The sequence below is a fragment of the Streptococcus sp. 343_SSPC genome, assembly GCF_001072385.1.
GTDB lineage: Bacteria > Bacillota > Bacilli > Lactobacillales > Streptococcaceae > Streptococcus.
In genome coordinates, this window is record NZ_JVKU01000014.1 from 1 (window position 1) to 57,671 (window position 57,671).

Annotated in this window: 43 protein-coding genes and 2 tRNA genes (1 of these 45 running past the window's edge); 42 read left to right on the top strand and 3 right to left on the bottom strand. The window is 43.8% G+C overall.

What is annotated here, in order from left to right; translation table 11 throughout:
• The 30 genes from ADH27_RS03245 to rsmA all read left to right on the top strand — a co-directional run.
• Positions 1–3,838 (top strand): SspB-related isopeptide-forming adhesin (locus tag ADH27_RS03245; protein WP_048715656.1); only part of this gene is annotated, 3,838 nt, incomplete at its 5' end.
• A 168-nt stretch (positions 3,839–4,006) separates the two neighbouring features.
• Entirely contained in the window at positions 4,007–4,873 is an 867-nt protein-coding gene (locus ADH27_RS03250; RefSeq protein WP_048715658.1) for an ABC transporter permease, read from the top strand.
• Positions 4,870–5,628 carry an ABC transporter ATP-binding protein gene (locus tag ADH27_RS03255; protein ID WP_048715660.1) on the top strand — a complete coding sequence of 253 codons (759 nt, stop codon included), beginning with the start codon at positions 4,870–4,872 and terminating at the stop codon, positions 5,626–5,628. The genes ADH27_RS03250 and ADH27_RS03255 overlap by 4 nt, the downstream gene beginning before the upstream one ends.
• A 567-nt stretch (positions 5,629–6,195) precedes the next feature.
• Positions 6,196–6,684, top strand: a complete 489-nt coding sequence (locus ADH27_RS03260) for a hypothetical protein (RefSeq protein ID WP_048715662.1) — start codon at positions 6,196–6,198, stop codon at positions 6,682–6,684.
• A 216-nt stretch (positions 6,685–6,900) separates the two neighbouring features.
• Positions 6,901–8,562: a ribonuclease J gene (locus ADH27_RS03265; RefSeq protein ID WP_048715664.1), complete on the top strand. Its 1,662-nt coding sequence runs from the start codon at positions 6,901–6,903 to the stop codon at positions 8,560–8,562.
• A 73-nt stretch (positions 8,563–8,635) separates the two neighbouring features.
• Entirely contained in the window at positions 8,636–9,418 is a 783-nt protein-coding gene (locus tag ADH27_RS03270; protein ID WP_048715666.1) for an alpha/beta hydrolase, read from the top strand.
• Between the two features lie 98 nt (positions 9,419–9,516).
• Entirely contained in the window at positions 9,517–10,977 is a 1,461-nt protein-coding gene (gltX, locus tag ADH27_RS03275) for a glutamate--tRNA ligase (RefSeq protein ID WP_048715668.1), read from the top strand.
• Positions 10,978–11,163: 186 nt separating this feature from the next.
• The gene (locus tag ADH27_RS03280; RefSeq protein ID WP_239681765.1) at positions 11,164–15,153 is read left to right on the top strand and encodes a KxYKxGKxW signal peptide domain-containing protein; all 3,990 of its coding nucleotides are present in this window, start codon (positions 11,164–11,166) and stop codon (positions 15,151–15,153) included.
• 240 nt (positions 15,154–15,393) lie between these two features.
• On the top strand, positions 15,394–20,835 hold the full coding sequence (locus ADH27_RS09720; protein ID WP_053091435.1) for an accessory Sec-dependent serine-rich glycoprotein adhesin: 5,442 nt from the start codon (positions 15,394–15,396) through the stop codon (positions 20,833–20,835).
• A 290-nt stretch (positions 20,836–21,125) separates the two neighbouring features.
• The gene (gene secY2 / locus ADH27_RS03290; protein WP_048715673.1) at positions 21,126–22,340 is read left to right on the top strand and encodes an accessory Sec system protein translocase subunit SecY2; all 1,215 of its coding nucleotides are present in this window, start codon (positions 21,126–21,128) and stop codon (positions 22,338–22,340) included.
• Between the two features lie 8 nt (positions 22,341–22,348).
• On the top strand, positions 22,349–23,926 hold the full coding sequence (gene asp1 / locus ADH27_RS03295; RefSeq protein WP_048715675.1) for an accessory Sec system protein Asp1: 1,578 nt from the start codon (positions 22,349–22,351) through the stop codon (positions 23,924–23,926).
• 1 nt (position 23,927) lies between these two features.
• Positions 23,928–25,472, top strand: a complete 1,545-nt coding sequence (asp2, locus tag ADH27_RS03300; RefSeq protein ID WP_048715677.1) for an accessory Sec system protein Asp2 — start codon at positions 23,928–23,930, stop codon at positions 25,470–25,472.
• 5 nt (positions 25,473–25,477) lie between these two features.
• Positions 25,478–25,921, top strand: a complete 444-nt coding sequence (asp3, locus tag ADH27_RS03305; protein WP_239681766.1) for an accessory Sec system protein Asp3 — start codon at positions 25,478–25,480, stop codon at positions 25,919–25,921.
• 49 nt (positions 25,922–25,970) lie between these two features.
• Positions 25,971–28,346 (top strand): accessory Sec system translocase SecA2, encoded by a 2,376-nt coding sequence (gene secA2 / locus ADH27_RS03310; protein WP_048715680.1) that lies wholly within the window; start codon positions 25,971–25,973, stop codon positions 28,344–28,346.
• A 10-nt stretch (positions 28,347–28,356) separates the two neighbouring features.
• Positions 28,357–29,871, top strand: coding sequence for an accessory Sec system glycosyltransferase GtfA (gene gtfA / locus ADH27_RS03315; RefSeq protein WP_048715681.1), 1,515 nt, complete (start codon positions 28,357–28,359; stop codon positions 29,869–29,871).
• Positions 29,855–31,210, top strand: a complete 1,356-nt coding sequence (gene gtfB, locus ADH27_RS03320) for an accessory Sec system glycosylation chaperone GtfB (RefSeq protein ID WP_048715683.1) — start codon at positions 29,855–29,857, stop codon at positions 31,208–31,210. The genes gtfA and gtfB overlap by 17 nt, the downstream gene beginning before the upstream one ends.
• Positions 31,203–31,391 carry an accessory Sec system protein Asp4 gene (gene asp4 / locus ADH27_RS03325; protein WP_048715685.1) on the top strand — a complete coding sequence of 63 codons (189 nt, stop codon included), beginning with the start codon at positions 31,203–31,205 and terminating at the stop codon, positions 31,389–31,391. The genes gtfB and asp4 overlap by 8 nt, the downstream gene beginning before the upstream one ends.
• Before the next feature lies 1 nt (position 31,392).
• A complete protein-coding gene (asp5, locus tag ADH27_RS03330) occupies positions 31,393–31,617 on the top strand; it encodes an accessory Sec system protein Asp5 (RefSeq protein ID WP_048715687.1) in 225 nt (74 codons plus the stop codon).
• A gap of 185 nt (positions 31,618–31,802) precedes the next feature.
• Positions 31,803–32,351: a carboxymuconolactone decarboxylase family protein gene (locus ADH27_RS03335; protein WP_023024535.1), complete on the top strand. Its 549-nt coding sequence runs from the start codon at positions 31,803–31,805 to the stop codon at positions 32,349–32,351.
• Between the two features lie 142 nt (positions 32,352–32,493).
• Complete coding sequence (locus ADH27_RS03340; RefSeq protein ID WP_048715689.1) at positions 32,494–33,411, top strand: TDT family transporter; 918 nt, start codon at positions 32,494–32,496, stop codon at positions 33,409–33,411.
• Positions 33,412–33,521: 110 nt separating this feature from the next.
• Positions 33,522–34,217 carry a CPBP family intramembrane glutamic endopeptidase gene (locus tag ADH27_RS03345; RefSeq protein ID WP_048715691.1) on the top strand — a complete coding sequence of 232 codons (696 nt, stop codon included), beginning with the start codon at positions 33,522–33,524 and terminating at the stop codon, positions 34,215–34,217.
• A 106-nt stretch (positions 34,218–34,323) separates the two neighbouring features.
• The gene (gene rnpA, locus ADH27_RS03350) at positions 34,324–34,665 is read left to right on the top strand and encodes a ribonuclease P protein component (protein ID WP_048690882.1); all 342 of its coding nucleotides are present in this window, start codon (positions 34,324–34,326) and stop codon (positions 34,663–34,665) included.
• A gap of 4 nt (positions 34,666–34,669) precedes the next feature.
• The gene (locus ADH27_RS03355) at positions 34,670–35,485 is read left to right on the top strand and encodes a YidC/Oxa1 family membrane protein insertase (RefSeq protein WP_048715693.1); all 816 of its coding nucleotides are present in this window, start codon (positions 34,670–34,672) and stop codon (positions 35,483–35,485) included.
• A gap of 15 nt (positions 35,486–35,500) precedes the next feature.
• A complete protein-coding gene (gene jag, locus ADH27_RS03360) occupies positions 35,501–36,445 on the top strand; it encodes an RNA-binding cell elongation regulator Jag/EloR (RefSeq protein WP_048715695.1) in 945 nt (314 codons plus the stop codon).
• Positions 36,446–36,531: 86 nt separating this feature from the next.
• Complete coding sequence (locus ADH27_RS03365) at positions 36,532–37,176, top strand: hypothetical protein (protein WP_048715697.1); 645 nt, start codon at positions 36,532–36,534, stop codon at positions 37,174–37,176.
• 146 nt (positions 37,177–37,322) lie between these two features.
• Positions 37,323–37,457: a 50S ribosomal protein L34 gene (gene rpmH, locus ADH27_RS03370; protein WP_003003086.1), complete on the top strand. Its 135-nt coding sequence runs from the start codon at positions 37,323–37,325 to the stop codon at positions 37,455–37,457.
• A 122-nt stretch (positions 37,458–37,579) separates the two neighbouring features.
• Positions 37,580–38,350, top strand: coding sequence for a TatD family hydrolase (locus ADH27_RS03375; RefSeq protein ID WP_048715699.1), 771 nt, complete (start codon positions 37,580–37,582; stop codon positions 38,348–38,350).
• On the top strand, positions 38,322–38,906 hold the full coding sequence (gene rnmV / locus ADH27_RS03380; protein ID WP_193389716.1) for a ribonuclease M5: 585 nt from the start codon (positions 38,322–38,324) through the stop codon (positions 38,904–38,906). Before ADH27_RS03375 ends, rnmV begins: the two co-directional genes overlap by 29 nt.
• Positions 38,907–38,926: 20 nt before the next feature.
• The gene (locus ADH27_RS03385; RefSeq protein WP_048715703.1) at positions 38,927–39,553 is read left to right on the top strand and encodes an immunity protein Imm33 domain-containing protein; all 627 of its coding nucleotides are present in this window, start codon (positions 38,927–38,929) and stop codon (positions 39,551–39,553) included.
• Between the two features lie 73 nt (positions 39,554–39,626).
• On the top strand, positions 39,627–40,502 hold the full coding sequence (rsmA, locus tag ADH27_RS03390) for a 16S rRNA (adenine(1518)-N(6)/adenine(1519)-N(6))-dimethyltransferase RsmA (RefSeq protein ID WP_048715706.1): 876 nt from the start codon (positions 39,627–39,629) through the stop codon (positions 40,500–40,502).
• Positions 40,503–40,548: 46 nt separating this feature from the next.
• Here rsmA and ADH27_RS03395 read toward each other — a convergent pair.
• From ADH27_RS03395 to ADH27_RS03405, 3 genes are all read right to left on the bottom strand, one after another.
• Positions 40,549–40,637 (bottom strand) — tRNA-Ser (locus ADH27_RS03395).
• A 4-nt stretch (positions 40,638–40,641) separates the two neighbouring features.
• A tRNA-Leu gene (locus ADH27_RS03400) sits at positions 40,642–40,724 on the bottom strand.
• A 118-nt stretch (positions 40,725–40,842) separates the two neighbouring features.
• On the bottom strand, positions 40,843–41,763 hold the full coding sequence (locus tag ADH27_RS03405; protein ID WP_048715708.1) for a CPBP family intramembrane glutamic endopeptidase: 921 nt from the start codon (positions 41,761–41,763) through the stop codon (positions 40,843–40,845).
• A 330-nt stretch (positions 41,764–42,093) separates the two neighbouring features.
• Here ADH27_RS03405 and rsgA point away from each other — a divergent pair, with 330 nt between their 5' ends.
• The 12 genes from rsgA to ADH27_RS03465 all read left to right on the top strand — a co-directional run.
• Entirely contained in the window at positions 42,094–42,972 is an 879-nt protein-coding gene (gene rsgA / locus ADH27_RS03410; RefSeq protein WP_048715710.1) for a ribosome small subunit-dependent GTPase A, read from the top strand.
• A gap of 15 nt (positions 42,973–42,987) precedes the next feature.
• Complete coding sequence (rpe, locus tag ADH27_RS03415; RefSeq protein WP_023024510.1) at positions 42,988–43,647, top strand: ribulose-phosphate 3-epimerase; 660 nt, start codon at positions 42,988–42,990, stop codon at positions 43,645–43,647.
• Entirely contained in the window at positions 43,607–44,272 is a 666-nt protein-coding gene (locus ADH27_RS03420) for a thiamine diphosphokinase (protein ID WP_048715712.1), read from the top strand. The genes rpe and ADH27_RS03420 overlap by 41 nt, the downstream gene beginning before the upstream one ends.
• Before the next feature lies 1 nt (position 44,273).
• A complete protein-coding gene (locus ADH27_RS03425; protein ID WP_048715715.1) occupies positions 44,274–45,530 on the top strand; it encodes a DNA recombination protein RmuC in 1,257 nt (418 codons plus the stop codon).
• The gene (locus ADH27_RS03430; protein ID WP_048715717.1) at positions 45,517–46,467 is read left to right on the top strand and encodes a 3'-5' exoribonuclease YhaM family protein; all 951 of its coding nucleotides are present in this window, start codon (positions 45,517–45,519) and stop codon (positions 46,465–46,467) included. Before ADH27_RS03425 ends, ADH27_RS03430 begins: the two co-directional genes overlap by 14 nt.
• A gap of 129 nt (positions 46,468–46,596) precedes the next feature.
• A complete protein-coding gene (gene purR / locus ADH27_RS03435; protein WP_048715719.1) occupies positions 46,597–47,421 on the top strand; it encodes a pur operon repressor in 825 nt (274 codons plus the stop codon).
• Between the two features lie 22 nt (positions 47,422–47,443).
• Positions 47,444–47,980 carry a hypothetical protein gene (locus ADH27_RS03440; protein ID WP_048715721.1) on the top strand — a complete coding sequence of 179 codons (537 nt, stop codon included), beginning with the start codon at positions 47,444–47,446 and terminating at the stop codon, positions 47,978–47,980.
• 216 nt (positions 47,981–48,196) lie between these two features.
• Positions 48,197–48,610 (top strand): 30S ribosomal protein S12, encoded by a 414-nt coding sequence (gene rpsL, locus ADH27_RS03445; protein WP_001142332.1) that lies wholly within the window; start codon positions 48,197–48,199, stop codon positions 48,608–48,610.
• Between the two features lie 19 nt (positions 48,611–48,629).
• Positions 48,630–49,100: a 30S ribosomal protein S7 gene (gene rpsG / locus ADH27_RS03450; RefSeq protein ID WP_048715723.1), complete on the top strand. Its 471-nt coding sequence runs from the start codon at positions 48,630–48,632 to the stop codon at positions 49,098–49,100.
• A gap of 265 nt (positions 49,101–49,365) precedes the next feature.
• Entirely contained in the window at positions 49,366–51,447 is a 2,082-nt protein-coding gene (fusA, locus tag ADH27_RS03455) for an elongation factor G (RefSeq protein WP_048715725.1), read from the top strand.
• Between the two features lie 255 nt (positions 51,448–51,702).
• Positions 51,703–52,713, top strand: coding sequence for a type I glyceraldehyde-3-phosphate dehydrogenase (gap, locus tag ADH27_RS03460; protein ID WP_006595530.1), 1,011 nt, complete (start codon positions 51,703–51,705; stop codon positions 52,711–52,713).
• A 228-nt stretch (positions 52,714–52,941) separates the two neighbouring features.
• Positions 52,942–57,671: the 5' portion of an endo-beta-N-acetylglucosaminidase gene (locus ADH27_RS03465; RefSeq protein WP_048715768.1), read on the top strand. The gene runs 67 nt beyond the window's last position; 4,730 of the gene's 4,797 nt are visible here — the first part of the coding sequence; its start codon is at positions 52,942–52,944; its stop codon lies off the right edge, out of view.

The window sequence follows — 57,671 nt, forward strand, 5'->3', positions numbered from 1 at the left end:
CGCTGTGGACAACGGTGTGATTACTGCAACTCTTAAAGCTGGCTTCACTAAGTCACTTGGCGATGCAGAAAACACTCAAATCATTGACACAACTAAATTTGCATTTGGACGTTACTACAAGTTCGACATCCCAACAACAGTGAAAGCTGATGTACCTGGTGGTGTAGATATTGAAAACACTGCAGCGCAAGTAGTCAACTACTACAACCCAACTACTAAGAAAGTTGAAAAACCAAGCAAACCAACTGAAAAACGTGTCAACAACGTTCCAGTTGAAGTGGAATTCAACTTCACTAAACGCTTGGAAGGCCGTGAGCTTAAAGCCAAAGAATTCAGCTTCGTTCTTAAAGATTCAACAGGTAAAGTTGTTGAAACAGTAAGCAACGATGCGGCTGGTAACGTTAAGTTCAAAGCTCTTGAATTCAAGAAGGGTGACGAAGGCGTTCACAACTACACAGTAGAAGAAGTGAAGGGTACTGACGCAACCGTTACATACGACACAATGAAGGCTGCAGTAACAGTCACAGTTAAACAAGATGGAACAACTAAAGTTCTTGTGGCTACTGTTGGCGAAATCGCTGATAAAGAGTTCAACAACCGTGTAACTCCTCCAGAAGAACCTAAGTTCCAACCAGAGAAATACGTTGTTTCTGAAGAGAAATTCGATATCACAGGCGACAAGCTCGTTGATGATGACAAAGAATTGGCAGACAAGGTCGCAGACACCAATGCGAACCCATATGCGGACGATGCATCTAACAACGAAAAACAAAACTTGAACACCAAGACTGTTAAACGTGGCGATAAGTTGGTTTACCAAGTATGGTTGGATACAACTAAATTCTCTGAAACTAACAAAGAAAACATCCAATCAGTAGGAATCTCAGATGACTACGATGAAGCGAAGTTGGATCTTGATTCTACTAAGATCAAAGCCTACGATTCAGTAACAGGTGCAGAAGTAACAGATAAATTCGATATTACAGTTAATAACGGAGTGATCACTGCAACTCTTAAAGCTGGCTTCACTAAGTCACTTGGTGATGCAGAAAACACTCAAGTTATCGACACAACTAAATTCGAATTTGGACGTTACTACAAGTTCGACATTCCAACAACAGTGAAAGCTGATGTGGCGGCTGGTGTAGATATCGAAAATACTGCGGCTCAAGTTGTAAACTACTACAACCCAACTACTAAGAAGGTTGAAACTCCAAACAAACCTACTCAAAAACGTGTCAACAGCGTACCAGTACCAGTAGAGTTCAACTTCACTAAACGCTTGGAAGGTCGTGAGTTGAAAGCTAACGAATTCAGCTTCGTGCTTAAAGATTCAACAGGTAAAGTTGTTGAAACTGTAAGCAATGATGCGGCAGGAAACGTTAAGTTCTCAGCTATCGAATTCAAGAAAGAACAAGCAGGCGTTCACAACTACACTGTAGAAGAAGTAGCTGGAACAGACGCAACCGTTACATACGACACCATGAAAGCGAATGTAACAGTAACTGTTTCTCACGATGGAACAGCTAAAGTTCTTGTAGCTACTGTTGGCGAAATCGCTGATAAAGAGTTCAACAACCGTGTAACTCCTCCAGAAGAACCTAAGTTCCAACCAGAGAAATACGTTGTTTCTGAAGAGAAATTCGATATCACAGGTGACAAACTCGTTGATGATGATAAAGAATTGGCAGACAAGGTCGCAGATACCAATGCGAACCCATATGCGGACGATGCATCTAACAACGAAAAAGAAAACTTGAACACTAAGACTGTGAAACGTGGCGACAAGTTGGTTTACCAAGTATGGTTGGATACAACTAAATTTGACGCAAACAACAAGGACAACATCCAATCAGTAGGAATCTCTGATAACTACGATGAAACTAAGTTGGATCTTGATTCTACTAAGATCAAAGCCTACGATTCAGTAACAGGTGCAGAAGTAACCGATAAATTCGATATCGCTGTGGACAACGGTGTGATTACTGCAACTCTTAAAGCTGGCTTCACTAAGTCACTTGGCGACGCAGAAAACACTCAAATCATCGATACAACTAAATTCGCCTTCGGACGTTACTACAAGTTCGACATCCCAACAACAGTTAAAACTGATAAAGATGATGTACCTGGCGGAGTAGATATCGAAAATACTGCGGCTCAAGTAGTTAACTACTACAACCCAATGACTAAGAAAGTTGAAAAACCAAGCAAACCAACTGAAAAACGTGTAAACAACGTACCAGTTGAAGTGGAATTCAACTTCACTAAACGTTTGGAAGGTCGTGAGTTGAAAGCTAACGAATTCAGCTTCGTTCTTAAAGATTCAGAAGGTAAGACTCTTGAAACTGTAAGCAATGATGCGGCTGGTAACGTTAAGTTCAAAGCTCTTGAATTCAAGAAGGGTCAAGAAGGCGTACACAACTACACAGTAGAAGAAGTTAAAGGAAGCGACGCAACCGTTACATACGATACAATGAAAGCGAATGTAACAGTCACAGTTAAACACGATGGAACAGCTAAAATTCTTATCGCGAAAGTTGGCGACATTGCGGATAAAGAATTTAACAACCGTGTCACTCCTCCAGAAACTCCAGAATTCAACCCAGAGAAATATATCCTGAATGAATCTAAATTCGATATTACAGGTAATAAACTTGTTGACGATGATAAAGAGTTGGCAGACAAGGTAGCGGATACTAATAAAGATCCATATGCCGATAAGGATGATAACAACGAAGCTCAAAATATCAATACGAAGACACTTAAGAAGGGTGATAAAGTATACTACCAAGTATGGTTGGATACAACTAAGTTCACTGAAGCTCACAATATTCAATCTGTAGGTGTAACAGATAAATATGACAGCGAAAACTTAGACGTCAACGTAGCAGAAATTAAAGCATACGACTCTGTAACAGGAGAAGATGTGACAGCTAAATTTGATATCAAGGTTGAAAATGGTGTGATCACTGCAACTTCTAAGACAGACTTGACTAAGTCACTTGGAGACGCAGAAAACACTCCAGTAATCGACACTGCTAAATTTGCATTCGGACGTTACTACAAGTTTGAAATCCCTGCAACTATCAAAGCAACAGCTAAAGATGGTGTAGATATCGAAAACACTGCTTCACAAACTGTTCACCAATACGATCCAACTAAGAAATCTGTTGAAAAACCAGAAAAACCAACAGAAAAACGTGTCGTTAACATCCCAACTAAAGTTGAATTTAACTTCACTAAGAAACTTGAAGGACGTGAGCTAAAAGAAGGTGAATTTAGCTTCGTACTTAAAGATAAAGATGGAAAAGTTATTGAAACAGTTAAGAACGATGCAACAGGAAACATCAAGTTCTCTGCATTAGAGTTCAAACGTGGAGAAGAAGGAACTTACACTTACACTGTGGAAGAGGTTAAAGGTACTGAAACAGGAGTTGAATACGATAAGATGGTAGCTACAGTAACAGTAACAGTTACTAAAGAAGGCAAAGTCTTAACAGCAACTTCTCAATTACCGGTAGATACTGAGTTCAACAACAAGGTAATTCCACCGAAACCACCAGTAACACCACCAACACCACCGGTGACACCACCAACACCACCGGTGACACCACCAACACCACCGGTAACACCACCAACACCACCGGTGACACCACCAACACCACCGGTAACACCGCCAACACCACCGGTGACACCACCAACACCACCGGTAACACCGCCAGCACCAGAACTTCCTTCTACTGGTGAAGAACAATCAGCTTCTGCTGCATTGTTAGGCGCTGCTCTTGGTTTGGTCGGACTGGCTGGCCTTGCAAGACGCAAGAAAAACGAAGACTAAACAAGTGGTAGACACTAACGATTCACACTAGGATCGGAAATGGTTTAGTTTTACACAAGAAGGCCTCGCTCTAAGGAGTGGGGCCTTTTTGTTATTTCTTGAAAGCATTGAAATCACGTCTCGCAATATGATACAATAGAGGATATTTACAATAGTTAGGACAAAGGTATGCTTATTTCGATTATTTCACAAGGTTTGATCTGGGCTATTTTGGGGCTAGGGATCTTTATGACCTTCCGTATCTTGGATTTCCCAGATATGACCACAGAGGGCTCCTTTCCATTAGGAGGAGCCGTTGCGGTAACGCTGATTACCAAAGGGGTTCATCCTTTACTGGCTACCATAGCGGCTGTAGGCGCGGGGTGTTTGGCTGGATTAGCAACAGGTCTTCTTTATACCAAAGGGAAGATTCCGACGTTGTTATCGGGGATTTTGGTGATGACTTCCTGTAACTCAGTCATTCTCTTTGTGATGCAACGTGCCAACCTAGGCTTGCTTGGCTACTCAAAAATCCAAGATATGATTCCCATCGCGAGTGGCGTAAACGAGATTATCATCGGAATCATCTTTGTGACCCTGGTGATTGCTGCTATGCTCTTCTTTTTAGATACTAAATTGGGGCAGGCCTATATTGCGACAGGGGACAATCCTGAGATGGCTAAAAGCTTTGGGATCCATACCAGCCGGATGGAGTTGATGGGGCTAGTAGTTTCTAATGGGATTATTGCCTTGTCAGGTGCCTTGATGGCCCAGCAAGAAGGCTATGCAGATGCTTCTCGAGGGATCGGGGTCATCGTCGTTGGTTTGGCTAGCTTGATTATTGGAGAGGTTCTTTTTTCAAAACTAACCTTAGCAGAACGTTTGCTCAGTATCGTTATTGGATCGATCATTTATCAATTCTTGATTTGGGCTGTGATTGCCATCGGTGTCAATACTAGCTACATCCGTATCTTTAGTGCTATCATCTTGGCGATCTGTCTCATGATTCCAACCTTTAAAGAGAAACTGCTGAAAGGAGTCAAACTCAGCAAATGACCGCAATTGTAGAATTAAAAAATGCCACCATCGTGGTGAACAATGGCTTGAATGAAGAAAAAGTCATATTGGACAATGTCTCTTTGGAGATTCATGAGCATGACTTTATCACCATTCTTGGGGGCAATGGTGCTGGGAAGTCAACCCTTTTCAATACCTTGGCTGGGACCCTTCCGCTAACCAGTGGTCAAGTCTTGATCAAGGGGGAGGACGTGACGCACTATGGTCCGGAAAAACGGGCCAAATACCTATCCCGGGTCTTCCAGGATCCAAAGATGGGGACAGCCCCTCGTATGACAGTGGCTGAGAATCTCCTGATTGCAAAATTCCGAGGAGAAAAGCGGGGCTTGGTTCCTCGTCGTCTTGCCCAGTACAAAGACGAGTTTAAAGAGGTTTTAAGCCAGATTGGCAATGGTTTAGAGAAGCATGTCGATACAGCGGTAGAATTCTTATCTGGTGGACAACGTCAAGCTCTGAGCTTGTTGATGGCAACCTTGAAACGGCCTGAACTCTTGCTCTTGGATGAGCATACAGCTGCTCTCGATCCCAAGACGAGTCAGGCCTTGATGGAGCTGACGGATCGATTTGTCAAATCGGATCGACTGACTGCCTTGATGATTACCCACCATATGGAAGATGCGCTCAAGTACGGGAATCGCTTGATTGTCATGAAGGATGGAAAAATTATCCAGGACTTGAACCAAGAGGAAAAGGCCAAGATGGATCTGTCTGATTACTACCGTTTCTTTGAGTAAATTTAGAAACTAGTTTCAGCGTGTAATCGCTTGCAATACTGATATTAAAGGAGTATACTATAGATGAAGATAAGGGAGAAGGGGTTGATACCAATGCCTTATAGATTCATACATTAGGTTACTTCGTTTTAGGTTTGCCTTCGCTGACACTTGATTGTGCTTTTTATAAAAAAGCCAGAACGTCGGAAATGTTAAATCGGTTGAGCCGTCAAGTAAGTCTGCTTAACTTACTAAATGACATTGAAATACGTGGAAATAGTAGTGGAAGCTTTAGATGGTTTTCGAACTTCGGTATGCTCAACTGAGTGCTTTGTAACAAAACTGAAAGAGAACTTGCAAAGAAAACCACTGGTATGTGAATCGTACCATGAAAAGAAATGAAAATCATAACTGTTGTTTTCGTTAGCCTAAATGGTTAATCGCCTCTTGTCAGTGAAGCAGACCAGACCTCTAGTCCCGTAAGACTGGAGGTCTTTTTGTCTGTCGTGGTGGAAAGTCGAGGTGAGGTCAGTGGGATTGCCATACGCACATGAATATAGCTGTCGTGATCACTTTAAAGAAAGAGCAATGGAACGATTTGGGGTCGATGAAGAGCAGTTGAGACGTTGGGTCAATCAACACGTGCCCTCGCTTCATCATTTTGACAGCAGTTTTGATCAACGACCTGATACGGAAGCTTACGTGGCAGAGGACGGTATCGTCTTTGTGTGTGATCTGAAGAATCGGGAATTTATTACTTGCTTCCAAGCGGTCAATTTGACGGTGGATGAAGAACAGAAGGAAGTCTGTCAAGACATTCATCGTGAGAATGTGCTCGCTTATAAGCATAGTCAAAGCAAGCTCTTGAATCGCTACCGGTTGAAAGAAGCCAAAGAATTGCTGGCCAATATTGATGAGCATGTTGATCGGTTTTATAGCTTGTCTCAAACCCTTAAGAAGGGGGCTCTCAGCGATCGGAATTACCACCACCTAGAAGAACTGTTAAATGAATTTCATGTCATCAAGGCGGCGATACGGGTGATTGAGAATAAGAAAAATGACTATCATACGGACTAGGGTCTCTTTTTGACAAAGTTGACAATCTAGGCTATCGTCTTTGGTCTTAATAAAGGGTCCTCCATCAGATGGTGGAGGGCTTTTGTTTGGTCTGACTTTTGAAAAAATCGTGAAAAAATAGTATAATGTTCTAGATATGCAAGAAAATTGCAAAACTGTAATTCGACTTGGTGAGCCAAGGACCGTAAGTATGAACCATCACATAAAGGAGAAAACATGAGTAACATTAAGTTGATTACTTTAGGTGGAGTCCGTGAAAACGGGAAAAACCTCTACATAGCTGAAGTAAATGACTCTATTTTTGTTTTGGATGCTGGTCTCAAGTATCCAGAAAATGAGCAACTAGGGGTCGATGTTGTTATTCCCAACATGGACTACCTCTTTGAGAATAGCGATCGTATCGCAGGGGTCTTTTTAACGCACGGGCATGCGGATGCCATCGGAGCACTTCCTTATCTTTTAGCGGAGGCTAAAGTTCCAGTATTTGGGTCGGAGTTGACCGTCGAGTTGGCCAAGCTCTTTGTCAAGAGTAACGACAGTGTCAAGAAGTTTAATGACTTTCATGTGATCGATGCCAATTCAGAAATCGATTTTGGAGGAACCGTTGTTTCCTTCTTCCAGACAACCCACTCTATTCCAGAAAGTTTAGGAATTGTCATCAAGACTCCTGAGGGGAACATCGTCTATACAGGAGACTTCAAGTTTGACCAGACAGCGAGTGAGTTTTATGCGACAGACTTTGCTCGTTTGGCAGAGATTGGACGCGAAGGCGTGCTAGCTCTCTTGAGTGACTCTGCTAATGCTGACAGCACTGTTCAAGTGGCTAGCGAGCAAGAAGTTGGAGATGAAATCCTGGATACCATTGGGGACTGGGATGGCCGGGTCATTGTTGCTGCTGTTGCTAGTAACCTATCACGGATCCAGCAGGTCTTTGATGCAGCTGCAGAGACAGGGCGTCGGGTTGTTTTGACTGGATTTGACGTAGAAAATATCGTCCGGACAGGGATTCGTTTAAATAAGCTTTCTTTGGCCAACGAAAAATTATTGATCAAGCCAAAAGAAATGTCTCGTTTTGAGGACCATGAATTGATTATTCTTGAAACTGGACGTATGGGTGAGCCGATCAACGGACTTCGTAAGATGTCCATTGGCCGTCACCGCTATGTCGAAATCAAGGATGGTGACTTGGTCTATATCGTAACAACTCCATCTATCGCCAAAGAAGCGGTTATGGCGCGTGTAGAAAACATGGTCTACCAAGCAGGAGGAGTCGTCAAACAGATTACTCAAAGCTTGCGTGTATCAGGACATGGAAATGCGCGTGATCTGCAGTTGATGATCAACTTACTGCGTCCGAACTATCTGTTCCCAATCCAAGGGGAATACCGTGAATTGGATGCCCATGCAAGGCTTGCTATGGAAGTGGGGATTTTGCCTGAAAATATCTTCATTCCGAAAAAAGGCTCCATCATGGAATATGACAATGGGGACTTCGTCCCATCTGGTAGCGTCTCTGCAGGAGATGTTCTCATCGATGGGAATGCCATTGGAGATGTTGGGAATGTCGTTCTCCGTGACCGGAAAGTCCTTTCAGAAGATGGTATCTTTATTGTGGCTATTACGGTTAACCGTCGTGAGAAACGCATCATCTCAAAGGCAAAAGTTCACACCCGTGGCTTTGTCTACGTGAAGAAGAGTCGCGATATCTTGCGCGAAAGTGCAGAAATTGTCAACCAAAGTGTGGAAGAATACTTGGCTCAGGACAGCTTCGATTGGGGTGAGCTCAAGAGTGCTGTTCGCGATAGTTTGGCTAAGTACCTCTTTGACCAGACCAAACGTCGACCAGCTATCTTGCCAGTTGTCATGGAAGTACGCTAAGATTAACATAAGAGGAAAAGTCGATCGTCGGCTTTTTCTTGTCAAAGAAGAAAGAAATGGTGAGGAAAGATAGATGGCAGTAATGCAGATTGAATATTATTCAGAAGCGCTCGCAATGGAGTGGGGGATCAACGTCCTCTATCCAGATGCGTCTCGGGTGAAAAATCCGGATGATCAAGATATCCCGGTCCTCTATCTCCTTCATGGGATGAATGGCAATCAGTACTCCTGGTTGAAACGGACCAATGTAGAACGGATCCTACGTTCGACCAATTTGATTGTCGTTTTGCCTAATACCAATAATGGTTGGTATACAGATACACAGTATGGTTATCCCTATTACACAGCCATCGCAGAGGAATTGCCTAAGACCTTGGCACGCTTCTTCCCCAATATGACTAAGAAGCGGGAGAAGACCTTTATTGCTGGTCTATCGATGGGGGGCTATGGCTCTTTCAAACTGGCTCTTCAAACCAATCGCTTCTCGCATGCCGCTAGCTTTTCTGGTGCTCTTAGCTTTGAGGGGCGTCAACTGGCAGACACTGACCTTGGAAGTGCAGCTTATTGGCAAGGGGTCTTTGGAAAGCTAGAAGATTGGACGACAAGTCCTTACTCCTTGGAAAGCATTGCGGAGAAGTACTCAGATAAGAAGACGGTCTTATGGGCTTGGTGTGGAGAGCAAGATGCTCTGTATGAGGCCAACAATATAGCTGTGGATCATCTGAAGGACCTCGGCTTTGATATCACTTACAGCCATGGACCAGGAAAACATGAATGGTTTTATTGGGAGCGGGAGTTGGAACATTTCTTAGCAACCCTGCCGATCGATTTTGAACTAGAAGAACGACTCGATTAGGAAGCTACTCCTTGGGAGATATGCTATAATAGAGTGAAAAGTACCTGGGCCAGTTAGATGAGAAGCCCAGAATCAATGAACAATTAGGAGAAACATACGTGACTAAAGATATTCGTGTGCGTTATGCACCAAGTCCAACCGGACTACTACACATCGGAAATGCTCGTACAGCATTGTTTAACTACTTGTATGCGCGCCACCATGGTGGGACCTTTATCATCCGTATCGAAGATACGGACCGTAAGCGCCACGTCGAAGACGGCGAACGTTCTCAGCTGGAAAACCTTCGTTGGTTGGGCATGGACTGGGATGAAAGTCCAGAGACGCATGAAAACTACCGCCAATCAGAGCGTTTGGAACTCTATCAAAAATATATCGACCAACTCTTGGCCGAAGGGAAAGCCTACAAGTCTTACGTTACAGAAGAAGAGTTGGCAGCAGAGCGTGAACGCCAAGAAGCAGCGGGTGAAACACCTCGCTACATCAACGAATACCTCGGCATGAGCGAAGAAGAAAAAGCGGCTTACATCGCAGAACGCGAAGCGGCAGGTGTGATTCCAACGGTTCGTTTGGCAGTCAATGAGTCAGGTATCTACAAATGGCATGATATGGTCAAAGGCGATATCGAGTTTGAAGGTGGCAATATCGGTGGGGACTGGGTTATCCAAAAGAAAGATGGCTACCCAACTTACAACTTTGCCGTTGTGATCGATGACCATGATATGCAAATTTCTCACGTTATCCGTGGAGACGACCACATTGCCAACACTCCAAAACAACTTATGGTTTATGAGGCTCTTGGATGGGAAGCTCCAGAGTTCGGTCACATGACCTTGATCATCAACTCTGAAACTGGTAAGAAGTTGTCTAAACGCGATACCAACACCCTTCAATTTATCGAAGATTACCGTAAGAAAGGTTACCTTCCAGAAGCAGTCTTTAACTTTATCGCCCTTCTTGGTTGGAATCCTGGTGGGGAAGACGAAATCTTCTCTCGTGGAGAACTCATCAAGCTTTTTGATGAAAACCGCCTTAGCAAGTCTCCAGCAGCCTTCGACCAAAAGAAAATGGACTGGATGAGCAATGAGTATATCAAGAATGCGGATCTTGCGACCATCTTTGAAATGGCCAAACCATTCCTCGAAGCAGCAGGACGCTTGACAGATAAGGCTGAAAAATTGGTGGAACTCTACAAACCACAAATGAAGTCAGTGGATGAAATCGTTCCATTGACAGACCTCTTCTTCTCTGACTTCCCAGAATTGACAGAAGCTGAGCGAGAAATCATGGCTGGTGAAACGGTTCCGACTGTACTTGAAGCCTTCAAAGCGAAACTCGAAGCTATGTCAGACGATGAGTTTGTGGTAGAAAATATCTTCCCACAAATCAAAGCGGTCCAAAAAGAAACTGGTATCAAAGGAAAAAATCTCTTCATGCCAATCCGTATCGCCGTTTCAGGAGAAATGCATGGTCCTGAATTGCCAGATACCATCTACTTGCTTGGACGTAAAAAATCCATCCAACATATTGAAAAAATGTTGGAAGAAATTGCAAAATAGGAATCAGCTTTTGAAAACATGCTGTTCATTTTTAAAAAGTCATCGATTCGATGGCTTTTTTGCTGAGATAGAGCATAGATTTAGCCAAAATGATTGAAAATAGGATTCAATCATGTATAATCAAGAGAGAATAATTTTTGAGGAGAGAGGGGCATCCTTACCTTGCTGAAGAAAACATGGAATAGAGTGACGAGATTTAAATTAATAAAATCGGGGAAACATTGGATTCGAGTAGCCTGTTCGAATGCTTCTTTTTTGCGAGCTAAAAAAGGAAAAGATGTTTCCAATCATTCTAGTATGGATGCTCCAAGCTCCATAGCCTTAAAAGGCTTGATTGCTGCTGGATCCATTATGGGTGCGACGTCAATTGCGCATCCAACGGATGCTGACGAGCTAGCAGGTCCAACTTTGCAGTCAGAAGTGGATTCGGAAGTGGGTGTAGTAGGTAAGGATAGCTTGGTGTTGAGCAGTGTGGAACAGTCGTCCACGACCAGTCTGTCTACGAGCGAGTGGTCTCCATCAGAGTTACAGAGTGATTCCCTTTCTACTACATTATCTACGACGAGTTCAGCAGTGCCCTCTACTTCAATGGTGGAAACTAGCGTCCTTTCAAATGGGGATCAGGAGTCTGTAGCCGTCTCAGATCCTGCTCGGGACAAACAGCTTCAACGTATAGCTCAAGACCTTTATTTGTATATAGAGCAAGCGAAAGAATTGAAGGATGGAGAGGGACTTGTGTTGGAAGCGGAAGAAGCTCTGGAGGCTATCCGCAACCAATTAGCCAATCCAGGTCAAGAAGGAGAGGCGACGCTTCTTCAGGCTAAGTCTGTTCGGAATCGCTTGGTCAATGCTGTGTTAAGAGAACAATCAGGGAAGAGAGATCCGCGTACAGGTAGTGCCTTAGAAGTGGACAGTGCTTTTCGTGCTCCTTTTGTCATGAGTGGTCCAGCAAATAATCATCAGATCACAGCTTATAATTCAGATCCGATTCGGTTGCAGTACATTGTGAGAGAGCAGAATGGTGGGGTCATTCTCACCTATATGGGTTATGCTCCCGACAGTGAACGGGTTGAGGGTGTTCTCGTTCCCAATGCAACCTTGAAATCACCTTTTGCTCCCATGTTGATCGAAGGGAAAGTCGGAGGCACAGAGGTTGTCGAACCCGGGAAGACGTATACGATAACCGTTCGTTTTACCAATGCTAGAAATCAGTTTCTCGATCGTTCTTTCCGCATTAAGGTCTTGCCTCAAAATGATGGCATTCGGAACCCAATTGCTCCAGTGACTTCTAATACTCAGGTGACTGATTTGACCAATCTGACTGAGTCTGAAAAAGCGCAGGTTTGGGAAAAGTTCAAAGCGGCAAATCCACGTTTGCTAGCGTCTAAAGACTTTAAGAGCTATTCAGTCTCTGCAACTGGAGAAATTACAGTTGTCTTCAAGGATTTGACGTCTAATACTGTGAAGGTACCTTTGACAGAGGATCCTCGCACGCAGTCGCTCTCAGTGAGTTATTCCCAGAGCGTATCTGAAGCGCAAAGTACTTCTCAAATGCGGTCACAATCGACCAAGTTATCAGAGTCTCTGTCTGAGAGCTATTCAGAATCGGAGAGTGCATCAACCTCACTCGCTGTTTCTCAAAGCATCTCGCTCTCTACAAGTCTCTCGGTATCAACAGCAGCATCTCAATCTTTGAGTGTTCTAGAATCAGAGAGCCTTTCGGAATCTGCTTCGGTTTCTGTTAGTGAGTCTAAATCAGTCAGTGAGGAGGTATCGGAGAGTCAGTCTGCATCAGTCAGCGAGTCGGAGTCATTAAGAATCTCTAAGTCGATCAGTCAGTCTACTTCAGAAAGTACCTCCGAGTCGGTTTCAGGATCGTTGAGTACTTCGGTTTCTGCAAGCGAGTCTGTTTCGAGGTCTCAATCCGAGTCGCTTAGTCAGTCAGTATCGGCAAGTGTTTCAGAGTCGGTTTCGGAATCGTTGAGTACCTCTGTATCCGCCAGTGATTCTCTTTCGACTTCTAAGTCAGAGTCGCTCAGTCAGTCTGCATCTGAGAGCTTGTCAGAGAGTGTCTCAGGATCGTTAAGCACAGCGGTTTCGGAATCGTTGAGTACCTCGGTTTCCGCGAGTGAATCCGTTTCGACCTCTGAATCCGATTCGCTTAGTCAGTCTATATCGGCAAGTGTTTCAGAGTCGGTTTCAGAATCGTTGAGTATCTCGGTTTCGATAAGTGAGTCGGTTTCGACCTCTGAGTCCGATTCGCTTAGTCAGTCTACATCGGCAAGTATCTCAGAGTCGGTTTCAGAATCTTTAAGTACCTCAGTTTCGATAAGTGAATCCATTTTGACTTCTGAGTCCGAGTCGTTAAGTCAGTCAGTATCGGTAAGTATCTCCGAGTCTGTTTCAGAATCGTTGAACACTTCGGTATCCGCCAGTGAATCTCTTTCGACTTCTAAGTCCGATTCGCTTAGTCAGTCTATATCGGCAAGTGACTCAGGATCGGTTTCAGAATCGTTGAGTGCTTCGGTTTCTGCAAGTGAATCTGTTTTGACTTCTCAATCCGAGTCGTTAAGTCAGTCTGCATCAGAGAGCCTGTCAGAGAGTGTCTCAGGATCGTTAAGCACTTCGGTATCAAAAAGTGATTCTGTTTCTACCTCTGAGTCCGAGTCGTTAAGTCAGTCTACATCAGCAAGTGTTTCGGAATCCGTTTCAGAATTCTTGAGTACCTCAGTTTCGATAAGTGATTCCGTTTCGACCTCTGAATCAGAGTCCGCTCGTCAGTCTGCATCAGAAAGTGTTTCTGAGTCAGTTTCAGAATCGTTGAGCGCTTCAGTATCCGCCAATGAGTCCATTTCGATCTCCGAGTCATTTAGTCAGTCTACCTCAGAAAGCATTTCAGAATCAGTCTTCGAATCGTTTAGTGCTTCGGTTTCTGCAAGTGAATCTGTTTTGACCTCGGAATCCGAGTCGATTAGCCAGTCAGCATCGGCAAGTGTTTCAGAGTCAGTTTCAGAATCGTTGAGCACCTCGGTTTCCACAAGTGCTTCCGTTTCGACCTCTGAATCCGATTCGCTTAGTCAGTCTATATCGGCAAGTGTTTCAGAGTCAGTTTCTGACTCCTTGAGTACCTTAGTTTCTGTAAGTGAGTCACTTTCGACTTCTAAGTCCGAGTTGCTCAGTCAGTCGACTTCGGAAAGTAGCTCAGAATCAGTCTTCGAATCATTAAGCACCTCTGAATACGCCAGTGAATCTCTTTCGATCTCTGAATCTAAGTCGCTCAATCAGTCGGTATCGGCAAGTGTCACCGAGTCTGTTTCAGAATCGTTGAGTACATCCGTTTCCACAAGTGATTTTCTTTCGACTTCAGAGTCGGTTGTCGAAAGTCAATCAGCATCTGAGAGCCTGTTAGATAGCGTCTCAGAGTCTTTGAGTACCTCAGTTTCCGCAAGTGAGTCCGTTTCTACCACTGAATCTGAGTCGTTCAGTCAGTCAGTATCGGTAAGTGTTTCAGAGTCAGTTTCAGAATCTTTGAGTACTACATTCTCAGCAAATGACTCAGCCTCGACTTCTGAGTTGGAATCAGAATCCGTCTCTTTGAGTATCTCGGATTCTACAAGAGAATCAGTCTCAGCTTCCCAATCGCTTTCAACTAGCCAGTTGACCTCAGAAACCGAGTCCGTCTCCGAATTAATGAGTGCCTCAATTTCCGCAAGTGAATCTATGTCAACTTCTCAATCCGAGTCGGTAAGGGATTCAGCTTCTATCTCGAGTTCTTTGAGTCAATCTGCTCCAACAAGCGAGTCTGTCTCGACACCGGAGTCTAGGTCTGAGAGTCAGTCTGATTCAGTCAGTCTAACCGAGTCGTCATCGGGATCCCTGAGCGGTTCAATCTCAACAAGTGAAACCCTCTCAGAGTCCTCATTTGACTCGCAAAGTCACTCAGAATCAATCAGTCATTCTCAGTCTCTTTCAAGGCTGGATTCAACAAGCGAAGTTCGATCTGAGAGTGTTTCAGGATTACTCATCCAGTCCTTATCCAACAAAGAAAGCTCATCGGAAGAAGTTCTTCCGGCAACTGGGGAGAAGAAAACTACAGCATCAACCTTATTTGTTCCTCTTGCATCTTTCGTTGGGCTAGCTCTATTGGGGCGCCGTAAAAAAGAAGAGGAAGAATAATCCTGTATCGCTATGTGAAAACAGCCACCTAGTATTTTGAGTGTCTACAAAAGAATCTCTTTTTGAGGTTCTTTTTTTCTGTTTTACCCTATTAGATTTCGCTGATTTTATCAAAAAATAATGAAAATGCTTTCGAGGAGGAAATTTTTTGAAAATTGAATTGTTATTTACCTCAAATTACTTGAATATGTATAGTAATGATGTATAATATTTAATGACTATAATGTTGAGGGGATATTCATGTTTTTTAAACGTTTGAATGGAAAAGTTAGGGAGATGGATCGAACGACTCGTTTCAAGTTAATCAAGTCTGGGAAGCACTGGGTTCGTTCAGAAAATTCTACCTTAGGTTTATTTAAAATTGTTCGTGGAGAAGTAGAAACAAGAGTTGTAACGAAGTCAGATAAGGAGCGGGATGGGATCCGTTCTACAAGTCAATTTGTACTGAAAGGCTTATTGGCGACGGGAGCAGCTGCTGGTGCTACCTCCATTATCAACACGGCTTTTGCGGATGAAGCAGGAACTGATGTGGTGACAACTTCTGAATTACAGAAAGAGACCTTAGCAGAGGCCAATAGCTTAGTGATTGGATCTGTTTCTGATGCCAGATCAATGTCAGAAGAAAGTTTCGAATCGACAAGTGCTTCAGTCTCTTTAAGCGAGCACGGTTCTGAGAGCCTTACTGTGGCTCTGAGCGAATCTGCTTCAGAAGCTACGACGACATCAGAGTCAAGCGTGGAAACGACCGAAAGGGTTCTAGGTGCAACGGATAAGGTTGGTCTAGAACAGAATCTGTCAGAAGCGACCTTGTTGACCCAAATGGCCGAAAACTATGCCTCAAACCTTACAAATGCGGATCAAAAAGCAGCTCTTTCAGCTGCTATCGCTAAGGTGCAAACCGACTTGTCAACCAGTACTCAGTTGCTTCATGAAAATGTTGCGACGCAAGCATATGTGGAGCAGCGTCAACGGTTAAATGAGTCTGTTGATGAAATGATGCTTGCTCTGAAAGCATCAGGTTTTGTGGGGAATAGCAGTGTAAACGGCAAACCTGCCATTGCAGCTCAGTTGGCACCGATTTATGAAACCGTAACGGACTCTGAAGAGTTATCAGAAATTACTCCTGATTTGGAAGACCGAAACGGAGCTAATATCGAAGATGCTGCTTTGAAATTTGCAGGAGTAGAAAAGGACCCGCATTTAGATAAATCTGTAACACATCTTGATCCTGAGAGTCTCAAATCTCTTTCTGAAAATCATGATGTGACGCGCTATACCTTTGCTATTTGGGATTTCGTTAATCGAGTGAAGCCGGATCCTCTGGATTATTATGCAACCTTGTCCGTCGATCGTAGCTCGATTGGTTCAACTACTCCTAAAGGTGTTGACGTATACTTCCGCTTGGTTAAAAAGTCTAGTGGTACGGAGGTTTATGCTCAAACAGTTAAAGCAAATAGTGTAGTTGAATTTGATTTACCAAAGGAATTAGTTGGTTCAGATACAAACCGCCAATACAGGGTCTTTTACTCAATTTATGATGATGGGAAACCTGGAGTTATACGGATGCAAAGTGTAAGTTACCAGACTCCTAAATTTATGATTCAACAGCTTTATGATGTGCTAGAACCTAAAAATGTAGGTCTTTATGCACCATCGACAGTAGCATCCATTGTTCCATCACGAAGTGCTGAACATGTCACCTATTATAAGCTCATTGACGACAAAGGACAATTCTCGCGAGGAGCTTATGTTCCAACTGGCAGGGAAACTGTTTTGGCCTCTTATGCCCAGGTTGGTATTGAAGGTCAGGAGTACACAGCTTCAGCTGCTCGACAATTGAATGGTTTTGTTCAAGTTCCACTAGTAGACTATCATCAGAATAAAATGTCTGGCGTCTTTGATCTTAGGAAGGTTGGAGAACAGAATGTAGATACTTATTGGGGAGGGGCAAGAGACCATTATATTAAACTTGTCCGTGAAGTGACGAGTCCAAATGGCGATTTCACCTTAAAATACTATGTCTTGGATCCTTCCAAACAGAGAAATTACCGGAAAGGTGATAACGGTACAGTATTTGACCTTGCAAATTATACCTTAGTCTACGAAAAGGCCTTTAGAAATGATCATTGGAATGAAACCTTTGAAAATCTTGAGACGCGAGAGGTAAAAAGCAAGAAAGAGGATTATTCTCTTACAGTCACTCCCGATTTTTCAGATGGAAAAAACTTTAAGTTAAAAATCTCAGGTTGGTTCTCCTTGACAGAGAAGGTGAGCTATACGGATGAAAAAACGGGTAAGGAATATTCTTTCCGTAAACCATATACTTCCGCCCCAGAAAAGCAAGCACAGCTTAGTGGTGGCCATATTGTGGGTGACGATGCATCCCTTCAAGGTGCTGACGGATTTTCTAAGTTTTATCATACGGTTTCGACCAGGGTTAGCTACTGGCCATTGAAGAGTGTGAATTACTATTACCGAAGAATGACTCCTTCTGAATTGAGTTCTCAATCATTCATTTATTCAGCTTCTCATTCGATGTCAACACAGGATAGTCTTTCATACTCAGAAAGCAACTCACAGGTAGTTGCTTCAGAGTCTCAATCTCTGTCTGTAGCTGTTTCTCTGTGGGATAGTCAATCAACGTCCTTATCTGAGTCGGTGTCAAGTAGTGACTCGGTATCAGATAGTTTTTCTATTTCACAGGAACTCGAATCTCAATCGTTATCTTCTTCTCAGTCTAATTTGCAGAATGATTCGGAGGTCTCAGCTTCAGTATCGGTAAGTAGCTCTCTATCTGCTTCAGAGAAGTTAGCTTCTGAGTCAGTGAGTAGCTCCTTGTCTGTATCGGAGTCGATTTCTTCCGCTTCGACAAGCGCATCGTTATCAGCATCAGAAGTATCTGTTTCGGCTTCAGCAAGCAACTCTTTATCTGCTTCAGAGAAGTCGTCTTCTGAATCCTTGAGCGGCTCCTTGTCTGTATCAGAGTCGATTGTTTCTACTTCAGCAAGTAGCTCGTTGTCTGCTTCAGAGGCGTCTGCTTCAGAATCAGCAAGCGCATCGCTATCAGCCTCAGAGGTATCCGTTTCGGCCTCAGCAAGCAGTTCATTGTCAGTCTCAGAGGTGTCTGCTTCAGCATCATTAAGTAGTTCTTTATCAGCTTCTGAGAAGTCAGCATCCGAATCCTTAAGTGGTTCCTTGTCAGTCTCAGAGTTGATTTCTTCCGCTTCGACAAGCGTATCGTTATCAGTATCAGAGAAATCAGCATCCGAATCCTTAAGTGGTTCCTTGTCTGTATCAGAGTCGGTTGTTTCTACTTCAGCAAGTAGCTCGTTGTCAGCTTCAGAGAAATCCGTGTCTGAATCCTTAAGTGGTTCCCTGTCTGTATCAGAGTCGATTTCTTCCGCTTCGACAAGTGCATCGTTATCAGCCTCAGAGGTATCCGTTTCGGCTTCAGCAAGCAGTTCTTTATCTGCTTCAGAGAAGTCAGCATCCAAATCATTAAGTGGTTCCTTGTCTGTATCAGAGTCAATTGCATCAACGTCAGCAAGTACTTCAGAATCTGTAGCTCGTATGAAATCTTCTGAACTTCAATCCGCTTCAGTATCTGAGTTGATTTCGGAATCAACTAGCGTGTCAACTTCATCATCGATAAGTGCTTCAGAAGCAAGTACGTCGATTTCGGCAAGTGTATCAGAATCAGTCTTAACTTCTGAATCAGTTTCAAGTAGCGCATCAGAATCTGTCTTGAGTTCCGAGTCCGTTTCAGTAAGTAGATCTGAATCAATCTCAAGTAAACAAGCATCTAAGTTAGCGTCTTCTTCGGTCTCTGAGTCAGTTTCAATGAGTGCTTCAAAAACTAGTGCGTCAGTTTCAGCAAGCGCGTCAGAATCAGTCTTGAATTCAACATCCGTTTCAACAAGTGCATCTGAGTCAATCTCAAGCAAGCTAGCATCTGAGTTGGCATCGGCTTCAACCTCAGCCTCAGCCTCTGAGTCAGTTTCAACTAGCACTTCAGAATCTGTAGCTCGTATGGAATCTTCTGAACTTCAATCTGTCTCAGTGTCTGAGTTGACTTCGAAATCAACAAGCGTTTCAGCTTCGGCTTTGACAAGTGTGTCAGAAGCAAGAGCATCGGTTTCAGCCAGCGTATCAGAATCAGTCTTGAATTCAGCGTCTGTTTCAAACAGTGTCTCTGATTCGACCTCACGCACGCAAGTTTCTGAGTTGGCGTCTGCTTCAACATCAGAGTCAGTCTCAACTAGCACATCAGAATCTGAAGCTCAAATGGAATCTTCTGAGCTTCAGTCTACATCTGTATCTGAGTTGAGTTCGGAATCCGTTTCGGCTTCGGCAAGCGCATCAGAATCTGCTTCAAACAAACAAGCCTCTGAATTGGCTTCGGCCTCTGAGTCAGTTTCAGCCAGCGCATCCGAATCAGTCTTGAATTCCGAGTCTGTTTCAATCCGTGCATCTGAATCTGCTTCTCGCAAGCAAGCCTCTGAGTTAGAGTCAACATCAACATCTGATTCAGTGTCAACTAGTGAGTCTGTATCAGTAAGTAGTTCAGAGTCTGTTTTGAATTCTGAATCTGTTTCAGCAAGCACATCAGAATCTGAAGCTCAAATGGAATCTTCTGAGCTTCAATCTGCCTCAGTGTCTGAGTTGACTTCGAAATCAACAAGCGTGTCAACTTCAGCATCTACAAGTGTGTCAGAATCAAGTGCATTGGTTTCAGCCAGCGTATCCGAATCGGAATTGAATTCAGCGTCTGTTTCAGAAAGTGCATCAGAATCTACTTCAAACAAACAATCTTCTGAACTTCAATCTGCCTCAGTGTCTGAGTTGACTTCAGCATCCGTTTCCGCGTCAGCAAGAGCTTCAGAATCAGTCTTGAATTCCGAGTCTGTTTCAATCAGTGTATCTGAATCTGCTTCTCGCAAGCAAGCCTCTGAGTTAGAGTCAACATCAACATCTGATTCAGTGTCAACTAGTGAGTCGGTATCAGTAAGTAGTTCAGAGTCTGTTTTGAATTCTGTATCTGTTTCAATCAGTGTATCTGAGTCTGATTCAAGCAAGCAAGCCTCTGAGTTAGAGTCAACATCAACATCTGATTCAGTGTTAACTAGTGAGTCGGTATCAGTAAGTAGTTCAAAATCAGTCTTGAATTCTGCATCTGTTTCAGCAAGCCCATCCGAATCTGCTTCAAACAAACAAACCTCTGAATTGGCTTCAGCATCGCATCAAACGAGTGCTTCTGATCAGTCTTCGACTTCTACAGATAGATCGACTTCGTCTACTCATTCTATGTCACAGGCATCAAATTGGTCATCCGCTTCTGCCGTGGCTTCAAATGCAGTAAACGAATCTACAGTGGTGTACGGGTCTGCTTCGGCGAGTCTTCAGGAGCCAGCGAGCACACTTGTTTCATTAAAAGCAAGCCAGCTCTCCTCAGAATCGACTTCTCTTTCAACGAGTCGTTCTACCTCTAGCTCGGCAAGCCAATCCCATTCACAAAGTCAAGTGACTCCTCAGATGAGCTCCTCTGGCGAGAAATCGGCTGCTTCTGTCTCTGAAGCAAAATCGACGTCGGACTCTCTAGGAGTGACGTCACGTGAGCTGTTTATCACGCTTGTAGTAGCTTTCTTTGCAGGCTTGGCCTCATTTTTCCATCGTAAAAAGTAAATACAATCATCTTTCTTAAATTGAAAATTTGCTTCTTTCGATTCTTCTGATATACCGGCAGATCCATGGGAGGATTTGTCGGTTTTCTTTGAGAATGTCGGGTGAAAAGCCTAGTGAAATATGGTATAATGAATGAAGAAAAGCTAGATGAATAGTGGTTCTTCAGATCATCTTCTGAAGAACTTTTTTTCTCTTATAGATCAGAGATCGTTTAGGTGAAATGGTCAAATTTGATGAGAGGACTTAGTTAGGATAAGCATTCGAAAGAAGGGGGAGTAGAGGAGTAGGATATGATGAAACAATCTGGAGTTAGGAATCGATTATTTTGGACGATCCTATTCGTTTTTGTTTATGTTTTAGGAAGTAAAATCACTTTACCCTTTGTAGACCTAGCAAAGGTATTAAATGTGAATGAAAGTGCTGCAAGGGGTCTGGAGTTGACGAGTGCTATCATGGGTGGGAACCTTCGTGGCATGTCCATCTTCGCTCTTGGGCTTTCGCCCTGGATGTCTTCCATGATTTTGTGGCGGTTGTTTACGGTATCTAAACGTCATAACCTGGAGAGGACCAGTTCGGACCTTGTTGAGCGACGAAAGATGTACCTGGCACTTGCTCTGGCTCTTGTTCAATCTCTGGGCATCTCTCTTTATCTCCCCTTACAAACAGATCTGAGCCCCCTTCTAGTTGTCTCGCTCAATGCCTTGATAATGATTGCAGGAACCTTTTTCTTGGTCTGGTTAGCTGATTTAAATACGGCCCTAGGCTTGGGGAATTCTATTGTCATCATGATGTCGGGGATGCTCCTGTACTTGCCAGAGGATGTCTTTGGAACCTTGTCAAAGAGTGGGGGTTCAGCATACAGCCTCCTGTTTCTAGTGCCTCTCTTGTTAGGATTTATTTTCATGGTCGTATGCATCGAGTATGCTCGCTATCGGATCCCTGTGAATAAGCTGGGGATTCATAATAGTTTGAAACCCCACACCTTTTTAGAGGTCAAGCTCAATCCAGCTGGGGGGATGCCCTTTATGTATGCCATGACCTTGGTTTCTATCCCGCAGTATATCTTTTTGCTAGTCCAAGCCATCAATCCCCGTGCGTCATGGGCTGCCAGTATCGCAAAGGTGTTGGTAATAGGAGCGCCAGCGTGGATCCTGCTCTATGGTCTGATGATAGCAATTTTGTCCTTTGCTTTTGCCTTTGTGACGGTCAATGGGGAAGAAATTGCGGACAAGATGATGAAAAACTCAGAGTATATTGATTTCGTTTATCCTGGCGAAGAGACACGTCGGTACATCAATCGAATTGTCTTTCGCTTAACGGTCTTTGGGACACTTTATTTAATTCTGTTTACAGCATTGCCTTTCCTTCTTCTGCTCTGGGATAGAGGACTTTTGCGTTTGGCCATGATTCCAGGGAGTTTTCTCATGTTTGTGGGGATGATGTCGACCATCCGAGAGGAAGTTCGAGCCCTTCGCGTGAACCAAGGCTATACAAGATTGTTTTAGGAGTTGTTATGTATTACTTTATACCAGCCTGGTATGGCAGTGAGCGGATTTGGCACAGTAGGATGACGCCTTGGTATTGGACGCAAGCTACGATTGAATTTGATGAGACTATTCACCAGCTTCGGGTCTTCCAGGAAGCGGGAGTGGAGCGGAAATTAGTGATTCCGCACTATTGCCCGCAATTGCGTTACGACCTCCATCGGCAAGATTTGTTAGAAACAGACTATCTGTCGATTTTTGATCACATTCAGGGGATTTCCCCTCATCAAGAGATGCTCCCGATTCAGGTCGAGGATTTGGAATGGCCTGCTCACACAAGCTTTACTTATACGCCTTTTCAAATAGTGGCGTTCTGTCGCGGTCAGGAGATTGCTAGTATCGATCTGGGGGTAGACGGGAATATCCTCTCAGTGAGACGGGTAAAGGATAAGGAAACGGTTTATGTGCAGTATCTGGATGACCGAGGCTTTATTTCCAGTCTTATTTACTACAAAGAGGGACGTCCCTATTTCCAAGACTATCTAACCCCCGAAGGTGACTGGGTCTTGAGAGAGTTGTTGACAGATGCTAGCCACATGGTCTTGATCAATGAAGCTTTTCAGAAGCAGTTCAAACGAGAAACCTATCCGGACATGGGAGAAGTGGTTGCTGAAAAAATGAAAGCCAACCTAGGAGACCTGGTTCCGGATCAAGATCGTCTGGTGATCGCGGCCCATCCAGCCAATCTACCCTTTGTCCAACAAGTGGGACTAGGTGTTTCAAAGGTTCTTTCTTTTTATGGGCAACGCCAGCCGTTATCTCAAGAAGATTCGTCGCTTCATTTTTCTTTAAAAGAGGTTAACTTGGTGATAACAGATAGTGAAAAAACGAAACAGGACTTGCTTGGTCTTGCTCCAAGTCTTGCTTCTAAGATCCATCGCCTGACGTCCTTTGATTCACGGCTGAGATTGGGAAGCAGTCAGGAGAAGAAAGAGTCGAAAATCTTTTTCCACCTGGATGAAAAGGACCTCCCCTCTCAATCCGTTTTACAGAAAATGTTTGAAATCTTAGCGAAAAATCCCTTATTTGAGGTCGTTTTCTCGATTTACAATGCTTCTGATGAAGCCGTAGCGGCACTAGATCATCAGTTAGAAGACTTGGCTAGCAAGATGGGGATAGCTTCTCTAGGCGTTCAGGTTGATTCTCGAGAACTGGGAGAAAACCACCTCCTCGAAGATGCCTCTCTCTTTGAAAAGAAGCTAGATCGTTATAAGGTTCGAAATTTCTTTAACGAGAATGATATCATCAAAGAATTAGAACAGACTCGCTTAATAGTAGACGTAAGTGAGGAACCCGATCTGTATACACAAATTGCAGGCATTTCGGCAGGAATTCCTCAGATCAATCGTACCCATACGGAGTATGTAGATCATTTAAAAAATGGATATGTCTTGGGTGAGATGGAGGAAGAGCTAGAAAAAGCGATAGACTATTTCCTTAGAGATCTGAAACCGTGGAATGAAGCGCTGATTTATTCTGTCGAAAAGATCCAAGAATACACAGGCCAGCGCTTGATCGCCAAATGGGAAGGATGGATGAAAGACTAGGATGGACAGGAAGTTGGAAACAGGCCATATTCTTCAAATTGGACCTACAAATTGGCAGGAAGAAGTGACAATTCCAGAAGGTCTGAACTGGCATTATTTTTCTATCCAACCCCCTCTACAGATAGAGGACTATATGACAGAGCAAGGTATCAAGCAGTTTCAGGCCTTGGTGCTGGATCATCCTGAGAGGTTATTGAGCTTCAAAGAGGAGCTGGGTCTCTTTCAGCCCTACACTGTATTTTATGATGAAGTATATGATCAAGAGTCATTTACAGAAGAATTGGATTATTTGATGCAACTGGTTCAGGCTAAGGCTTGGGATTTTTCCGATAAGGCTCCCTTTCTCTATCAACTCCATCGTTTCCTTTATGACGGCCAGTATGGGGATGCCTTTAGTGTCAGAGAGTTACGAGTTAGAGCTGACTTTGCAGGCAGTCAAACGGTCAGAGGGAAACACTTTTTGGAGTTAGAGGGTTCATATGGAGAAGAATATACCCCCATCGCCCAGTGGATCAACACCTATTCGTATGATGGGGTCATTCCTACGGATCTATGGCTAGAGTACGAGAAAACGCCGGACTGCCAGATCCAGTTGCGGGTCCAATTTTTCCAGAGTGGGACCTTGGGATCTTTAGCGAAGGAGCTTGTCTATTCAGAAGCAGACTTGGAAAGGCCGGTTCTGATTGATGAGCCTGATCGTTATTACCTATCCTTTTCACTAGAAGCGAAGGGCCAAGGGCGACTCATGATCGGTGCTTTGCACAAGCGCTTCTCTCATGGTCCTTTTGGAGAAATTGCTCTTGGTTCACAGACTCTCAGAGACAGCAAGCGTCAGGAAATTTTTGCTTATTTCCATCCAGGAGACCTGAAGCCACCACTGAATGTCTATTTCTCCGGTTATCGTCCTGCAGAGGGCTTTGAAGGCTTTGCCATGATGAAAAATATGGGAGCGCCCTTTATTCTCTTTTCGGATCCACGTCTAGAGGGGGGATGCTTCTATCTAGGCTCTCCAGAGTTGGAAAAGAAGATTCAGGATTTTATCGATCACCATCTTCAATCCTTAGGATTTGGTCCCAAAGAATTGAACTTTTCAGGTCTATCGATGGGCACTTATGGAGCTCTCTACTATGGAGCCTCTTACTCACCTCATGCGATCTTGGTTGGGAAACCGATTGTCAACCTTGGGGATGTAGCTGCCAATCTGAAGTTTAAACGGCCAGATGAATTTGGAACCTCGCTCGATATGATGCAATTGCTTCTTGGTCGAGTGTCAAGTGAAGGGATAGAGGCCTTGAACAAGCGTTTTTGGGATCGATTCCATCAGGCAGAGTTAAAGGATACCCTCTTAGCCTTGGCTTATATGAGGGACGATGACTACGACCAGAAGGCTTATTCGGATATTTTAGAAGCTCTTTATCACCAGCCTATTCGGATCATTAGTTCAAGTCGCCCGGGTCGCCACAATGATGCAACGGAGTCTATCATCGAGTGGTTCTTGACCCAATACAAAGAAATCATGGAAAGAGATTTTGGAAGAAGTGGATGATTAGGATGAGAAAGCAAAAAGATCGTCACCTTTATTGGGGGCCGATCTCTTCAGTTGATTATTTATGGGGGTCTGTGATAGAAAGATTAGCAGAAGATCAGATTCGATTTACGAATCCTTTGATGCCTTCTGGTCAAGTCTTAAAAAGTTGGAAATCCCTCACAAGCTATGGGGAGGATCGGATGCCACCCAGTCTGCCACTTTTACAGAGAGGCCGGACCTATGTAGTTGAAGTTCAGATGACTTCTAGGCCTGCTCATACGGTTATGCTAGAAGTTGTTTGCCAGGATCGTTTTGGTAAGATAGTGGACCGGCAGGTCAGTACAGAAGGGCAAGTTAAGTTGGTATATCCAGAGCAAGCTTATTCTTACCAAGTGCGTCTCCTCAGTGCAGGGATGCAAGAGTTTACCTTTCGCTATTTCACAATTTCACCGATTTCGTCTGAATAATGAGGTATTCTGATATAGATCAAGCAGATGGATAGTAAATGAGGACCCAGTGGATTCTATAAAATTGAAAAAAATAAAAAAGATCTTAAATGAGGTGAATAGCTGGAAAGATCGGATGTCCCAGTTGACAGACCAGCAGTTACAAGAAAAGACAGAGGAATTCCGCCGTCGTTTCCGACAAGGAGAGTCACTAGACGATTTGCTAGCAGAAGCTTATGCAGTCGTGAGAGAAGTCTCTCAGAGAGTCTTGGGGATGTTTCCTTACGATGTTCAAGTCATGGGAGCGATCGTCCTCCACCAAGGAAATATTGCAGAGATGGAAACCGGGGAAGGAAAGACCCTAACGGCAACCATGCCCGCCTACCTGAATGCAATAGAAGGGAAGGGGGTTATGGTGATTACCCCCAATACTTACCTGGCAACTCGTGATGCGGAAGAAATGGGTAAGATTTATCGTTTTCTAGGTTTGACAGTCGGAGTTCCACTTCAAGATACTGAGGGCGAACTCTCCCCAGCTAAGAAGCGGTCGCTCTATCAATCTGACATTGTTTATACCACCAATAGCAGCTTGGGCTTTGATTATCTTTCAGAAAATTTAACCGCCTCACTTGATGGCCAATTCCTGGCAAATTTGAACTATGCGATTGTAGATGAAATCGATTCTATCTTATTGGATAGTGCTCAGACACCCTTAGTGATTTCGGGCTCTCCTCGTGTGCAGTCCAATCTATATGGGATTGTAGACACCTTGATCCGAACCTTCAAAGAAGGAGAAGAATACAAGGCTGATGGGGACAAGAAACAGGTGTGGTTGACCCCAAAAGGTGTAAAAGCAGCCGAGGCTTTTCTATCCCTGCAGCATTTGTATGATCCTGAGCACCGTGATCTTGTCCGCCATATTAGTCTGGCTTTACAAGCACATCAACACTATAAAAGGGACAAGGACTATGTCGTCCGTTCGAATAAAAAAGGAGAACAGGAGCTTGTCCTTTTGGATCAAGCAACGGGGCGTCTTATGGAATTGACTCGTCTTCAAGGGGGACTTCATCAGGCTCTTGAAGCTAAGGAAGGACTTTCCTTGACACCAGAGACACGGGCCATGGCTTCGATTACTTACCAAAATTTATTCAAGATGTTTCAAAAACTTGGCGGTATGACGGGAACCGGGAAGGTTGCAGAAGCTGAATTTTTGGAGACCTATGCCATGTCAGTGATTCAGATCCCAACCAATCGAAAACGGATTAGGCAGGATCTTCCAGATGAGATATACCAGACCTTGCCAGAAAAAGTCTATGCTTCTATGGCCTACATCAAAGAAGTATATGCAAAGGGAAACCCGATTTTGATCTTTGCCGGTTCAGTTGAGATGTCTGTCTTGTATTCAAACCTTCTCCTTCGTGAAGGAATTCCCCATAATCTGTTGAATGCCAATAAGGCTTCTCGTGAAGCGCAGATTATTGCTGAATCTGGTCAAAAAGGTGCAGTGACCGTTGCGACCTCGATGGCAGGTCGGGGGACAGATATCAAATTAGGGCAGGGTGTAGCTGCCTTAGGTGGCTTGCTTGTCGTCGGGACGGAGCGGATGATGAATCGCCGGATAGATCTCCAGATTCGAGGACGATCAGGACGTCAAGGAGATCCTGGAAAAACCAAGTTTTTTGTCTCTCTGGAGGATGATTTAATCAAACACTGGGGGCCAAACTGGATCCAAGATAGGTATCAAGATTACGACGTAGAGGATCGACTTCGAAAAGCCAAACCTCTAACCCGGAGGAAATACCAACGCATCGTCGCTCAAGCTCAGGATGCGAGTGAAAGTGCTGCGCAAGCTAGTCGTCGCTTGACCTTGGAGTTCGCAGAGAGTATGAACATTCAACGCGATTTGGTTTATAAGGAACGGGATCGGTTGATCAGGCTGGACAGACGTTTGGATGGACTGATCGAGAAAATTGCTCGGGAAGTGTTTGCCCAAGTGGCTAAAAATAAGAAGTATCAAGACCCGATTGCCTTCTATCACTATATTTTAGATCATATCAGTTATCAGGTTAATCCTGCTCAGATTCATCAAGCCTTTCCTTCCAAGCAGGCAAAAGAGGATTTCCTCTGGGAGCTAGCCCGCTCGGAGTTGCTTGCTAAATATCAAAGGCTGGAATCCGATGAGGTAATTGCTCAGTTTCAACGGATGGTGCTCTTAAAAGCTATTGATGAAAATTGGGTGGAACAAGTGGATTATTTGCAACAATTACGTGTGGCCTTGTCTGGTCAATACGCCAGTCAAAAGAATCCACTGGTAGAATTTTACCAAGAAGCCTCTTTATCTTTTGATCGGATGAAGGCTTTGGCAAAAGAGCAGATGGTTCGCAATCTCTTACTCAGTCGAGTAGAAATCAATACAAAAGGGGAAATTGTCCTGTATTTCCCATAAAAGAGGATTTATGACAGTATACAATATCAATCTTGGGATTGGATGGGCCAGTAGTGGCGTCGAGTATGCACAAGCCTATCGGGCCAAGTTGCTAAGACAGATCCAAGAACCTGCAAAATTTATTTTTATGGATATGATATTAGCAGACAATATTCAACACCTAACAGAGAATATTGGATTTAAAGACCATGAAATCATATGGTTCTACACCCATTTTACGGATATCAAAATTGCGCCAACCACTTATACGGTGGATCAAGTCCTGGCTGGGTTCGCTGGGAAGCCAACGCGAGAAGAGACCACGGGGAAGGTGAAGCGCTATTTCTATGAAGACCAAGACAGTTTTTTGACCTGCTATCTTCGGGACGAAAAGAGTCCTTATGTAGAGCGCTGTGAGTATGTTTCCAGAGGGATTCTAGTCAGAAAAGACTATTTTTCCTATACTCGCTACTCTACAGAGTACTTTATCCCCAAAAATAATCAAGCCAACTTGATTGAACGACGTTTCTACAATGAAGATGGAAGTGTGGCCTATCGGATGCAGTTGGCAGATGGTCAGGAGATTTACCGTTTTCCAGATCGTTATCTCTTCGGTCGGCAGGAATTGATTCGCTACTTTATGCAAAGTCTCAACTTGACCAAACAAGATCTGGTGATTTTGGATCGGGAGACTGACATCGGCCAACCTATTTTTGAAGAGGCCCAAAAAGCTCGTCTAGGAGTCGTGGTCCATGCGGAGCACTATAGTGTCAATCATACCGATGATCAATATATTTTGTGGAACAATTATTACGATTACCAATTTACTAATGCGGACAAGGTGGACTTCTTTATTGTCGCAACCGATCGCCAAAAGGAAGTTTTATCAGCGCAGTTCGCCAAATATACCCCCCATGCTCCTGTTATTTACACCATTCCGGTAGGAAGTCTCGCCAGTCTACCGCAAAACGACTCTCGTAAACCTTTTTCTCTGATGACTGCTTCGCGTCTGGCGACAGAAAAACACATCGACTGGTTAGTTCGAGCAGTTGTCGAAGCAAAAAAAGAGCTACCGTCCCTTTCTTTTGATATTTATGGAAAAGGCGGAGAGGAAGGTAAGTTGCAATCACTGATTGAAGAGTTAGGAGCGACGGACTATATCCAGCTCAAAGGCCATAGGGACTTGACCGATATTTACAAAGATTATGAAGTCTACCTTTCGGCTTCTACCAGTGAAGGCTTTGGCCTGACCTTGATGGAGGCGATTGGTTCTGGTCTTCCGATCATTGGCTTTGATGTGCCTTATGGCAATCAGAACTTTGTTAGAGATGGGGAAAATGGCTACCTGCTTCCGACTGAACCAGACCAGGTTGTGGACAGGATAGCGAGGTCCTTTGCTGAAATGATCTGCTTGCTATACCAGAGCCAAAAGATGCCATCCATGCGTCAAGCATCTTATGCGCGTGCAGAAGATTTTCTAACCAGTAAGGTTGAAAAAGCTTGGTCTCAATTGATTGAGGAGGTGACCCATGCTGAACGTATTTGATCGGTTTTCGCGTGAAAGCCAAGATCTGCTCTATTCTTTACAAAGAGCAGGTTACACGCATCCAACGATCGTCTTGGAACCGAATGGCTTTTTACCTGATGGAGTAGAGTCGCCCTTTCTTTACTTTTTAGGTCAACCGACAGGTGAAAAACGGGGGCGTTTCTTTAACGAAATTTTAGTCCCTGATTTTTGGGAAATCACTGGTGATGCATCTGGTGGACGGATTTCCTACTACGGCCAAGAAAAAGCACGCATCTATTACCAAGATGCTACTCATAAACGAATCGTCGAACGGGTAGAGTGGTTCCATCAAGAGGGACAAGTAAGCACAGTGGATCACTATGATCAGTACGGTCGAAAAATAGCGGTGACCACTTGTGATGGCCAGGGCAATCCCTTGTTAACCACCTACTTTGAAGAAGAGATGGAACGCCTAACAGAAAATCATCAAACAGGTGATCTGATTTTGACGCTGGATCATGAGCCCATGCGGATTTTCAAAAATCGACTAGCTTTCTACGTCTTTTATGTCCAATACCGAGGATTTGCTCTAGATCAAGTGCTCTTTAATACGCTGGCTCAGTCTTTTGCTTTGAGTTTGCAACTTGGCAAAATGGGACTGGTAGGCCGGGATGTCTTGGTTTGGCAAGAGCCATTACAGGATAGTCTGCCAGGCAATATGCAACTGATCCTCAATAGTCCAGAGATACGGACGAAGAAGATTTTCATCCCTCAAAGGGAGACCTATCGCCGTGCCCTAGAGTTGGTATCACCAGAGCAAAAGGATTGTTTTGCCCCTCTTGGTTATATCTATGATTTTGCTGTCAAAGACGATATTCGCAAGGATGCTTTTGTATTAACAAATTCAGATCAGATTGAAGCCTTGCCTTATTTGTTAGAGCACTTACCGGATGTGACCTTCCGAATTGCTGCTGTGACAGAAATGTCACCGGAACTCATGTCTCTGGTCCGCTACCCCAATTTGGTCTTGTATCAGAATATTAGCCAGAAACGGATCAAGGAGCTTCTTCACCAGTCCAGTATCTATCTAGATATCAATCATTTTGGGGAGGTACAGGGCATTGTTCGTAAGGCCTTTGAGCACCAACAGCTGATCCTAGGCTTTGAGCAGACCTTACATGACCCGCCTTATCTTGCTCAAGAAAATGTCTTTAGGCAAGGAGAAAAAGACGAACTCGTGGCACGCATCAAAGAAGTTTATCAATCAATAGAGAACTACCGACACGCAGTTTCAAATCAAATTGCTCAATCTAACGCAATCGAACAGGAAGAGTTCCGTTCGAGATTCCAGGAAGGGATAGGTAATAGAGATGCCTGATCAGAAGAAGGACTTGTTCTATAAAGAAGTAGAAGGACGGATGAATGCGCTGAAGCGACGATCCGCAGAAAAAGAAAAAGCAACGCGCTCAGAAAACGTCAACCTGACTTTAAATGTCGTCATCGGCCTCGTTATCTTGTTGGGGGTGCTGCTCACCCTTTTCCGAGTGTTTGGAGGCTAAGATGGAAATGCTATTTGTGGTACTGATTTTTCTTCTATCGATTAGTCTAATCTTGTTGGTGATGTTTCAACCTCGTCAACAACAATCGCTGTCAACAGATGCGACCAGTAACTTAGGGAAGCCAAGCTATTGGCTAGCCCGTCGAGGGATCAAGCTAGCGACGCTGATTGTTAGTGTCCTCTTCTTTTTAACCTTGTTTATCTATCTGCTCCTTTCACGGGTTTAGAAGGGTAGGAAGGACCTTTTTCTTGAAGTAGCGACTTTGAATAGGAGCAGAAGTGGGATCGTCATGTCTCAATCTTTTCTTCCTGGTGATAACTATTTTTTATGGAAGGTATATGAAATATATATTTTTCAAGCTTCCATTTCTATGATAGACTAAGTGTCACCAAGAGAAAAAGAGGTACATTTATGACAACATTCCAGATTCATACAGTTGAGACAGCACCAGAAGAGGTAAAAGAGGTTCTTGAAACCGTCCAAAAAGATAATAACGGCTACATTCCGAATCTCATCGGTCTTTTAGCAAATGCACCGACAGCTTTGGAAGCTTATCGTACAGTCGGTGCGATTAACCGCCGCAACAGTTTGACACCAGTTGAACGTGAAGTGGTCCAAATCACTGCAGCGGTGACCAATGGTTGTGCCTTCTGTGTGGCAGGTCATACAGCCTTTTCGATCAAGCAAATCCAAATGAACGATGACCTTCTTCAAGCCCTTCGCAATCGTACTCCAATCGAAACTGATCCGAAGTTGGACACCTTGGCTAAATTCACCCTAGCAGTGATCAATACCAAGGGGCGCGTTGGAGATGAAGCCTTAGCTGAATTTTTGGAAGCAGGTTATAGTCACCAAAATGCTTTGGATGTGGTGCTAGGTGTGAGTCTAGCTAGCCTCTGTAACTATGCCAATAACCTAGCCAACACACCCATCAACCCAGAATTGCAACCCTACGCGTAACCAAAAAAGCTTGTGCGTGACATGATGGAGTTGAGCTTAACAATAAGGAAATGAGAAGTAGCTTTTATACCTACTTCTTTTTTTGATATGCTTCCTTCTCTTTTATGGTATACTGAAAGCGATAAAATGATTGGAGATCAAGATGAAAAAGATTCCTTTAGCATTTTCAGGCTGCCTGTTAGGTTTAGCAGGGGCTGGAAACCTTCTGTCTGATACCTTCCCAGTTCTGGCTCATTTCTTCAGTTTGACGGGTTTGATCCTATGGGTTTTCTTTTTATGTCACCATCTGATTTACTGGTCAGAAACCAAGATCGAACTACAAGAGCCGGCCCTTCTATCTGGGATGGCGACCTTCCCCATGGCTGGGATGATTCTATCGACTTATCTCTTACGACTCTTTCCGACATTTGGAGGACTCGCCCAGGCAGTTTGGTGGACTGCTTTCCTCTTAGATTGTGGCTTGATCTTCTACTTTACCAAGACCCATATATTGGCAAAACCGAGAGCCAATGCCACCCCTAGTTGGACCGTTCTTTATGTGGGGATTGCTGTTGCTGCCTTGACCTACCCAGTGGTAGGGGTGGTTGAGCTAGCCTATCTGACTCTCGGATTTGGCTTTGTCTTAACCTTGATTCTTTACCCACTAATCTATCAGGGGTTGAAAACCAGCCCTTTACCGAGCCACTTATTAGGGCAAGAAGGCATCTATTGTGCCCCCTTTTCTCTTCTGTTAGCGGCCCTGGTTCGTGTGGGTGGAGCCAGTCTACCTGTTTGGCTGTTATCCATCATGGTCGGACTCTCGCAAGCTTTTTATTTCTTCGTTTTAACGCGTCTGCCTAAAATGTTAGAAGAGGGCTTTCAACCAGCCTTTTCAGCCTTAACCTTCCCAACGGTCATCACAGCTACTTCCCTGAAAATGGCCCAAGGCCTATTGCACAGTTCTCTGTTAAGGCCCCTTGTCTGGTTAGAAACCATTCTGTGTCTAGCCATTCTTGTGTCTGTGCTTGTAGGCTTTGTGACTTACAGAAAAGGGGAGAACGAGTATTCCAATAGAAACTAGAGGTCAGAGACGGTTGTCTCGACCTTTTTTGGTTTACTTTCTAATTGAATCCTAGGAATGATTATGGTAAGATGCAATAAATCATTTTTAATCTCCTTCGAAAGGAATGTATGAAATTTATAAAGACAAAGGCCAAGCTCTTTTATCCACTTTTACTACTGGTTTTCTATATCTTGGTTCGGCCACAATTTCGCGAGTTGGCCAAACTAGTCAGCAACCAAGTCGGCCAAGCCCTTAGCTATTTTTGGACCCTTCTCTTTTTAGAGGCAGGTTATTTGATGCTTGTTTTTTCATTGGTAAAGAAGTATAGTCCACGTACGGTCTTTCAGTGGGCGAAGAAGAAACAATTCCTTCCCGCTATCTACGCAACTATATTCTCCAGCTGTGCCATCTACTGGCTGGACTATTTTCTCAGTGGGTTCACCAAAGGACGTCAAGCTATTTATCACTCTTTTCCGGTAACCTTGGAAGCCTTAGGCTCTCTCATCCTTTTTGTCCTAGTGGTCATCATCCGACCGATGACCGTGGAATTGATCTTTCGTGGAGCACTCGTCCAAGCCTATTTTAAAAAATGGCCCTTCTATGCAAGTGTATGGGCGCCAGCTCTTATCTATAGTGGACTTCAATTACTTCACCATCCTTTTACTGTTTTGAGTTTTTTGATCTATACCATCCCCGCCCTGATGTTTGGATTATTGAATGAAAAGACGGGCTCCTTGTATTATCCTATCCTTGCTCATATCGGGCTGAACTTCATTTATAGCTTACCCATCATCTTATCAACCATCCAGCATCTCTTCTCCTAGTCGTTGTGACGGCACTGGTGGAGGCTTCAAACCAAGGGCCAGAAGGTCGTTGGTTTTTTTTGAAATTATGGTATAATAGAATAAATTTAAAAGAGGGAGTGGGAGTTTGAGAAAAAGCTATCGTGTCAAGCGAGAAAAAGATTTCAATGCCATTTTTAAAAGCGGCAAGAATTGTGCAAATAGAAAATTTGTCATCTACCGTTTGCCACAAGAGCAGCCCCATTTCCGTGTCGGCTTATCCGTGAGTAAAAAACTAGGAAATGCTGTGACACGCAACCGAATCAAGCGCTTGATTCGTCATGTTTTAATGAAGCACCAGGATCATCTTGTGGCAGATGATTTTGTTGTGATTGCTCGAAAGGGAGTTGAAGAACTGGATTTTGATCAGGTCGAAAAAAATCTAGTCCATGTATTAAAATTAGCGCAAGTCTATCGTCAGGAAAGGTAATTACGTGAAAAAGAAACTAAAAGTAGCTAGCTTACTCGGAGGGGCCCTCCTTTTATTAACAGCCTGTGGAACGTCTGAAGTGACTTCCCAATCATCAGGAGTTTGGGAAAAATTCGTTTACTTCTTTGCAGAAGTCATTCGTTTCCTTTCTATTGGGGGAAACATCGGAGTCGGGATTATCCTCTTCACTCTCTTGATTCGGACCATTCTCTTGCCAGTTTTCCAATACCAAATGACCTCCTCGCGCAAAATGCAGGAGATTCAGCCACTTGTAAAAGAAATCCAGGCCAAGTATCCTGGGAAGGATTTGGAAAGCCGCACTCGCATGTCAGAAGAAATGCGGGCCCTCTACAAAGAAAAAGGTGTCAAGACTTCCTCTGCCTTCTTGCCATTGCTTGTACAAATGCCAGTCTTGATGGCCTTGTTCCAAGCCTTGAGTCGGGTAGAATTCCTAAAAGTCGGTCATTTTCTTTGGTTGGATATGAGCGCAACAGACCCAACCTTTATTTTGCCAGTTTTGGCAGCCGTCTTCACCTTCTTTAGCACCTGGTTGAGCAACAAAGCCATGCCAGAAAAAAATGGTGGAATGACAGCCATGATGTATGCGATGCCCGTGATGATTTTCTTCTTCGCTATGTACTCAGCCAGCGGGGTTGCTCTCTACTGGGTAGTTTCCAATGCTTACCAAGTTGGGCAAACTTACCTATTGAACAATCCATTTAAGATTATTGCGGCGCGTGAAGCAGAGCAACAGGCAATCAAAGATCTAGAAAAACAAAAACGACGTGCATTTAACAAAGCACAGAAAAAGAAAAACTAAGAAGGAGTTTGACAGATGGTCCAATATACAGGAGTCAATGTTGAAGAAGCCATTCAAAATGGTTTGAAAGAATTAGATATCCCGCGCATGAAAGCACATATTACTGTCGTTTCTCGTGAAAAGAAAGGGTTCCTCGGTCTCTTTGGTAAGAAGCCAGCTGTGGTAGACATCGAACCAATTGCAGAAACTACAGTGACAAAAGCCAATCAACAAGCTGTTAAGGGAGTTCCTGAGGAAATTAATGCTCAAAACGAACCTGTCAAGAGTGTCAGTGAAGAGACTGTTGATTTGGGGCGTGTGGTAGCAGCGATTAAGAAAGTTGAAGAAGAAGGCCAAGAAGTTTCTGAAGAAGTGAAGGCTGAGATTCTCAAACATGAGAAGGCTCCTGAAACCATTCTTGAAGAACAAGGTCATGGAGAGATTCTCGATTCAAGTCTTAACGAAGCTGAGTCACGCCAAACGTCTGATTTTGCTGGCTTGGGCATTGAAGTAGAAGAAAGCTATGACATTGAAAAGGTTGTCTCTGATGTCACTTCCTATGTTCAAACTGTTATTGATGAAATGGATGTCGAAGCTAGCATCTCAAGCAGCTACAATCGTCGCACTATCAATATGCAGATTGATACCAATGAGCCAGGTCGTGTCATTGGCTACCACGGGAAAGTTCTCAAGGCCCTTCAATTGTTGGCACAGAACTACCTTTACAATCAGTATTCTAAGAATTTCTACATTGCGATCAACGTTAATGATTATGTTGAACACCGTGCAGAAGTCCTTCAAAGCTATGCGCAAAAATTGGCAAGTCGTGCTCTAGAAGAAGGTCGAGCGCAACATACAGATCCAATGTCTAATAGTGAACGCAAGATCATCCACCGCATCGTATCGAAAATGGATGGAGTCACCAGCTATTCTGAAGGAGAAGAACCAAATCGTTACGTTGTCGTCGATATTGAAGGTTAATCTGCCGTCTAAAAAGGAAAATTTCAAAAGGGAGAGAGGGGTGTAAGCTTGCTCTCTCCTTTTCTATTTGGGAAAGGAAGACAAAAATGTATAGTAAGATGAGAGACTTTTTGAATTGTCAGGGGATCAAGTACCTAGCCCCTGCTAAAGCTGGTGAGGATGCAGAGCGAATGGTAGAGTATCGCGAGTTAGGGCAAGAAGCTCGGCAGGAATTCACCCACTTGGTCAGCGATTTTCAGAAGCTCTTTCCGCATTTAAAACAAGATCGGACCAGTCAGTGGATGAATCAAGCTCAAATTCTTCGCCCTCATTTTTGGGCTTATCTCCAAGGAGAGGGAGAGATAGCGGATCCGATGTTTGCCTTGCGACTTTATGGAGATGCGAAGGACTTTGGTGTGTCCCTGGAAGTAAGTTTTATCGAACGCAAGAAGGATGAGGAGAGTCTACAAAAGCAGAACCGCGTTTTAACTCTTCCGGTTTTTTCGCCAGTCTATTACTTCGCCCAAATAGAAGGTGTCAGTCAACGATTCCAAGGGACAGAAGCCAATCGCCAGAGACTTCTCAAAGGTGTGGAAACTGGCCAGGTCCGAAAGGTCTTGGTAAAAGTCGATGTCAATCTATCGCAAGCGACGAGTCGAGATGCCATTCTTGAGGAATTAAAAAAAGGAATGGCTAGCTTGCTTCCCTACTATGAAGCGACTCGTCAAAGGATAGAAGGAGATGCCCAATAAAAGCGGTATCATTGAACCTGCCCCAACAAATTTTTCATAGCTATTGACAAACAGACGTGAATCAGATAGAATAGTAAAGTATGTTTAGTAACTGATCACATTATAGCCGGCTAAACGAATACAAAATCTATGAGGAGGTATTCATCGTGAAACGTACTTATCAACCAAGTAAACTTCGTCGTGCGCGCAAACATGGTTTCCGTCACCGTATGGCAACTAAAAACGGTCGTCGCGTATTGGCAGCTCGTCGTCGTAAAGGACGCAAAGTTTTGGCTGCGTAATTCAGATAAAAAACTAAAAACCAGTAGAAACTCGAGACTACTGGTTTTTGTTTTGCCAAAAGTGTATTCAGCTAGGCTTTCTGTTATAATAGAGTGAGAAAAAATCGAAGAAAAGGATCCATATGCAAATTTTTGATACCCATACTCACCTCAACGTTGAAGAGTTTGCAGGGAGAGAAAAAGAGGAATTAGAACTAGCTAAAGAGCTGGGAGTCTTTGCCCACAATGTTGTTGGCTTTGACAAACCAACCATCGAACGAGCAATAGCCTTGGCCGACCAGTACCCGGAAGTTTATCTCACACTTGGTTGGCATCCTACCGAGGCAGGAGACTATAGTCCTAAGGTAGAGGCTTACCTACTGGAACAGTTGAAACATCCTAAAGTCGTCGCCTTAGGAGAAATCGGTCTGGACTATCACTGGATGACAGCACCAAAAGACGTTCAAGAAAAGGTTTTTCGTCGTCAGATCCAACTGTCCAAGGACTTGGACTTGCCTTTTGTAGTGCATACGCGTGATGCTCTTGAAGATACCTATGCCATTATCAAGAGTGAAGGAGTGGGTCCGCGCGGTGGGATCATGCATTCTTTCTCAGGAAGCTTAGAGGAAGCTAAGCGCTTCATGGATCTGGGAATGATGATCTCTTTTTCTGGAGTGGTCACGTTTAAGAAAGCAACAGATGTCCAAGAAGCGGCAACTGGCCTTCCGCTCGATAAGATCTTGGTTGAGACAGATGCCCCTTATCTGGCACCAGTTCCTAAGCGAGGCCGGGAAAATAAAACAGCCTACACCCGATATGTAGTGGATCATATTGCAACACTACGTGGTTTGACGACAGAGGAAGTAGCTCAAGCCACCTATGACAATGCGAGAAAGGTATTTGGCCTTGACTGAGAAAAGAAAAATACCAGAAGTGATTGTTGTTGAAGGCAAGGACGATACGGCCAATCTGAAACGCTATTATGAGGTGGATACCTATGAGACACGTGGATCCGCCATTAATCAGGATGACCTAGAACGAATTGCCACCTTGCAGGAGTTGCGTGGAGTCATAGTTTTTACGGATCCGGATTACAATGGGGAGCGCATTCGTAAGATCATCATGCAAGAAATTTCGCAGGCCAAGCATGCCTTTTTAAATCGTGGCGAAGCAGTGCCCAAATCAAAAACCAAGGGCTGTTCCTTGGGAGTCGAGCATGCCAGCTTTGAAGACTTAGAAAAAGCCCTTGCTGGACTGGTGGGCTCCTATGAAGATGAGCATTTCTTTGATATTACCAAGTCAGATCTGATGCGACTCGGCCTGCTGATGGGCAGTGACAGTCGCAAACGACGGGAATATTTAGGAGAAGCCTTGCGCATCGGCTACTGCAATGGCAAACAACTGCTCAAACGCTTGGAATTGTTTGGGATTTGTTTGGCACAAGTTGAAGAAACGATGGCTAGTTATTAAAAAAGAGATAGAGGTAGAAGATGGGATTGTTCGACCTGTTTACAGATAAGAAAAAAGTGATCGGCTTTTCTTTGGAGAATGTTCACGCAGAACATCAAAAGAATCCACGGCATTTTTTGATTCCAAGTCAAGAAGAAATCAACCAATTGAAGCTTGGGGACCAGGTTCGCCTCATCTTTGTGCTGGATACAGTCTTGGAGAATGGGTGTCGAGCAGAGCGTATGTGGGTCGAACTCACTGAAATCCGCGATGGGAAGTTCAAAGGACGTTTAACCAATCAACCCGCTTATATTACCTCCATCCAGCTTGGAGATGAGCTGGATTTTGCGCAGGAACATATCGCAAGCCTGATGGTTCCTCCTCTGAATCTTGATACGCAAAAAGGGGCCATGATTACCAAGGATTGCTTCCTACGACGTGAGATTAATTGGGCGATTCACGATGTCCCTCATCATCCACAAGATAGTGGTTGGCAATTCTTTACAGGCTTTGAGTCTCAGGAAGATTTGGACGATCCATCTAAGATCACCATTATCAGTCTTGAAGAGGCCTTGGAAATAGAGCCCTTGTTGGAAACCGTCTTAGATAAGAACGGGGAAGCTTATGTCTACCAAGCGGAGCAGAATGCCTTTGTGGAAGACTGTTAGGCTAGCTTGTAGAGAAACACAAGAGAGATAGAGTGATTATTTCTTACACTAAAAGGATTAGAAAAGAGAAAAAATGAGAATTGCAGATTATAGCGTGACAAAGGCAGTGCTAGAGCGTCACGGTTTTACCTTTAAAAAATCCTTCGGTCAGAACTTCTTGACTGATACCAACATCCTTCAAAAGATTGTGGATACTGCTGAGATTGATAAGCAGGTCAATGTCATCGAAATCGGTCCTGGAATTGGAGCTCTCACTGAGTTTTTGGCAGAAAATGCCGCAGAAGTGATGGCCTTTGAGATTGATGACCGCTTGGTTCCTATCTTAGCGGATACCTTGCGGGATTTTGACAATGTCACGGTTGTCAACCAAGACATCCTCAAGGTAGACCTCAACCAGTACATCGCAGAGTTCAAAAATCCAGAGCTTCCGATCAAGGTAGTGGCCAACCTTCCTTATTACATCACGACTCCCATCCTCATGCACTTGATCGAGTCTAAAATTCCTTTCCAAGAATTTGTGGTCATGATGCAAAAAGAGGTGGCAGATCGCATTTCAGCCGAACCTAATACCAAGGCTTACGGGTCTTTGTCCATTGCAGTCCAATACTATATGACCGCTAAGGTAGCCTTTATCGTGCCTCGCACCGTCTTTGTGCCAGCGCCAAACGTCGATTCTGCCATCCTCAAGATGGTGCGTCGCCCAGAGCCAGCAGTGGCAGTTAAGGATGAAGATTTCTTCTTCTCTGTTAGCAAGGCTAGCTTTGTCCACCGTCGCAAGACGCTTTGGAACAACTTGACCAGCCGCTTTGGCAAGACCGAAGAAATCAAAGCCAAATTGGAAGCAGGGATCCAAGCTGCAGGCCTGCAACCTTCTGTACGAGGAGAAGCCCTTAGCTTAGAAGACTTCGCCCGCTTGGCAGACGGTCTTCTAGAAGCCGGGATCAAATAATAGAAAAGACATGAGATATGAAGCTCATGTCTTTTCCAGTTGTAGAAGGAAAGGACGGGATTTGAACCCGCGCGTGAAGAAAATCCACTTGCCGGATTTCGAGTCCGGTGCCGTACCGAGCTGGGCCACCTTTCCAAGATGCGGAGAAAGGGATTTGAACCCTCACGCCCGAAGGGGCACATGCGCCTGAAGCATGCGTGTCTGCCGTTCCACCACCTCCGCATAGTTCTATTATACTCTTTTTAAAAGAAATGCCAAGAAAAAATAGCATGTTTCTTTTTATCGAACCTATTGAGGAAAAAGAAAGAGGCTGGGAAAATCCAGCCTTTTCTTTTTTTATTTATTCATAACTCAGTTGAGGGTAGAGTTCTTCTTGTTCTGCAGAGGTATCTTTGAGAAGGAAAATGGCCCATAAGAGAGCAAGGATAAAGACGACTAAGCCAGGGATCCCGCCTTCAGGTCCAAACTCACCACCTGTGATAAAGGTCCGGTTTGAAGTCGTGAAGTACATCAGAGAGGATTCACTATCAAAGCCGCTGACATGGAAGCCGTAGACATTTCCCATGATGAAGTTCCAAGCGAAGTGGAAGCCACAAGGTCCCCAGATATTTCCTCTCTTCAAGGCATAGACAGCTGTGAAGAGACCGAAAACGAAGAGGTGAACTGTTGAGAGCCAGGAAGCTCCGTTGTTGTTCAAGTGGAAGTAGGAGAACATGGTAGAAGAAATGAGGATGGCTAAGTAAGCATTCTTATGGTAAGAAATAATCGGAATCAACCAACCACGGATATAAATTTCTTCGGCTGCCGTTTGAAAAATATAGCCAATCAGAACCAAGATCCAAGATACGAGGAAAGGAAGACTAAATTGAATACGATCGAAACGGACATCGCCAGTGATGAAGAAGACGATTAAGACCGTAGTAATCATAATGGCACCGACCAAGACACCCTTAGCGAATTCGGAGAGACCATTTCCTTTGGAAAAGCCCATGGTTCGAATCGGTCGTTTTTCAATGAGTTTCACCCAGAGGAAGAAGGCAATGATGGTGTAGAGGAAGGACAAAAGATCCAGAATATTCCACCAGTCGGGAATCCAACTTTGTTTGTTCAAAAAGAAGTTTGTGGAAGCAGTACTGATCGGAGACATGTACTGGGTGATGTAATAGAGAATAAAGGGAGCTAAAAACCAAGGGGTTAAAAACTTCCCTTTCTTTACATTAGAAACGAGAGGGTTACTCTTGGAAAGAAATGAAAAACTCATAAAGGACCTCCTTATAACTGGCAGGGATTAGTAAGAAAGTCAGAAATTAGGCACCAAAAAAAGGCTTCTTTCATTACTAATCAGGTAGCTTCGTCAAGAAATGTATCAGTCTCCGTCACTTCCTTTCTATAAAATAGTTTGGACTTCCCACGATAGGCATATATATTATGTCCTTCTCCTCTATTATAAACCTATCTGAAAACGTTTACAACCCCTTGTCTGCATCTTGCTCAAAAAAACTGGATGAACTTCTTTTTTCCTACCCAAGTCAGTAAGCGCTATCGTATATTTTTTGATATAATGGTAGTATTAACTTTAAAGGAGTGCTAGTTGCAAGGAACGATTGTTAAAGCCTTGGCCGGTTTTTATTATGTGGAGTGCGAGGGAGAAATTTACCAAACACGCGCCCGAGGAAATTTCCGGAAAAAGGGACAAACTCCCTATGTTGGAGATAAGGTAGAATTTTCAGCTGAAGAAAATTCGGAAGGCTATATTTTAAAAATATTCCCAAGAAAGAATAGCTTAGTCCGTCCACCCATTGTGAATATAGATCAGGCTGTCGTCATCATGTCTGCCAAAGAGCCAGATTTTAATGTTAATTTATTGGACCGCTTTTTAGTCCTCTTGGAACAAAAAGTGATTCATCCGATTGTCTATATTTCAAAAATGGACTTACTAGAAGATCCAGCTCAGATGCTTCCTTTCCAGGAAGTCTATCGCAAAATGGGCTATGACTTTGTCACGGACAAGGAAGAGCTCTTGCCTCTCTTGAAGGATCAGGTGACGGTCTTTATGGGCCAAACAGGAGTGGGGAAATCCACCCTCTTGAATACCTTGGCTCCGGAGTTGGAACTAGAGACAGGAGAAATCTCCGACAGTCTTGGACGCGGCCGCCATACGACGCGAGCTGTCAGTTTTTATGATCTCAATGGGGGCAAAATTGCGGACACTCCTGGCTTCTCCTCTCTAGATTATGAAGTCGATAATGCGGAAGATCTGAATCATGCTTTTCCAGACATTGCCAAGGTGAGCCAGGATTGCAAATTCCGTACTTGTACCCACACACATGAACCATCCTGTGCCGTCAAGCCTGCTGTTGAGGAAGGGATCATAGCTTCCTTCCGCTTTGAGAATTACTTACAGTTCTTGAGCGAGATCGAAAATAGGCGAGAAACCTATAAAAAAGTATCGAAAAAATTACCCAAATAAGGAGACCTGAAGAATATGAAAACAAACAAATTAGCCCCTTCTATTTTGAGTGCAGATTATGCAAATTTTGAAAGTGAATTGAAGAAATTGGAAGCATCTGGTGCGGAGTACGCCCACATCGATGTGATGGACGGCCACTTTGTGCCTAATATCAGCTTTGGTGCTGGTGTAGTTGCTAGTATGCGTCCTCACAGCAAGCTAGTGTTTGACTGCCACTTGATGGTTACCAATCCTGAGCAACATATCGAAGAGTTTGCGCGTGCCGGAGCAGATATCATTAGCATTCACGTCGAAGCGACGCCACACATCCATGGCGCCCTTCAAAAAATTCGTTTGGCAGGGGTGAAACCAAGTGTGGTCATCAATCCAGGAACCCCTGTTGAAAGTATCCAACACATCTTGAACTTGGTAGACCAAGTACTTGTCATGACTGTCAACCCAGGATTTGGTGGGCAAGCCTTCCTGCCAGAAACTATGGATAAGATTCGTCAATTGGTTCAATTACGTGAAGAAAAAGGCTTGGATTTCGATATTGAAGTCGATGGGGGAATTGATGATAAGACGATTCACGCTGCGAAAGAAGCAGGGGCAAACGTCTTTGTAGCAGGTTCCTATGTGTTTAATGGAGATGTGAATGAACGAGTTCAAACCCTTCGAGCAGCCATCCAAGACTAAGGTTGCGATTGTAGCTGGTGGCCGAGTGGAAACCATTCCGCTAGACTTGGATGTTTATGTCGGGGTGGATGCAGGCTGCCTTTTCCTATTAGAGCAAGGATTGGAACTTACTTTAGCAGTTGGAGATTTTGACTCGGTCGAGCCAGAAGAATTCCAGAGTATTCAATCTGCGGCTCACGAAATACGGACTTCGGTAGCAGAAAAAAATGATACGGATTTAGAATTGGCGATTAAGGAAGTGTTAGAAGGTTGGCCTCAAGCGGACATTCTGATTTTTGGAGCCTTTGGTGGTCGCCTGGATCACCACTTGGCCAGTGTTTTTTTGCCCAGCGATCCAGAGATTGCACCCTTTATGTCGCAACTTTACTTGATGGACCAACAAAATTATCTCTGCTACCGTCCAGCAGGTCGCCATACCATTCTGCCTATAGCAGGCTATACCTATGTAGCTTTTATGCCAGTTGAGGGAGCTTCCATCCAGATTGAAGGAGCTAAGTATCCCTTAAATCAGACCAATTATTTTAAAAAGGCTATTTATGGTTCCAACGAGTTTATCAATCAGCCGATTACCTTAACCATTGATCGAGGCTACGCCCTTATCATTTATAGCAAGGATGGGAAATAAGATGGAAATAATCCTTTTTGTATTAGGAGTGGGAAATCTTGTCTTGCTCTTCTTGCTCTACCAGCAACGGACAGCTGATAACAAACAGGTCCGTGACTTACTGGAGGACCAAGAAGATCATCTTTCGGATCAGCTGGATTACCGATTTGAGAGAGAGCGACAAGCTCAGCAAATCACTGGCCAGCAGATAGAGATGGCAATCAGTGACCGTCTTATGGAATTACGGACAGAAATGCATCAGCAAACGACTGCTTTACGAGCAGAACTTGCTGAGAATTTCACTAAAAACCGAGACAAAACGGACGAGCGGATGCAACAGATTCAAGCTTCCAATGATTTGCGGTTGGAGCAGATGCGTCAAACGGTCGAAGAAAAGTTGGAAAAAACCTTGCACAGTCGTCTTCAAACCTCTTTTGAGACAGTCTCCAAACAATTGGAGTCGGTCAATAAAGGTCTTGGGGAAATGCAGACGGTCGCTAGAGATGTAGGAAGTCTCAATAAGGTTCTTTCTAATACGAAAACCCGTGGGATTATGGGAGAACTCCAACTCGGCCAGATCATTGAAGATATCCTAACTCCCGCCCAATATGAAAGAGAGTTTGTAACAGTTCCCCATTCCAGCGAACGCGTCGAGTACGCTATCAAGATGCCTGGTCAGGTCAGAGGGGAATACGTCTATCTGCCAATCGACTCTAAGTTTCCTCTGGAGGGGTATTACCGACTGGAAGAAGCCTATGAAAGTGGGGAGAAAGAGGAGATTGAACGGTGTCGCAAACTCCTATTGGCTAGTATCAAACAATTTGCCAAGGACATTCATCAAAAATACCTCTATCCACCTGCCACTACTAATTTTGGGATTCTCTTTTTACCGACGGAAGGGCTCTATTCAGAAGTGGTCCGCGACCCAGCCTTCTTTGATCGCCTCCGAAGAGAGGAGCAGATTGTCGTCGCGGGGCCAAGTACGCTTTCAGCCTTGTTAAATTCCTTATCGGTTGGATTTAAGACCCTGAATATTCAACGAAGTGCAGATGATATTAGCAAGGTCCTTGCATCCGTCAAGACGGAGTTCCAAAAATTTGGAGGCGTTTTAGAAAAGACCCAACGGCAGTTGAAGCATGCCTCTGGTAATATTGATGACCTCTTAAACCGAAGAACAAATGCTATCGAGCGCACACTCCGAAACATTGAAACGTCAGAGAATCTAGATATATCAAGCCTATTGAATTTAGAAGATGGAGAAGATGATGGTCAAAATTAATCAAATGAAAAAAGACGAATTGTTTGAAGGCTTCTACCTCATTAAGTCAGCAGATGTTCGTCAGACACGTGCTGGAAAGAATTATCTTGCCTTTGTCTTCCAAGATGAGACAGGCACGATCGAAGGAAAATTGTGGGATGCTCAGCCACATAATGTGGAGCAATTTCAGGCTGGGCGCGTGGTTCATATGAGTGGCCGTCGGGAAGTCTACAACAATACGCCTCAGGTCAATCAGTTGACCTTGCGGTTGCCTCAAAGTGGGGAACCATCGAATCCAGCAGACTTTAAGGAAAAACCTCCGGTAAATCCAGTCGATTTGAAAGATTATCTATCGGGGATGATTTTCAAAATAGAAAATCCAGTTTGGCAACGTGTGGTGCGGGCGCTATACAGCAAGTACGACAAAGAGTTCTACTCTTATCCTGCGGCCAAAACCAACCACCATGCTTTTGAGACAGGCTTAGCCTATCATACAGCCACCATGGTTCGTTTGGCTGAGAGCATCTATCAGGTGTATCCTCAATTAAACCAGAGTCTCCTCTATGCCGGCATCATGCTCCATGATCTTGCCAAGGTACTGGAACTCTCAGGCCCTGAAAATACGGAATATACGGTTCGAGGAAACCTCATCGGGCACATTGCTCTGATCGATGAAGAAATTACCAAGGTCTTACAAGAGTTAAAGATTGATGATCAAAAAGAAGATGTGATTGTGTTGCGCCATGTGATTTTGAGTCACCACGGTCTACTAGAATATGGTAGCCCGGTTCGTCCAAAAATCATGGAAGCCGAGATCATCCATATGATTGATAACCTAGATGCAGAAATGATGATGATGACTTCTGCCTTAGCTTTAGTAGGCCCTGGTGAAATGACCAATAAGATTTTTGCTTTAGACAACCGCTCCTTCTATAAGCCAAATTTAAAAGATTCTTAATAGACTGGTGATGAAAATCTTACTCTTAGTTTGTTAGTAAAAAAACCAAAAACGAATGTTGTGAGACTAACAACGTTCGTTTTTTGGTATAATATGGTATAATACAATAAAAAACTATGTGGAGAGAAAATGAAGCTAAGAAGAAGTGAGCGGATGGTTGTGATCTCGAATTACTTGATTAATCATCCCTACGAATTGACGAGTTTAAATACATTTGCCGAAAAATACGAATCTGCCAAATCATCTATTTCTGAGGACATTGTCATTATTAAACGGGCCTTTGAAGAAATGGAAATTGGAAGCATTGAAACTCTTACCGGTGCAGGTGGAGGGGTCATCTTTACACCATCGATTTCGGATGCAGATTCAAAAGAAATCGTCCAAAATTTGTGCGATCAACTGTCAGAAAGCAACCGGATTTTACCAGGTGGGTATATCTACCTTTCGGATTTGCTAAGTGATCCAAAAATCTTAAATAATATTGGGCGCATTATTGCCAAGGCCTTCCGAGATCAAAAAATCGATGCAGTCATGACGGTGGCCACTAAGGGTGTCCCATTAGCAAACGCGGTAGCCAATGTCTTAAATGTTCCTTTTGTCATTGTACGACGCGATTTGAAAATTACAGAAGGCTCAACGGTCAGTGTCAACTACGTATCTGGTTCCAGTGGCGATCGGATTGAGAAAATGTTCCTATCAAAACGTAGTTTGAAAGCTGGAAGCCGTGTTCTAATTGTCGATGATTTCCTTAAAGGAGGGGGAACGATCAGTGGGATGGTTAGCCTCTTAGCTGAGTTCGATTCAGAGTTGGCAGGAGTCGCTATTTTTGCGGACAATGCTTCGGCTAGAAGTAAAGATTTATTCGATCACAAGTCACTTCTACGTGTGACCAATATTGATGTAGCAGAAAATAAAATTGATGTAGAAATCGGAAATATTTTCGATAAGAACTAAGGCTGGAGAGGGAGAAAGGAAAATGAAAACAATTTTAGACCGTTTTGATCGTAGTCCCCTGTGGCTTCGATTGGCAACGATATTCATCTTGACAGGAGTTCTTGTCGGTGGGCTTTATACGGTTCGTAAAAATTCTGCAGACCAAGTTACAGTAGTGAAGCAAGAAACCAAAAAAACAGGTTCTCTTCCTATTAAGAAGAAAGACCCTAAAAAAGCCAAAGAAGAAGAGGAAGCGAAAATCGCTGAAGCGGCTGAAAAAGCAGTTGCTCATTTTGAAACCACAGCAACTCAAGAAACCTTAACCGCTGCGCAAGAGGCTGTAGAAAAAGTGAAGGACGAAACCAAGAAACAGGCCTTTCAAGCTCGTATTCAGTACATTGTAGACTATTACGGAATGCAGACCAATCAGAATACTCAATCAACTGATACGAATCAAGCTAGCCAAACAGGTCAACCTCAACAAGTCGTTCCCGCAGAAGTCCCTCAGTATCAGTCCAATGAGGTTCCTCAGGTTTCGAATGCTACCACACCAGCTGTAACACAACAAACTGAACAATAATCTAGCGCGATTTTAAGAAGAAGCAATCGTGCAAAAAAGAGAAAAAAATCTTGACAGTGAAAGTACCGCTATGTTACAATAATAGACGGTACTTTTTACTTTTGGTCTCTCAAGAGTGTACAGGGACGTGCTGACAAATGTTGCAAAAGTACACACAGATGGTAGCTGTCACCAAGTGTATCATCACCAAAAATAAAAAAATACAGGAGAATGTAGATGCCTACAATTAACCAATTGGTTCGCAAACCGCGTAAATCAAAAGTAGAAAAATCTAAATCACCAGCTTTGAACGTTGGTTACAACAGTCATAAAAAAGTTCAAACAAACGTTTCTTCACCACAAAAACGTGGTGTTGCAACTCGTGTTGGAACAATGACACCTAAAAAACCTAACTCTGCCCTTCGTAAATTCGCTCGTGTACGTTTGAGCAACTTGATCGAAGTTACTGCCTACATCCCAGGTATCGGACACAACTTGCAAGAGCACAGCGTGGTGCTTCTTCGCGGTGGACGTGTAAAAGACCTTCCAGGGGTACGTTACCATATCGTCCGTGGTGCACTTGATACTGCAGGTGTTAACGATCGTAAACAAGGCCGTTCTAAATACGGTACTAAACGTCCAAAAGCATAAGGAAAGGGGATAAAGAGAAATGAGTCGTAAAAATAGAGCTCCAAAGCGCGATGTATTGCCAGATCCGCTTTACAATTCACAACTAGTTACTCGTCTTATCAACCGCGTTATGCTTGATGGTAAACGTGGTACAGCAGCTTCAATCGTTTACGGTGCTTTTGAGCAAATCAAAGAAGTTACTGGAAATGACGCGCTTGAAGTATTTGAAACAGCAATGGAAAACATCATGCCTGTACTTGAAGTACGTGCACGTCGTGTTGGTGGATCTAACTACCAAGTCCCAGTTGAAGTTCGTCCAGAACGTCGTACAACACTTGGACTTCGTTGGTTGGTAACCATCGCTCGTCAACGTGGTGAGCACACAATGGTTGATCGCCTTGCTAAAGAAATCTTGGATGCTGCAAACAACACTGGTGCAGCAGTTAAGAAACGTGAAGACACTCACCGTATGGCTGAAGCTAACCGTGCCTTCGCACACTTCCGCTGGTAAGATTATGATGCTAGGAACGAAAAGGATGCAAAGTGAAAATAGGAAACTGACGCAGTATTCGACGAATACAAGGAAGTTTATCTTTTTCACACAGCATCCCGTTCCGGCTCAAATCGGCTAACTAACTTTAGCCTGAGTTCAATTGAGCTCAAATCAGCTAAACCAAACAGGATAAACAATGAGAACGGGTAGGTCCTGCCTATCCGTTTTTGTTAAATCATGTTATAATAGTATAGAAATAAAAAATATAGGAGAACAAAACCTCATGGCACGCGAATTTTCACTTGAAAAAACTCGTAATATCGGTATCATGGCCCACGTCGATGCTGGTAAAACAACTACAACTGAGCGTATCCTTTACTACACTGGTAAGATTCACAAAATCGGTGAAACTCACGAAGGTGCGTCACAAATGGACTGGATGGAGCAAGAGCAAGAACGTGGTATCACCATCACATCTGCTGCGACAACCGCTCAATGGAAAGACACTCGTGTTAACATCATCGACACACCAGGACACGTGGACTTCACGATCGAAGTACAACGTTCACTCCGCGTTTTGGACGGTGCTGTAACGGTTCTTGACTCACAATCAGGTGTTGAGCCTCAAACAGAAACAGTTTGGCGTCAAGCAACTGAATACCGTGTTCCTCGTATCGTATTTGCGAACAAGATGGATAAAATCGGTGCTGACTTCCTTTACTCAGTAAGCACACTTCATGATCGTCTTCAAGCAAACGCACACCCAATTCAATTGCCAATCGGTTCAGAAGATGACTTCCGTGGAATCATCGACTTGATCAAGATGAAAGCTGAAATCTACACCAACGACCTTGGTACAGACATTCTTGAAGAAGATATCCCAGCTGAATACCTTGACCAAGCTCAAGAATACCGTGAAAAATTGGTTGAAGCAGTTGCTGAAACTGATGAAGACTTGATGATGAAATACCTTGAAGGTGAAGAAATCACTAACGAAGAATTGAAGGCTGCTATCCGTAAAGCAACTATCAATGTTGAATTCTTCCCAGTATTGTGTGGTTCTGCCTTCAAGAACAAAGGGGTTCAATTGATGTTGGACGCAGTCCTTGACTACCTTCCAAGCCCACTTGATATCCCTGCAATCAAGGGTGTAAACCCTGATACAGACGAACAAGAAGAACGTCCAGCATCTGATGAAGAGCCATTTGCAGCTCTTGCCTTCAAGATCATGACTGACCCATTCGTAGGTCGTTTGACATTCTTCCGTGTTTACTCAGGTGTCTTGAACTCAGGTTCTTACGTATTGAACACATCTAAAGGTAAACGTGAACGTATCGGACGTATCCTTCAAATGCACGCCAACACTCGTATGGAAATCGAAACAGTTTATTCTGGAGATATCGCTGCTGCCGTTGGTTTGAAAGATACTACAACTGGTGACTCATTGACAGATGAAAAAGCGAAAATTATCCTTGAGTCAATCGAAGTTCCAGAACCAGTTATCCAATTGATGGTTGAGCCTAAATCTAAAGCAGACCAAGATAAGATGGGTATCGCCCTTCAAAAATTGGCTGAAGAAGATCCAACATTCCGCGTTGAAACAAACCCTGAAACTGGTGAAACAGTTATCTCTGGTATGGGTGAGTTGCACTTGGATGTCCTTGTTGACCGTATGAAACGTGAATTCAAGGTTGAAGCAAACGTTGGTGCTCCTCAAGTATCTTACCGTGAAACATTCCGCGCTTCTACACAAGCACGTGGATTCTTCAAACGTCAATCTGGTGGTAAAGGTCAGTTTGGTGATGTTTGGATCGAATTTACTCCAAACGAAGAAGGTAAAGGATTCGAGTTCGAAAATGCGATCGTCGGTGGTGTGGTTCCACGTGAATTCATCCCTGCAGTAGAAAAAGGACTTCAAGAATCTATGGCTAACGGTGTTCTTGCTGGCTACCCAATGGTTGACGTGAAAGCGAAGCTTTACGATGGATCATACCACGATGTCGACTCATCTGAAACTGCCTTCAAGATCGCTGCATCTCTTGCTCTTAAAGAAGCAGCTAAATCAGCACAACCAGCTATCCTTGAACCAATGATGCTTGTAACCATCACAGTTCCTGAAGAAAACCTTGGGGATGTTATGGGTCACGTAACTGCTCGTCGTGGACGTGTAGACGGTATGGAAGCACACGGTGCAAGCCAAATCGTTCGTGCTTATGTACCACTTGCTGAAATGTTCGGTTACGCTACTGTCCTTCGTTCTGCAACTCAAGGACGTGGTACTTTCATGATGGTATTTGACCACTACGAAGATGTACCGAAATCAGTACAAGAAGAAATCATTAAAAAAGCTAAAGGTGAAGCATAATTTTACCGTCTAGCTAAAAGCTTTCCTCATAGGAGGAAAGCTTTTTTTGATTCGAAAAGAACTTAAGGCCACTTCCTCATAAGAGATAGTGAAAATGAATATGAAAGTTTGTGTAATATTTCTAATCCTAATGAAATCAGTTGCATTTTAGGGGAAGAAAGTATATAATAATATTGTTGAAAGATGATTTGTAACCTATCAAGTTACTCTTTTCACATAAAAAATTTTTTGATTTTCATAAGGAGGAAATCACGAATGGTAGTTAAAGTTGGTATTAACGGTTTCGGTCGTATCGGTCGTCTTGCTTTCCGTCGTATCCAAAACGTAGAAGGTGTTGAAGTTACTCGCATCAACGACCTTACAGATCCAGTTATGCTTGCACACTTGTTGAAATATGACACAACTCAAGGTCGTTTCGACGGTACTGTGGAAGTTAAAGAAGGTGGATTCGAAGTTAACGGTAAATTCGTTAAAGTTTCTGCTGAACGTGATCCAGAACAAATCGACTGGGCTAACGACGGTGTAGAAATCGTTCTTGAAGCAACTGGTTTCTTTGCTAAGAAAGAAGCTGCTGAAAAACACTTGCACCCAGGTGGAGCTAAGAAAGTTGTTATCACTGCTCCTGGTGGAAACGACGTTAAAACAGTTGTATTTAACACTAACCACGACATTCTTGATGGTACTGAAACAGTTATCTCTGGTGCTTCATGTACTACAAACTGCTTGGCTCCAATGGCTAAAGCTCTTCAAGATAACTTCGGTGTTGTAGAAGGATTGATGACTACTATCCACGCTTACACTGGTGACCAAATGATCCTTGACGGACCACACCGTGGTGGTGACCTTCGTCGTGCTCGCGCTGGTGCAGCTAACATCGTTCCTAACTCAACTGGTGCTGCTAAAGCTATCGGTCTTGTAATCCCAGAATTGAACGGTAAATTGGACGGATCTGCACAACGCGTTCCAACTCCAACTGGATCAGTTACTGAATTGGTTGCAGTTCTTGAAAAGAACGTTACTGTTGATGAAGTAAATGCAGCTATGAAAGCAGCAGCTAACGAATCATATGGTTACACAGAAGATCCAATCGTATCTTCAGATATCGTAGGTATGGCTTACGGTTCATTGTTTGACGCAACTCAAACTAAAGTTCTTGACGTTGACGGTAAACAATTGGTTAAAGTTGTTTCATGGTATGACAACGAAATGTCTTACACTGCACAACTTGTTCGTACTCTTGAATACTTCGCAAAAATTGCTAAATAATTCATGCGTATGATGAGAGGAGGGTGACCTCCTCTTTTTTTGTACTTTTTTTAGTTCCTCCTCACCTTATTATAGGATTTGCTAAAATGAATTGACAGACCTCTCTTTAAAGGGGTAAACTAAATCTGAGTGAAGATTTCCAATCAAGAAAAATGTAAGCGATTGCAGGATAGTGAAGGAGGAGTGTTTTAGGAGATTGGAAATCAGTAAAATAAGATGGAGGTCAAGATGAAAGGTCATCAATTTGAAAAACAACAACGTTTTAGTATCCGAAAATTCAGTGTAGGAGTTTGTTCTGCATTGATTGGATTGGCATTTTTAGGAACGGGGGTAGTCTCAGCAGATGAGACGCATGCGACTAATGAACAACCCTTAGAAGCTTCCACAGCAAATACGGAAGATGTCAATCGTTTGATCAGAGAAGCGGGAGTCTACACTGCAGATGCTGCTTTGCCAACTGCAGAAACAGCAAAACCAGTTGAGGAGGCAACTCCAGCTACGACAGAGGCTGGTCCTGCTAGCACAGAAGCTAGCCCGACGACGACAGATACTCCAGTCGTTTCAGCGACGGAACAACCAAAAGTAGCTGCAGAAAAAGTGGAAGATTTACCAACCAATGAAGAAAAACAATTAAGACCGAAAGAGGTCAAGTTTGATACTTGGGATGATTTGTTGAAATGGGAACCTGGTAAACGAGTAGATGATGATTTGAACAGAGCAAGTGTCCCCCTTGCTAGCCGTTTTCAAGGGAAGCAAATCAACGAGCAAGCCAACCCAGAAGCAAAGATCCAAGCCCTTTCTAACATGAACTCAAAGGCTAAGGATCATGCTTCCGTCGGTGGGGAAGAGTTTAAGGCTTATGCTTTTGACTACTGGCAATATTTGGATTCTATGGTCTTTTGGGAAGGACTTGTCCCTTCAGCAGATGTGATTGATGCGGCCCACCGAAATGGGGTTCCCATTTACGGAACACTCTTTTACAACTGGTCTAGTAGCATCAAGGATCAAGAGCGCTTTGCAGAAACCTTGAAAGAAGATAGTGAAGGCTCAAAAACCTTCCCGATTGCTCGTAAATTGGTTGATTTAGCCAAGTACTATGGTTTCGATGGTTACTTTATCAACCAAGAAACAACAGGGAACTTAGTAGAGCCTTTGGGGCCAAAATTAAGAGATTTCCTTCTTTATACCAAGGAATATGCGAAGAGCGTCAACTATCCGATCAAGTATTCTTGGTATGATGCTATGACTTATGAATATGGTCGCTACCATGAAAATGCACTGGGTGAGTACAACTACAATTTCATGCAGCCTGAAAACGGGGAAAATCCTGTAGATACCTTCTTTGCCAACTTTAACTGGGGCAAATCAGAAGTTGATTATTCGATTAGTACAGCCAAATGGATTAACCGCAATCCTTATGATGTTTTAGCGGGTCTCGAACTTCAAAAAGGAGGTTCTTATAAGACCAATGTCGACTGGAATGCGATTCTAGATGAGCATGGCAAGTTGCGTCTATCTCTTGGGCTTTATGCACCTGATACCATTACAGGTCTAGGAAAGACAGGAGAAGGTTACCATACCCATGAAGATCTATTCTGGACTGGTTTCCAAGGGGATCCAACCAAAGGAAAACCAGCAGACCAATCTTGGTACGGGATGTCCAATCTAGTAGTGGATAAAACGCCAATTACAAGTGCTAATTTCAATACGTCCTTTAATACAGGCCACGGCAAACATTGGTTTGTGGATGGCAAGATTTCTAAAGAAGGGGAGTGGAACTACCGTTCTGTTTCTGGCTACCTTCCAACATGGCGCTGGTGGGTAGAGCATAGTGAAGATAGTACGCCATTAAAAGGTCGCTATGATTTTGATCAAGCCTACAATGGAGGGAACTCTTTAACCTTTGAAGGGGATTTGAAAGCTAATAGCAGTCAAAATGTTATGCTCTATTCTACTAAGATTCCTGTGACAGAAACGACAAAATTAAGTGTGTCTCACAAGGGTGGGGTCGGAGCTGCTGCTTGGGTAGCTGTTGCCACAAAAGAAGACTACTCTGAATACGAATGGAAGGAATTGACACCGAGTGCGGATTGGTCTACTCAAACCTTTGATTTGGGAGGCTTGGCGGGTAAGACTATTTATGCCGTTAAGATGTTCTTTGATCATGATGCAGATGTCAAAGATTACAAGTTCAACCTCGGTCAATTGTCGATTACGTCCAACCAAGAAAAACCAGTAGCCCCATCTGAAGTGACTGTTCGGGCAAAACGCCTGCAAAATGCCCAGGAAGCGGAGGCTGTCCTTAATTTTAAAGGGGTTGCGGACGCAGATTATTATGAAGTCTATGAAAAAGACGGCGACAACTGGCGTCTCTTAACAGGGTCTTCTGCGACAACCGTCTATCTACCAAAAGTTAGCCGTTCAGCAAGTGCTGAAGGAACGACTCAGGACCTCAAGGTTGTGGCAGTTGGGAAGAACGGCCAACGTTCAGATGCAGGAACTGTGGCCTTTGATTGGGGTATGACCGTGTCAGATACCAGTCTTCCAAAAGCCCTTGCACCAAACGTGGTGATTGGAGCCAAAGTCATTGGTTCGAGCTTCCCAGATGCGGATGGTAGTGAAGGCATCGAAGGTATGTTAAATGGTACCATTACCAGTCTTTCAGATAAATGGTCTTCTGCTCAATTGAGTGGAACAGTCGATATTCGCTTGACACAACCACGGACCATTGTTCGTTGGGTCATGGACCATGCCGGTGCGGGTGGAGAATCTGTCGACGATGGCAAGATGAATACCCGTGACTTCGACCTTTACTACAAGGATGAAGCGGGTGAGTGGAAGCTCGCTAAGGAAGTTCGTGGCAATAAAGCCCATGTGTCCGACATTACACTCGACCATCCAATCAAGGCTCAAGAATGGCGTCTCCATGTCATTACGGCAGATAACGGAACCCCATGGCAAGCCATCCGGATTTACAACTGGAAGATGTATGAAAGTCTGGATACGGAAACGGTCAACATCCCGATGAAACATGCTGCAGCGCAAAACTTAGGCAATCATTTTGTCCAAGTCGGCTTCAAAGATGTACCGGCCAATACCACACTGACTCTTTATGCCGATAAAGAAGCGACTAGCCCAATTGCGACCATGACAGCCAATCAAGCTGGAAATCTGATCTTTAAACCACTGGCTTTTGAATCAACCCCATCTCTTCTCTACTATCGTGCGCAAGAACCTGGCAAAGATATCAGTAATGTTCTAGCGATCGAAGTTCCAAAAAATGATAAAGAAATTGCGGGACTTCAATTTGAAGATGGTTTGACCAAGAAGGTTTACCGGGAAGGGGATGCTCTTTCCTTGAAAGGGGCGACTCTCCGTGTTCATTATAAAGATGGCCAAGCAGATCAACTGGTCAACCTCACCAACTCAGGTGTAGAGATTCATGGATTTGACAGTAGCAAGCTTGGAGAACAACACCTAGAAGTTTCTTACCTTGGTCAGAAATTGGATAAGACTCTCACTGTTTTTGTGGTCAGTGCAGAGGAAGCAGGTGAAAAAGCAGTTGCTGGTCTAGAATTGACCGACAAACCAAAAGTAGAATATATCGTCGGCGAAGCATTGGAAAAAGAAGGCGGACGCTTTACAGTTGTCTTTGATGATGAAACAACCGAAACGCACGCCTTGACCGATGAAGGGGTTGAAGTAACTGGTTTTGATGCGAGCAAGGAAGGCCGTCAAACCATCACTATCCATTACAAAGGAGCTAGCACAAGCTTTGATGTCCTCGTTAATCCAAAACCAGCTCTCAACGATGAATACCTCAAGCAAAAATTGGCTGAAGCTGAAGCTGCAAAAGCCAAAGTAGACTTTACATTTGCTAGTCCTGAAGTCAAAGAAGCCTTGCTGGCTGGAATGGCTGCTTCTGAAAAAGTCTTGAAAGAGCATGATACCAGCACACAAGATCAAGTCAATGAGCAGTTGAACCAATTGACCGCTCTCTTGAAAGCCTTGGATGGACAAGCTAATCTAGTCAAAGAGAAAGAAGCTCTTTCTGCTCTGACAGAGGAAGCGACCGCTCTATTAGCAAGTAAGCCAAACCACCCTTCTGGTGACGCTTTACAGTCACTGGTTGAGAAAAATAAAGAACTCCTAGCTTCTTCAGAACTCACTCCTGAAGCGTTCGCAACCGCAAAAACAGGTCTAGAAACATTGATTGCGCTCCTGAAAGAAGATAAGCCAGCGGTCTTTGTAGACCCTGTGACTGGAGTCGAAGTTCAATTCTCTAACTTGGAGACTACTGCTATTAAGGGACTAAAAGTCGCGAAAGTTGAAGCCAATCAGGCAGAAAAAGAAGAGCTGAAGGGACGAGAAGCGACTATCTTTGATATCGAAGGAGTCGATGCAAGTGGTCAGGATGTCGATACCCAGCATCCATCCCTTGTGAAAATCCCTGTGGATAAGGATAAAGAAGTGGAGCAAGTTCTCTTCTTCCCAGAAGGTCAAGCACCTCAATCCTTAGCCTTTGAGCGAGAAGGAGATACCGTTATCTTTACAGCTCCTCACTTTACCCACTATGCGATTGTCTATAAGTCAGCAAAAACGGAAGGACCAGATCAACCGATCCAACCAGAGGAGCCGGCTAAACCTGATCAGCCTGTTCAACCGGCTCAACCAAATCAGCCAGTCCAACCAAGTACCCCAGTGACTCCGGATCCAGCTAATCCACTGAAGCCTACAAATTCATCTCAAGTGGATCAGTTGGCCCCAACGACTTCTACTCAACCGGGTCATCAAGAGGAAGATCACAAGGATATGGTCGATCAAGAGATCCATCAGTTGTTAAGTGCCCACCAAGGAGCGAACTCACAGCCAACGGTTCAGCAAGGAACAAAAGATGCAAGCAAAGAAAGTCAATCGGAACACTTGCCAAATACGGCAAGCCTAGAAGCTTCCTTTGC

Excerpts from the sequence above, each read along its gene's own strand:
- ADH27_RS03250 (WP_048715658.1), top strand. The coding sequence starts at position 4,007 with ATGCTTATTTCGATTATTTCACAAGGTTTGATCTGGGCTATTTTGGGG.
- ADH27_RS03255 (WP_048715660.1), top strand. The coding sequence starts at position 4,870 with ATGACCGCAATTGTAGAATTAAAAAATGCCACCATCGTGGTGAACAAT.
- ADH27_RS03260 (WP_048715662.1), top strand. The coding sequence starts at position 6,196 with ATGGAACGATTTGGGGTCGATGAAGAGCAGTTGAGACGTTGGGTCAAT.
- ADH27_RS03265 (WP_048715664.1), top strand. The coding sequence starts at position 6,901 with ATGAGTAACATTAAGTTGATTACTTTAGGTGGAGTCCGTGAAAACGGG.
- ADH27_RS03270 (WP_048715666.1), top strand. The coding sequence starts at position 8,636 with ATGGCAGTAATGCAGATTGAATATTATTCAGAAGCGCTCGCAATGGAG.
- ADH27_RS09720 (WP_053091435.1), top strand. The coding sequence starts at position 15,394 with ATGTTTTTTAAACGTTTGAATGGAAAAGTTAGGGAGATGGATCGAACG.
- secY2 (WP_048715673.1), top strand. The coding sequence starts at position 21,126 with ATGATGAAACAATCTGGAGTTAGGAATCGATTATTTTGGACGATCCTA.
- asp1 (WP_048715675.1), top strand. The coding sequence starts at position 22,349 with ATGTATTACTTTATACCAGCCTGGTATGGCAGTGAGCGGATTTGGCAC.
- asp2 (WP_048715677.1), top strand. The coding sequence starts at position 23,928 with ATGGACAGGAAGTTGGAAACAGGCCATATTCTTCAAATTGGACCTACA.
- asp3 (WP_239681766.1), top strand. The coding sequence starts at position 25,478 with ATGAGAAAGCAAAAAGATCGTCACCTTTATTGGGGGCCGATCTCTTCA.
- gtfA (WP_048715681.1), top strand. The coding sequence starts at position 28,357 with ATGACAGTATACAATATCAATCTTGGGATTGGATGGGCCAGTAGTGGC.
- gtfB (WP_048715683.1), top strand. The coding sequence starts at position 29,855 with ATGCTGAACGTATTTGATCGGTTTTCGCGTGAAAGCCAAGATCTGCTC.
- asp4 (WP_048715685.1), top strand. The coding sequence starts at position 31,203 with ATGCCTGATCAGAAGAAGGACTTGTTCTATAAAGAAGTAGAAGGACGG.
- asp5 (WP_048715687.1), top strand. The coding sequence starts at position 31,393 with ATGGAAATGCTATTTGTGGTACTGATTTTTCTTCTATCGATTAGTCTA.
- ADH27_RS03335 (WP_023024535.1), top strand. The coding sequence starts at position 31,803 with ATGACAACATTCCAGATTCATACAGTTGAGACAGCACCAGAAGAGGTA.
- ADH27_RS03340 (WP_048715689.1), top strand. The coding sequence starts at position 32,494 with ATGAAAAAGATTCCTTTAGCATTTTCAGGCTGCCTGTTAGGTTTAGCA.
- ADH27_RS03345 (WP_048715691.1), top strand. The coding sequence starts at position 33,522 with ATGAAATTTATAAAGACAAAGGCCAAGCTCTTTTATCCACTTTTACTA.
- jag (WP_048715695.1), top strand. The coding sequence starts at position 35,501 with ATGGTCCAATATACAGGAGTCAATGTTGAAGAAGCCATTCAAAATGGT.
- ADH27_RS03365 (WP_048715697.1), top strand. The coding sequence starts at position 36,532 with ATGTATAGTAAGATGAGAGACTTTTTGAATTGTCAGGGGATCAAGTAC.
- ADH27_RS03375 (WP_048715699.1), top strand. The coding sequence starts at position 37,580 with ATGCAAATTTTTGATACCCATACTCACCTCAACGTTGAAGAGTTTGCA.
- rnmV (WP_193389716.1), top strand. The coding sequence starts at position 38,322 with ATGCGAGAAAGGTATTTGGCCTTGACTGAGAAAAGAAAAATACCAGAA.
- ADH27_RS03385 (WP_048715703.1), top strand. The coding sequence starts at position 38,927 with ATGGGATTGTTCGACCTGTTTACAGATAAGAAAAAAGTGATCGGCTTT.
- rsmA (WP_048715706.1), top strand. The coding sequence starts at position 39,627 with ATGAGAATTGCAGATTATAGCGTGACAAAGGCAGTGCTAGAGCGTCAC.
- ADH27_RS03405 (WP_048715708.1), bottom strand. The coding sequence starts at position 41,763 with ATGAGTTTTTCATTTCTTTCCAAGAGTAACCCTCTCGTTTCTAATGTA.
- rpe (WP_023024510.1), top strand. The coding sequence starts at position 42,988 with ATGAAAACAAACAAATTAGCCCCTTCTATTTTGAGTGCAGATTATGCA.
- ADH27_RS03420 (WP_048715712.1), top strand. The coding sequence starts at position 43,607 with ATGAACGAGTTCAAACCCTTCGAGCAGCCATCCAAGACTAAGGTTGCG.
- ADH27_RS03425 (WP_048715715.1), top strand. The coding sequence starts at position 44,274 with ATGGAAATAATCCTTTTTGTATTAGGAGTGGGAAATCTTGTCTTGCTC.
- ADH27_RS03430 (WP_048715717.1), top strand. The coding sequence starts at position 45,517 with ATGGTCAAAATTAATCAAATGAAAAAAGACGAATTGTTTGAAGGCTTC.
- purR (WP_048715719.1), top strand. The coding sequence starts at position 46,597 with ATGAAGCTAAGAAGAAGTGAGCGGATGGTTGTGATCTCGAATTACTTG.
- ADH27_RS03440 (WP_048715721.1), top strand. The coding sequence starts at position 47,444 with ATGAAAACAATTTTAGACCGTTTTGATCGTAGTCCCCTGTGGCTTCGA.
- rpsL (WP_001142332.1), top strand. The coding sequence starts at position 48,197 with ATGCCTACAATTAACCAATTGGTTCGCAAACCGCGTAAATCAAAAGTA.
- rpsG (WP_048715723.1), top strand. The coding sequence starts at position 48,630 with ATGAGTCGTAAAAATAGAGCTCCAAAGCGCGATGTATTGCCAGATCCG.
- fusA (WP_048715725.1), top strand. The coding sequence starts at position 49,366 with ATGGCACGCGAATTTTCACTTGAAAAAACTCGTAATATCGGTATCATG.
- gap (WP_006595530.1), top strand. The coding sequence starts at position 51,703 with ATGGTAGTTAAAGTTGGTATTAACGGTTTCGGTCGTATCGGTCGTCTT.